Annotated in this window: 42 protein-coding genes, 1 tRNA gene and 1 other annotated feature; of the genes, 23 read left to right on the top strand and 20 right to left on the bottom strand. The window is 43.4% G+C overall.

Annotated features, from left to right (window positions below; genetic code table 11):
* Nucleotides 1–891 (top strand): hypothetical protein (locus tag GX089_17555; protein NLP04303.1); only part of this gene is annotated, 891 nt, incomplete at its 5' end.
* 129 nt (nucleotides 892–1,020) lie between these two features.
* Here GX089_17555 and GX089_17550 read toward each other — a convergent pair.
* Complete coding sequence (locus GX089_17550; GenBank protein NLP04302.1) at nucleotides 1,021–1,464, bottom strand: flavodoxin; 444 nt, start codon at nucleotides 1,462–1,464, stop codon at nucleotides 1,021–1,023.
* A gap of 305 nt (nucleotides 1,465–1,769) precedes the next feature.
* On the opposite strand from GX089_17550, the gene GX089_17545 reads away from it, so the two are divergent.
* The 5 genes from GX089_17545 (at nucleotide 1,770) to GX089_17525 (ending at nucleotide 8,554) form a co-directional block, all read left to right on the top strand.
* Complete coding sequence (locus GX089_17545) at nucleotides 1,770–2,015, top strand: hypothetical protein (GenBank protein NLP04301.1); 246 nt, start codon at nucleotides 1,770–1,772, stop codon at nucleotides 2,013–2,015.
* A 36-nt stretch (nucleotides 2,016–2,051) separates the two neighbouring features.
* Nucleotides 2,052–3,272 (top strand): CDP-glycerol--glycerophosphate glycerophosphotransferase, encoded by a 1,221-nt coding sequence (locus GX089_17540; protein ID NLP04300.1) that lies wholly within the window; start codon nucleotides 2,052–2,054, stop codon nucleotides 3,270–3,272.
* The gene (locus tag GX089_17535; GenBank protein ID NLP04299.1) at nucleotides 3,259–5,157 is read left to right on the top strand and encodes a DUF3413 domain-containing protein; all 1,899 of its coding nucleotides are present in this window, start codon (nucleotides 3,259–3,261) and stop codon (nucleotides 5,155–5,157) included. The genes GX089_17540 and GX089_17535 overlap by 14 nt, the downstream gene beginning before the upstream one ends.
* Before the next feature lie 111 nt (nucleotides 5,158–5,268).
* Entirely contained in the window at nucleotides 5,269–6,717 is a 1,449-nt protein-coding gene (gene yidC, locus GX089_17530) for a membrane protein insertase YidC (protein ID NLP04298.1), read from the top strand.
* A 19-nt stretch (nucleotides 6,718–6,736) separates the two neighbouring features.
* Complete coding sequence (locus GX089_17525) at nucleotides 6,737–8,554, top strand: aminotransferase class I/II-fold pyridoxal phosphate-dependent enzyme (protein NLP04297.1); 1,818 nt, start codon at nucleotides 6,737–6,739, stop codon at nucleotides 8,552–8,554.
* Nucleotides 8,555–8,579: 25 nt separating this feature from the next.
* On the opposite strand, the gene nudC is transcribed toward GX089_17525, so the two are convergent.
* The 13 genes from nudC to GX089_17460 form a co-directional block, all read right to left on the bottom strand.
* Nucleotides 8,580–9,413 (bottom strand): NAD(+) diphosphatase, encoded by an 834-nt coding sequence (gene nudC / locus GX089_17520; protein NLP04296.1) that lies wholly within the window; start codon nucleotides 9,411–9,413, stop codon nucleotides 8,580–8,582.
* 105 nt (nucleotides 9,414–9,518) lie between these two features.
* Nucleotides 9,519–9,689 (bottom strand): hypothetical protein, encoded by a 171-nt coding sequence (locus GX089_17515; protein ID NLP04295.1) that lies wholly within the window; start codon nucleotides 9,687–9,689, stop codon nucleotides 9,519–9,521.
* A 67-nt stretch (nucleotides 9,690–9,756) separates the two neighbouring features.
* Entirely contained in the window at nucleotides 9,757–10,128 is a 372-nt protein-coding gene (locus tag GX089_17510; protein NLP04294.1) for a hypothetical protein, read from the bottom strand.
* Nucleotides 10,129–10,632: 504 nt separating this feature from the next.
* The gene (locus GX089_17505) at nucleotides 10,633–11,001 is read right to left on the bottom strand and encodes a response regulator (protein NLP04293.1); all 369 of its coding nucleotides are present in this window, start codon (nucleotides 10,999–11,001) and stop codon (nucleotides 10,633–10,635) included.
* Nucleotides 11,002–11,041: 40 nt separating this feature from the next.
* Nucleotides 11,042–11,500, bottom strand: coding sequence for a chemotaxis protein CheX (locus GX089_17500; GenBank protein NLP04292.1), 459 nt, complete (start codon nucleotides 11,498–11,500; stop codon nucleotides 11,042–11,044).
* A 62-nt stretch (nucleotides 11,501–11,562) separates the two neighbouring features.
* Nucleotides 11,563–12,591, bottom strand: coding sequence for a chemotaxis response regulator protein-glutamate methylesterase (locus tag GX089_17495; protein NLP04291.1), 1,029 nt, complete (start codon nucleotides 12,589–12,591; stop codon nucleotides 11,563–11,565).
* Between the two features lie 58 nt (nucleotides 12,592–12,649).
* Nucleotides 12,650–13,456, bottom strand: a complete 807-nt coding sequence (locus tag GX089_17490) for a methyltransferase domain-containing protein (protein ID NLP04290.1) — start codon at nucleotides 13,454–13,456, stop codon at nucleotides 12,650–12,652.
* Nucleotides 13,457–13,516: 60 nt separating this feature from the next.
* Entirely contained in the window at nucleotides 13,517–15,499 is a 1,983-nt protein-coding gene (locus GX089_17485; protein ID NLP04289.1) for a HAMP domain-containing protein, read from the bottom strand.
* A gap of 23 nt (nucleotides 15,500–15,522) precedes the next feature.
* A complete protein-coding gene (locus GX089_17480) occupies nucleotides 15,523–16,041 on the bottom strand; it encodes a purine-binding chemotaxis protein CheW (GenBank protein ID NLP04288.1) in 519 nt (172 codons plus the stop codon).
* 405 nt (nucleotides 16,042–16,446) lie between these two features.
* On the bottom strand, nucleotides 16,447–16,968 hold the full coding sequence (locus tag GX089_17475) for a chemotaxis protein CheD (protein ID NLP04287.1): 522 nt from the start codon (nucleotides 16,966–16,968) through the stop codon (nucleotides 16,447–16,449).
* Entirely contained in the window at nucleotides 16,955–17,473 is a 519-nt protein-coding gene (locus GX089_17470; protein NLP04286.1) for a chemotaxis protein CheD, read from the bottom strand. Before GX089_17470 ends, GX089_17475 begins: the two co-directional genes overlap by 14 nt.
* Nucleotides 17,350–17,401: a sequence feature (possible 23S ribosomal RNA but 16S or 23S rRNA prediction is too short), on the top strand. It overlaps the preceding gene by 52 nt.
* Nucleotides 17,474–17,528: 55 nt before the next feature.
* Nucleotides 17,529–19,742, bottom strand: coding sequence for a chemotaxis protein CheA (locus tag GX089_17465; GenBank protein NLP04285.1), 2,214 nt, complete (start codon nucleotides 19,740–19,742; stop codon nucleotides 17,529–17,531).
* Between the two features lie 170 nt (nucleotides 19,743–19,912).
* Nucleotides 19,913–20,704, bottom strand: a complete 792-nt coding sequence (locus GX089_17460; GenBank protein ID NLP04284.1) for a hypothetical protein — start codon at nucleotides 20,702–20,704, stop codon at nucleotides 19,913–19,915.
* 391 nt (nucleotides 20,705–21,095) lie between these two features.
* Here GX089_17460 and GX089_17455 point away from each other — a divergent pair, with 391 nt between their 5' ends.
* The gene (locus tag GX089_17455) at nucleotides 21,096–21,653 is read left to right on the top strand and encodes a hypothetical protein (GenBank protein ID NLP04283.1); all 558 of its coding nucleotides are present in this window, start codon (nucleotides 21,096–21,098) and stop codon (nucleotides 21,651–21,653) included.
* An 83-nt stretch (nucleotides 21,654–21,736) separates the two neighbouring features.
* Here the strand turns inward: GX089_17455 and GX089_17450 are convergent, their stop codons facing one another.
* A complete protein-coding gene (locus tag GX089_17450) occupies nucleotides 21,737–21,853 on the bottom strand; it encodes a hypothetical protein (GenBank protein NLP04282.1) in 117 nt (38 codons plus the stop codon).
* A 216-nt stretch (nucleotides 21,854–22,069) separates the two neighbouring features.
* Between GX089_17450 and GX089_17445 the strand changes: the two genes are divergently transcribed.
* The 3 genes from GX089_17445 (at nucleotide 22,070) to GX089_17435 (ending at nucleotide 24,871) form a co-directional block, all read left to right on the top strand.
* Nucleotides 22,070–22,471, top strand: a complete 402-nt coding sequence (locus tag GX089_17445; GenBank protein NLP04281.1) for a hypothetical protein — start codon at nucleotides 22,070–22,072, stop codon at nucleotides 22,469–22,471.
* Nucleotides 22,472–22,480: 9 nt separating this feature from the next.
* Nucleotides 22,481–23,977 carry a hypothetical protein gene (locus tag GX089_17440; protein NLP04280.1) on the top strand — a complete coding sequence of 499 codons (1,497 nt, stop codon included), beginning with the start codon at nucleotides 22,481–22,483 and terminating at the stop codon, nucleotides 23,975–23,977.
* 114 nt (nucleotides 23,978–24,091) lie between these two features.
* A complete protein-coding gene (locus GX089_17435; GenBank protein ID NLP04279.1) occupies nucleotides 24,092–24,871 on the top strand; it encodes a class I SAM-dependent methyltransferase in 780 nt (259 codons plus the stop codon).
* A 34-nt stretch (nucleotides 24,872–24,905) separates the two neighbouring features.
* Here GX089_17435 and GX089_17430 read toward each other — a convergent pair whose 3' ends face one another.
* Entirely contained in the window at nucleotides 24,906–25,961 is a 1,056-nt protein-coding gene (locus GX089_17430; GenBank protein NLP04278.1) for a right-handed parallel beta-helix repeat-containing protein, read from the bottom strand.
* Between the two features lie 300 nt (nucleotides 25,962–26,261).
* On the bottom strand, nucleotides 26,262–27,023 hold the full coding sequence (gene rlmB / locus GX089_17425) for a 23S rRNA (guanosine(2251)-2'-O)-methyltransferase RlmB (GenBank protein NLP04277.1): 762 nt from the start codon (nucleotides 27,021–27,023) through the stop codon (nucleotides 26,262–26,264).
* Nucleotides 27,024–27,232: 209 nt separating this feature from the next.
* Here rlmB and tatA point away from each other — a divergent pair, with 209 nt between their 5' ends.
* The 11 genes from tatA to GX089_17370 all read left to right on the top strand — a co-directional run bounded on the left by tatA (nucleotide 27,233) and on the right by GX089_17370 (nucleotide 36,703).
* Complete coding sequence (tatA, locus tag GX089_17420) at nucleotides 27,233–27,430, top strand: twin-arginine translocase TatA/TatE family subunit (GenBank protein ID NLP04276.1); 198 nt, start codon at nucleotides 27,233–27,235, stop codon at nucleotides 27,428–27,430.
* Nucleotides 27,427–28,161 (top strand): twin-arginine translocase subunit TatC, encoded by a 735-nt coding sequence (gene tatC, locus GX089_17415; protein NLP04275.1) that lies wholly within the window; start codon nucleotides 27,427–27,429, stop codon nucleotides 28,159–28,161. Before tatA ends, tatC begins: the two co-directional genes overlap by 4 nt.
* Nucleotides 28,158–28,976, top strand: coding sequence for a 5-formyltetrahydrofolate cyclo-ligase (locus GX089_17410; GenBank protein ID NLP04274.1), 819 nt, complete (start codon nucleotides 28,158–28,160; stop codon nucleotides 28,974–28,976). The genes tatC and GX089_17410 overlap by 4 nt, the downstream gene beginning before the upstream one ends.
* Nucleotides 28,977–28,998: 22 nt before the next feature.
* Nucleotides 28,999–29,889: a DUF2953 domain-containing protein gene (locus tag GX089_17405; protein ID NLP04273.1), complete on the top strand. Its 891-nt coding sequence runs from the start codon at nucleotides 28,999–29,001 to the stop codon at nucleotides 29,887–29,889.
* Nucleotides 29,890–29,892: 3 nt separating this feature from the next.
* Nucleotides 29,893–30,675, top strand: coding sequence for an ABC transporter permease (locus tag GX089_17400; GenBank protein NLP04272.1), 783 nt, complete (start codon nucleotides 29,893–29,895; stop codon nucleotides 30,673–30,675).
* Between the two features lie 70 nt (nucleotides 30,676–30,745).
* Nucleotides 30,746–30,817: transfer RNA gene (locus GX089_17395), tRNA-Glu, on the top strand.
* 265 nt (nucleotides 30,818–31,082) lie between these two features.
* The gene (locus tag GX089_17390; GenBank protein NLP04271.1) at nucleotides 31,083–32,858 is read left to right on the top strand and encodes a carbon starvation protein A; all 1,776 of its coding nucleotides are present in this window, start codon (nucleotides 31,083–31,085) and stop codon (nucleotides 32,856–32,858) included.
* 95 nt (nucleotides 32,859–32,953) lie between these two features.
* Nucleotides 32,954–33,784, top strand: a complete 831-nt coding sequence (locus tag GX089_17385; GenBank protein ID NLP04270.1) for a hypothetical protein — start codon at nucleotides 32,954–32,956, stop codon at nucleotides 33,782–33,784.
* Nucleotides 33,785–34,106: 322 nt separating this feature from the next.
* Complete coding sequence (locus tag GX089_17380) at nucleotides 34,107–34,880, top strand: hypothetical protein (GenBank protein NLP04269.1); 774 nt, start codon at nucleotides 34,107–34,109, stop codon at nucleotides 34,878–34,880.
* Nucleotides 34,881–34,990: 110 nt separating this feature from the next.
* On the top strand, nucleotides 34,991–35,764 hold the full coding sequence (locus GX089_17375) for a hypothetical protein (GenBank protein NLP04268.1): 774 nt from the start codon (nucleotides 34,991–34,993) through the stop codon (nucleotides 35,762–35,764).
* Between the two features lie 120 nt (nucleotides 35,765–35,884).
* The gene (locus GX089_17370) at nucleotides 35,885–36,703 is read left to right on the top strand and encodes a hypothetical protein (protein NLP04267.1); all 819 of its coding nucleotides are present in this window, start codon (nucleotides 35,885–35,887) and stop codon (nucleotides 36,701–36,703) included.
* 187 nt (nucleotides 36,704–36,890) lie between these two features.
* Here the strand turns inward: GX089_17370 and GX089_17365 are convergent, their stop codons facing one another.
* Nucleotides 36,891–38,786, bottom strand: coding sequence for a 1-deoxy-D-xylulose-5-phosphate synthase (locus GX089_17365; protein NLP04266.1), 1,896 nt, complete (start codon nucleotides 38,784–38,786; stop codon nucleotides 36,891–36,893).
* 247 nt (nucleotides 38,787–39,033) lie between these two features.
* On the opposite strand from GX089_17365, the gene tgt reads away from it, so the two are divergent.
* Together tgt and GX089_17355 are read left to right on the top strand one after the other, a co-directional pair.
* Nucleotides 39,034–40,185, top strand: a complete 1,152-nt coding sequence (gene tgt / locus GX089_17360) for a tRNA guanosine(34) transglycosylase Tgt (protein NLP04265.1) — start codon at nucleotides 39,034–39,036, stop codon at nucleotides 40,183–40,185.
* Nucleotides 40,178–40,576, top strand: a complete 399-nt coding sequence (locus GX089_17355; GenBank protein ID NLP04264.1) for a Smr/MutS family protein — start codon at nucleotides 40,178–40,180, stop codon at nucleotides 40,574–40,576. The genes tgt and GX089_17355 overlap by 8 nt, the downstream gene beginning before the upstream one ends.
* 17 nt (nucleotides 40,577–40,593) lie before the next feature.
* On the opposite strand, the gene GX089_17350 is transcribed toward GX089_17355, so the two are convergent.
* Nucleotides 40,594–43,524: a hypothetical protein gene (locus tag GX089_17350; protein NLP04263.1), complete on the bottom strand. Its 2,931-nt coding sequence runs from the start codon at nucleotides 43,522–43,524 to the stop codon at nucleotides 40,594–40,596.
* Nucleotides 43,525–44,020: 496 nt separating this feature from the next.
* On the bottom strand, nucleotides 44,021–44,259 hold a 239-nt coding region (locus tag GX089_17345; protein NLP04262.1), incomplete at its 5' end, for a hypothetical protein.

Raw genomic sequence — 44,259 nt, 5'->3', positions numbered from 1 at the left:
ATTAAGGATCAGGAACCGGATCAGGAGATCTCATCAGAACCGGTTCAGCAGGAATCAGAGGAAGCGGTTGAGGTTGAAGAAAAAGCGGAAGCCCAGGATTCACCTGCTGCAGTGATTGCCCCGGAAGAGGAAGTAAAAGCGGTTGATTGGGAATTGCAATTTGAGCCTGAAGAGGAAGCTGTTGAGGAGCCTGCTAAGCAAGAGGAACCTCAAATATCTGCGGTTGAAGATGGGATCAAAGAGGAGGGGGAAGAGGAGCAGGAATTTGTTGAAATAACTCTGGGGGAAAAGTCAGAAGAGGGTGTTGATGCGGAGATCCCTGCTGAGCCGGAGATCTCTCAGGATGTTCCTGAAGAGAGTAAAATCGATGAAGTCCAGCAAGATGTGGAGGCCTCTGCAACCCCTGCTGATGAACCGATAGAGAGTGAGCAGGAATCTGAGGATGAAGAGTTCACAATGGAAACAATAATGGATCTGGATATAAGCCGGATTCCTCGTTCTCCTCAGGAGTTACCGAGCGAACTTCGCATGCCTGAAAAAAAGGCTGAACTTTCCGAGTTTGAGGATAACTTTAAAGAGATTGAAGCTTCCATTTCTGAAAAGACCGACACTGATTATGGCACCGTAACACAGGTAAAAGCCGAAGAAAAGGTAGTCGGAGGTGAACCAGAGCAGGAAATAGCCTCACTGCAGTCTCATGGGGGTGAGGTGATCGGTCCTGCTTATGAATTGCAGGAAGAAGAGTCGGGTATTGAAGTCTTTGAGATAAAAGATCAGGCGGATGAGGAAAAGAAACCTGAAGAAAAGGCGAAGAGTGAAGGGAGTGAAGATCATGATATGCTGACTGGTGATGATATCGCCAGTAAGATTGATGCTTTCTTCAAACTCTAAATCTGTCTGTTTACATTACAGCGGCCTTATCCTGCGCAAGAAGCTCCAGAATAAGACCGCTGCTTTTTTTTATGAACCGAGTGCTCTTGAAACTTCATTTCTGTCTTTACCTGCAGTAAAATTGCTACTTTATTTTTGAACAATCTCCTTAAAAAACTCTATTGCGCCCTTTATATCATTTTCATCCGGATGTCCTTTTGCGATTCCACCGATAAGTTTAAGAGGGCCAAATGTGTCAAAACCTTTGCATCCATAGGTTCCAAGCAACTGGCCGGACTTTTCTTCGATGATCCGTTTCATCTCCTTTGTGTTGCCTCTATTAGCACCATAGGTATTTATAAGAAATACTCTTTTTTTAACCGGCAGGTTGTTCCTGGCAAAATCCATAACTTCCCTGCTGAATTTACCGAAATATGTACCGGATGCAAACCCTGTCAGGTCGTAACCGGATAAATCTGCCACTTTACTTTCAACCACATTGATCAGTGTTATATCATACTTTTCCTTAATGGCATCCAGAAGTTTCTTCGTATTCCCATGATGCTGGGAGTAGTATGCAATAGCAACTTTCACAAGTATACCTCCTTTTTGTTTTCATTTTTCATTCGATACCGGACATGGTACCTGTCGTCTGATCTTGTTTTATAATTACCTGTTAAAGCAACATCTATTTTTACAGAATTAAATGGACAATCTGCCCGCTTCAGGTGTGTTATTTACATTGAATTGCCCGGGCTATTTCTTGAAAATAGTTTTTACTTCCGGTTAACAGCGTTTCCTTTTGGATGGAATGCTTCAAACCGGCCAAATGAAAAGAGGTAGTGGTAATAACAAAGAGTGTGAATTATTTTATTAGTCTTTTTTAGCCGGGAGGGATTATGGGAAAAAAGCTGGAATATCTTCGCCTGAATATCTTTAGTCTCATGCTGATAGCTACTGTTGTGGCCAGATACTTTACTCCAGAACTTCAGCAAAACCCCCAGTTCTCTTTTGCATACCTGGATCCGGGTACCGGAACAATGATAATTTCTGCTATTGTGGGGATTTTCGCAACCATAATTCTCGGAGTAAAAACCTTCTGGTTTAAAATCGCATCTTTCTTTAAATCTAAAAAGAAAAATTGATTTTTATTCTCATTCACAATAATTCGAAAGCAGATTGTGAAACAGAATCCTTTCCTTTCGCTGAGCCTGTTTTTTAAATCATTTCAGAATTACAGGGCATTCAACAAGCTTACAGATGATCAACGCAACATAGTGGTCTATTCGGAAAGCGGCCAGGACTGGCATCATTTCCGTAAGATCATTGAAGAGTTGTTATCAAATTCCAGATCCGTATGTTATATCAGTTCGGATCCTCTGGATCCGGGGCTTTCTAAAAAACATCCCTTGTTTATGCCCTTCTACATTAAACCTGGTTTTTGGCAGATCATGCTCTTTCAGTTCCTGAAAGCAGACAGCCTTTTGCTGACCATGATAGATCTGAACGTTTTTCAGCTCAAACGATCTATCAATCCTGTTCATTACATATATCTGTTCCATGCCATGGGCAGTACCCACATGGTTGATTTTGAGAACTCCTACGATCACTATGACACAATTCTTTGTGTAGGGCCACACCAGATCAGGGAGATCCGTAAACGGGAGCAGATGAAAGGGCTTGCTCCCAAGAATCTGATTCCTCATGGATATGCCAGGGTAGAGGAGCTTTATAATGAAGCTGCCAAAAGGTGTAAACCTCCGCAAAAACCTTACTCAATCCTGCTGGCTCCTACCTGGGGGGAGAATTCGATACTCAATCTTTGCGGTAAAGAAATAGTCGGTGTTTTACTCAATGCCGGATTCAGGGTTACCCTGCGTCCTCACTACCAGACTCTTAAACTCACTCCCAAAGTAGTGGAAGAGATTTTAAGGCTTTACGGACAAAACCCCTTACTCAAATATGTCAACCGCATGGGTGATACAGATTCGCTTTTTGATTCTGATCTCCTGGTGTGCGACTGGTCATCTACATCTATTGAATATGCCCTTGGCCTTGAGAAGCCGGTTTTATACATAGATGTCCCCCGTAGAGTAAGAAACCCCTCATACCAGGAACTGGGACTGGAGCCCATGGAGGTAAGTATCCGTAATGAAGTGGGATTCGTACTCAAGATGGATGAACTCGAAAAAGCGCCACTTGTAATTGAGAAACTTCTGTCTGATCCCGAGCAATTCAAGAAGAAGATTTCCAATTTACGGGAGAATATCCTTTTTAATTTCGGAAAAAGTGTTGAAACAGGGGCCAGAGAGATAATGAAAATTGCAGATATGCAGAAGCAAAAAAGACTCGATGGCACCCTTGGCTCCCAAAACACTGTAAGGAACAATGAAAACCAGTAATCTACCTGAGAGCTCGTCGCCTGAATCAGCCATTGCTGTAGGTGTAAAAAAGAAACCATCGTTATTTTTAAAGGGTTCATGGTGGCAGATGAAAGGACGTCTGGAACTTTTCAGATGGAGTGCGGGGTTCTTTTCCATTACTGCTGTTTTGACGCTTCTTATTGGTTTACTCTATATCACTACGTACAGATTCCCGGGTGATTTTCTCTCCATCGCTTATACTCTTACCGCTTTTATCAGCCATTTTGCGTCCTTTTCAATCATTGCATGGATAGCTCTTGTTTTCCCGTTGATCATTTTTCTGCCTTATCGGAAGTTCATAATTCCTGCATGTGTGGCATTGACATCCATTGTATTGTGTGTCGAACTTCTTGATGCGCAGGTGTATACTTCCAACCGGTTCCATTTTAATCTTCTTACTGTAAAGATACTGGGATGGAAGACCTGGGGTTTTGGAATCCTGTATCTGTTCATTTTTACTGTGTTCAATTCGTTTGTGGCTAAAATATGCTGGAATCGTTTTGTAATTGACCGCAAAAAGATCTGGCTTTCGGTCAGTCTGCCGGTTACTCTGGTATTTCTGCTCTTTACTCATTTTACTCACATGTGGGCTGATGCTACAGGGTATGTGGATATCACCAGATTTACCACTACACTGCCGCTTTTTTATCCGTCAACCAGTAAAAGATTCATGGTCAAACATGGACTCGTTGATATCTCAAACAGACGAGTACTTCCTAAGAAATTAACCAGCAGCGGAAGTGTGTTTGCTTATCCTCAGAAACCGCTGGAATTTGCAGTTGAAAATCCTGATAAAAACATACTATTAATCGCTGTTGATGGCATGCGATACGATATGATGAATCCTGTGAATGCACCGCGCTGTTTTGATTTCGCCAGCAGAAACGGAACCATTTTCAGGAACCATTATAGCGGTGGAAACTCCACAAAGATGGGGACGTTTTCTATTTTCTATGGAATACCTCCAACCTATCAGCAGTTTGTGGAATCCAATAAATGCTCTCCGCTTTTTATCGACAGACTTCTTCAGACAAACTATTCTATAGGGATTTTTACCAGCTATAAATTGTATGCTCCGGCAAATCTGGACATCACTGCTTTTGTAAAAATTGAGAATCTCAGGCTTGAAACTGTGATACCTGACCCTCAGGCAGCTTATCGAAATGATTCCGCTATCACTGATCAATGGAAAGAATGGCTGGACCACAGAAATACTGACCGGCCATTTTTCGGGTTCCTGTTTTATGATGCACTCTGTACTGAGAATTATCCTCCGGCATATAAAGACAAAATTCAGTATGATAAAGGAATGACAGAGGCACAAAAAAAGTTTGCCAGATACAAAGTGAGTCTTCAATATTCTGATTCACTTGTAGAATCGATTCTGGAGGATCTCACAAGACGAGGTTTACTGGAGAGCACTGTTGTAATTATTACCTCAGATCACGGGGAGGAATTTGATGATAATGGTCTGGGGTACAACGGGCATGGCAGTTCTTTCAGTGATTGGCAAATAAGGACTCCATTTGTTACAATCTGGCCTGGAAAACCGAAGGGAATTGTTGAGAGAAGGACTTCTCATTATGATATTGTTGCCACACTGATGAAAGATGTGTTCATGGTGAAAAATCCGGAATCCGATTACTGTTCAGGTAAAAATCTGTTTTCAGAAGAGTCCTGGGAGTGGATTCTTACAGGAAGCTATTTCAATTTTGCGATTGTAGAGCCAAGCCAGATCACAGTTCAATTCCCGGGAGGATATTATGAGGTCAGAGACAAACAATATCAGATCGTAAAAAAACCGCAGATCGGCCCTAATATCGTTTCCGCATTAGGTGAAGTGGGCAGGTTTTTTAAACAGTAACCATGCGAAAGTAACACGATGTTTAAAAGGTTCACCTCTTTATACCTTCTTCTGTTCATATTTTTACCTGCTGATATTTTTTCAAAAAATACAGAGTTACTTTCCGATACATTGCTCTCTTTCTATATTCAGAATCAGGTTATTCGCTTTACCGCAGATGGTGATCTTGTTGACATCGGGTTATCCTATAACTACTATGATGTTGTCAGAATAGATAAAAAACTCCAGGTTCAGAATGGCGGGGTTCCATTAATAAGAATGGAACCAGGAAAAGAGCTGTTTTCAGACAGTAATGATAAGCTGTCACCATATATCCTTCATCAATCCGAATCAGATACAACTGTTTCTTTGAGTTTCTTTTCACCACCTTTGGCATCAGGTGCCCAGGTAGTAAAAGAATACTCTTTCCATAAAAACAACTATTCTCTGGTTTTCTCGGGCAGATTTATTGGTGAGAATAAAGAGGCTGTACCGACGAAGAATCTCTCTAAATTGCAGGTTACCTTTCCCGATAGTATAAGAGACGGAGAGGATCTGGTAATCTTCGGTAAGAAAATCAGAACCCTCGGCTTGAAAAAAGCACCGGACACCGACACTTTAAAAGAAAAGCACTGGACAGGAATTCACAACAGATTCTGGGGCTGTTTTGTTCAATCTGCAGGGAAAAGTCTGTCCTTATCCCATAAAGACGGTGCATTTATTATTGAGGGGCCTTCAGATGCTTCTCAATCTTTCAGCTTGAAAGTTTATTATGGTCCGATAGTTTACAAAGAACTTAAAAAAACCGACCCGCAGCTTGGCAGACTTCTTTATCGTTTACCATCATGGATAAGATGGTTATCCTTTGGGTTTTTGCTTGTTTTTGACTTCCTGTTGAGGATACTTCACAGTGTCCCGATATCATTGATTTTATTGTCTGTTTGTGTAAAGATTGTACTGGCACCGCTTTTTAAGATTGCCGACAGATGGCAAAAGGAGGTAAACCGTCAATCCTCACTGATTCAGCCGCATCTCGATGAGATAAAAAGAAAGTATAAGGGTGAGGAGCAGACAAGAAAAACTCTGGAAGCTTATAAGGAACTAGGAATAAGCCCTCTTTATTCATTGAAGAGTCTGCTGAGTGCTGCTATTCAGATACCGGTTTTCTTCGCGGCTTACGACATGCTAAGTGAGCATATTGTTTTAAGCTGTTCCTCCTTTTTATGGATAAAAGATCTCTCTTATCCGGATCAGCTCTTTAAGTTTCCCTTCAGTATTCCTTTTTTTGGTGAGTATTTCAATATTCTCCCATTTATAATGACCTCTTTTACAATTGGTGCTTCATGGATACACGCCGATTCCTCACTTTCCAGATCTCTTCAGAAAAAGCAGAGGAAAAATCTATATTGGATGGCGGCTCTGTTTTTTCTTCTACTTTACAGATCACCGGCAGGAATGGTTATTTACTGGACGATGAACAACATACTGGCTTTTCTTTCCACTGTATTTGAGGTCACAATGCAAAAGTTTGGAAAAGGAAAAGACAAACCATCCCAACCGGTAATTTCAGCAGGTAACTGAAAGGATTTTAAGGCAGATTATGAAAGCGATAATACTGGCAGCCGGATATGGAAACAGAATGCGACCCTTGACAGATTCCTGCCATAAAACAATGCTGAAGGTTGCAGGAAAAACTATTATCTGCAGAATTATTGACGGGCTGGTTGAGAACGGTATCGTAGATATTGTGGTGGTTACCGGCTACAGAGCTGATGAATTGACGGCTTATCTGCGTGAGTGTTACCCGCAATTGTCCTTTCAATTTATACATAATTCAAAATACCGCGAAACGAACAACATTTACTCTATGGCACTTGCCTTTGAGCACATAAATATTGACAGCGATATTATACTGATCGAATCTGATCTGCTCTACCAACCTGAAGTTATCAGGAGGTTGATAAATTCACCATACAAAAATGCTGCACTGGTTGATAAATACAGAATCGGTATGGATGGGACTGTGGTTACTGTTGAGAATTCGGTGATTACAAACGTTATCCCGCCTCATCTGCAGTCAGAATCCTTCGATTTTTCTGATAAATACAAGACGCTTAATATTTACAAATTTTCCATGGAATTTTGCAATACTTCTTTCAAGAAACTGCTTATCTATTATGCCAATGTAATTGACCGTAACTGCTATTATGAACTGATCCTTGGCATTTTAATTTACATGCAAAGAGAAACGATACATGCAGAAATAGTGCAGGGGGAGAATTGGTCTGAAGTAGATGATCCAAACGATCTGCAGGTTGCCGAGTTTGACTTTAATGAAAACCGGAAAGAGATTCTTGAACACGCTTTTGGTGGATACTGGAATTACCATTTTACAGATTTCTGTTTTATCCGGAACATGCATTTCCCCAATGCTTCGATAATTTCAGAGATGAAAAACGTGCTTACAGATCTTATGCACAATTACGGGTCACGGCAGGAACTTCTTGACAGAAAAATGGCATGGTTTCTTTTGTGCGATGAAAAGAGAGTGACTGCACTCAATGGGGCATCGCAGATCTATCCGATTCTTGGATCTAAGTTCGGCAGTTCTCCTGCACTTATCCCTTATCCCAGTTTTGGTGAATACAGCAGAATATTCAACAATTTCGATACTTACAAAGATGATGGCGATTTTGATGTTGATGAAATCGAGCAGAAAGCAATAAATGCAGAGTGTATTACCTTTGTAAATCCGAACAATCCAACCGGAACCCTTCTTGATACCGAATGGATCTATTCATTTGCTGCCAGGTTTCCTCAGAAAAAGGTGCTGGTTGATGAATCGTTTATTGAATTCTCAGGAGTTCCATCTGTTGTCACATTATTGGAAAAGAAGCCTCTGCCAAACATAATGGTTATCAAAAGTTTAAGCAAATCTCTGGGTGTACCTGGGATCCGGCTGGGTTATTTTTATTGCTGTAACCAGGAAATGAATTCCTATGTAAAACAGAACATTCCAATCTGGAATATGAACTCCATCGCAGAACACTATCTGGAACTGATTTTAAAACACAGAATCGCTTTGAACAGTTCTTTTGAACAGACAATCAGTGACCGGACTGAATTTGCTGCTGCTCTCTCCTCGGTTCCATACGTGGACAAAGTGTATAGAAGTGCTGCGAATTTCCTTTTGGTGAGATTGAAAGGGGATGTCGCTTTTGCAGATAGACTGAGCAGATATTTATTGTCGGAAAAATCAATTTTTATCAAGGATGTCAGTTCAAAATTCTCTGATGGAGCAGGTTATTTTCGTTTTGCGGTACGCCTTCAGGCTGAAAACCAGGAACTGGTGAAATATCTGTTTAATGTTGAACCTGATCTTCTGGAAATATCCAGTGATGAGATGGTGTTGAACTGATTTTTATTAATTCCTTAATTCTATTTCACAATTGCATTCTATCAAACCTGTCAATCATCTCTCCAGCAATACTAATAGTGAAAGAGTGCTCCGGGAGATTTCCTCTGGTAAACCATGCCGCCTCAGAAATCTCTTCCTCATCAATTAAAACAGGTTGGGTATCATCGGCTTCAGCGATAAACCCTATCATCATTGAACCGGAAAGCGGCCATGGTTGGTTTTTGTAATAACGGATATTTTTTACATCCAGCCCTACTTCCTCTTTTACCTCGCGCGCCACTGCTTCCTCGAGCGTTTCGCCGACATCGACATATCCTGCAATAAGGGAATACCTGTTTCCAGGAGATTTTGAACCACGTGCAAGAAGAATTTTATCATTACAGATGATTGCCACGATTACTGCAGGAGAGATCCTGGGGTAAACGACTGTGCTGCATTCCGGACAGATCACGGCCCTTTCATCGGATTTCAACTGCGTTCTTGCTCCACACTTTCCGCAGAATCTGTTTTGTGAGTACCAGTTCATAAGATGGAATCCCGCCAGAGTGATCCATGCAATCTCCTGCTGCCTGGTGGTCCGGAAAAAAATTAATTCTTTGTAAATCAAAGAAGGACTGTCTGTCTGAAGGTGATCCCATACAAGAAAACACGGAATGTCATCAAATGTAAAAAGGAACACGGTTTCTGTTTTATCCGAAATCTCCGGGAAATCCTTTTTCCGTGGAAGTTCCAGGTTTTCATCGATGGATTTAAGCAAAACTGAACTTCCTTCATAGTGAAGAATAAAGTCTTCCTCTCCAATTTTTCTTCCCGGGAGATAATGGTTGTTGAATCGGTGCGGAGAAATTTCATGAATCATAGATAAGCTTTCAGAGACAGGTTTCTAAAAATGTAATCTTTCAAAATAGATATTGGATCTTCTGTGTTCTGCATTTTGCCTGTACTGTTCTCACAAAAACCTCAATCACATATTCCAGGTAAATGATACTTTTACTGTTGTTCCGCCTGAATACTCGTTTTTTGGACCCGATCCACTTTCAGAACCGGTGGGCTCAGAATCTGATTGGGAACTGGAAAGTACAATAGGAATCCGCTGAACTGCAGAAAGAACCATATCAAGCGGCCCGACAGACATGCATACACTCAGTGAAGGAGTAAAGAGCAGAAAGCGGAAATCAAATGCAGTAGTATGAAGAGGTTTGCTATAAACGGGTATCGATCATCTTCTGAAGGTCCGGATTTGCATTCAGAGACAGGACAGTTGAGACAATAAAACCGATATTAGCCTTTACATGTGATGGTTTGCTGACAATAGCAGATGCGAATCCGCGGCGGAGAGATGAAAAATCAACTTTGTAGAAATCTGAAGGGCTTTCAGTGCTTTCGAGACTTTCTACACGCGAAATCAGGACGTTAAACATTGAATCTATGCCGCCATCGGAAATATCTGCTTTGGGATCAACATCATCCGGGAGATCTGTCGGATCATCATTGTTGATCAGCTTGTCTGAAATATCAGTCGGATTTGTATCACCGTTATCCTTTTCTGTATTTGTGGGAAAGCAGCCAGTCATCGATAACAGTAAACCTGATACAAATACAAACATCAGAGCGTGTTTTTTTTAAAGACATTTCCAGGCCCCCTTTATGAAGGTAAATATTAAGGATGAGCAATTACGTTGTAAACAGTGCAGTATATTTTTTTCAGAATATTATAATTATAATTGATTTTATAAGTCAATACATCTGTATTCCAAATGTAATTATTTCCAATCCTGTTTCAGACATATCAGAACGGGAGTGTCATCTTATGATCCCGGTGCATTGTCGGAATGAGGCAATTAGTGGACAGAACAGGGTAGGGGCATGGTACCGTTGTTACAGGAAAAGAATACTCCTCGAAATAATATACCGAGATGCTTTTTGCAGGCAATTCTGAATAAAAAAGAATAATACTTGAGATCGCTGATTTGCAAAACAATATCAGGCAATAATTATACTCCCCGATCATCATTTACTTCTTGCAAAGTCAGTATCACTTGTGGAAGCACCAGGCAGATAGAGATCGAGTACCAGATTCAGATAACCTTGAGATCTTTAAGTTTCTGCTCAAGTGTCTCAGGAGAGAATGGCTTCACTATATAACTGTTTGCTCCTAGTTTGATTGTCTCGATTATTTTTGTTTTTTCTGATTCACTTGTGCACATCACAATTTTGGAACTTGCGTATTGTGCGTTGCTCCGGAGGTGTTTAAGTAGACTGATTCCATCCATATTCGGCATGTTTACATCAAGGAAAAACAAATCCGGCTTGAAGTTTTTAAGCTTTTCTATTGCGTCTTTACCGTCTGAGGCTTCGACAATTGTACATGACATGAGTTTTTCGATGATGTTCCGCTGAATACGCCTGAGTGTGGTTGAGTCATCTACGAGCATAATGTTTGTCATACAATCACATTCCTTTTAAATTGCAAATATTTATAATTGTTCAGGGTGTTTTCAAGCTTACCTCAAGGTACATTGAACCAAGTTCAGACTGAAGCGGTACCAGAATATTCTGCGCGTTTTTAGGACCTACCAGCCTGTGGTTTCTTCCGATCACCACATTGGGAAGAGATATCTGGACATTCAGTCCGCCAAGATCCTTTTTTGCGCTTCCGGCTATGATATTGGTGATCTCACCAATTGCATCCGTGACAGCATAGTCAAAAATTTTGAATTCAGCATCAAGAAATCTGGATACTGTCTTCAGTGCGACAATTCTTGGATAGCTGATGGCTATAGTACCAACAGCGTCTCCTGATATTCCGATAATACCGGAGATATCATGTGTCGGGAAAGGGTCCATTTTCAGCTGCGGTTTACCCGGAGTGACTTTGAGCTTGAGCATAATATTGAATGTCTCAATTGTTGAAAGAATGAATGGATTTACATAACGGACATCCACTATGCTGCCTCTCTTTCTTTATAAGTGGTAATTCTCAATCAGTTATCTATCATATCATACTTTCAGCATTTTGAAAGGATAGTCTGTGCTATTTTGTTGAGTGGAACAACTGTCTCCACTGCTCCTGCTTCAATCGCTTCCCTTGGCATGCCGAATACGACACAGCTCTTTTCATCCTGCGCGATTGTAGCTGCACCTGCATTTTTTAATTGCAGCAGCCCATGAGCCCCGTCTTTTCCCATACCGGTGAGTATGACTCCTATGGCATTGACCCCGGCGTACTGTGCTGCTGAGTTGAAAAGAACATCTACAGATGGACGCTGATGGTAGACAAGCGGTCCATCCTTTACTTCCACGAAATATTTGGCACCGCTTCTCTTGAGTAGTAAATGGTGATTTCCGGGAGCGATAAGGGCTTTTCCTGGAATAACACTCTCACCATCCTCAGCTTCCTTTACCTCTATTGCACACAAGCTGTTCAGACGCTGTGCGTATGAACGGGTAAAGTGCTCAGGCATGTGCTGCACAATGACAGTACCCGGCGCAGTTACCGGGAAAGCTGTAAGAACTTCCTTGATAGCTTCTGTCCCGCCGGTGGATGCTCCGATTACTACTACTTTGTTTGTCGTCCTGGTCATAGATAAACGTTTTACCGGTTCTGTTTTCAGCCGCTCACTTGCGGCAATCCTCTTACTCATGTCAACAGCGGAAGCAGCTTTGATTTTTTCTATGAGTGTTTCCGACATATCCCCTACGGTATAAGCTGAACCGGGTTTACACATGATATCAACTGCACCTGCCTCCATCGCCTCCAGAGCAAGGTCCCCGCCTGCCGGGGTCAATGATGAGACTACGATTACAGGCAGGGGGTAATACTTCATAAGTTTGCGCAAAAACGTGATCCCGTCCATCCGGGGCATCTCTATATCGAGTGTCAAAACATCGGGTTTAAGTTGAACGATTTTATCCCGTGCCACATAAGGATCAGGGGCAGTTCCGACTACTTCTATACTGCTGTCTTTTGACAGCTCCCGGGTAAAGATCTGCCTCACAATTGCCGAATCGTCAACTACAAGCACTTTTATTTTCATTTACGCCTTTTCCATAAATGCTCAGTTCAAAATATTACTCATGATGGGCCGCAGTACTCTATTTCTCCTTGATATAAACAGAAGGTTTAACACTCTTTAATTGTGTTTGAAAACCAGTCAGACTCTCTGCATGCCCCACGATCAGGAATCCTCCCGGTTTAAGAAGTCTGTGAATCTCCACAATCAGCTTTCTTCGCACTTCATTGTCAAAGTAGATCATGACATTGCGGCAGAAGATAAAGTCAAACGGGCCGTGCATGGGAAATGGCGGGGCAGAGAGATTCAGACGTGAAAAGGTTATCATATCTCTGACACTTTTCCGTACCAGGTAACCATCTGTATTATCCACTTTGGCAGGCTCGAAATATCGGTCCTTTAGAAGTGGCGGAATATCTTTGGTTTTTTCTTTGGAGTAAAAACCCCTTATGGCGGTTGTGAGCACTTTTGTAGAGATATCTGTAGCAAGTATGCGCATGTCGCCTCTGAACCCGTTGCAGTTTTCCAGGAATGTCATTGCAATGCTGTATGGCTCTTCACCGCTTGAACTTGCTGCACACCAGATTCTGATTTTGTTCTGCCCAGATGATATAAGAATTCCAAGCTGCTGTCCCAGAAAATTGAAATGCGTAGATTCCCTGAAAAAATGGGTTACATTGGTAGAAATCACATCCAGCAGTTGAATCACTTCAGATCCGGTCCGGTCATGAAGTATATAATCAAGGTATTGTCTGTGATTTTCTATTCCAAGTGCACGCATGCGCTTACCTGTTCTTGCAGCAACAAGAGCCTCCTTGCCCTCATGCAGGGTAATGCCGCTTTTCTCATAGACTACGCGCCGGAATTCATCGAATGTTTTTTTGTCCATTTACTCTAAAGAAACTTTACACTTTTTGGTATTATCTTGTCATGTGTTTCCCTGACCGGTTTAAAACTCCTTCAGTTCGTCCTCATTCAATGGAATTATCTCTTCCGGGTGAACCGCTTTACTGCTTCCCCGTGGAGTCATTCTGGGTATTACTGATTGAGCTTTGCTTTCCGGCAAAGCGGCGACATATTGCTGAGAAACAAGTCTGGTTTTTGTGTTCTGGATTCTGTTTTCCGAGTCAGATGTCTTGAACGCACCGACCATGATAGCCAGTTCCTCTGCCTGATTACTGAGCTCTTCAGCGGCACTGGCTGACTCTTCGGAATTGGATGCGTTGGCCTGTGTGACCTTATTCATCTGTGCTACAGCAGTATTGATCTGTTCAATGCCCTGAGACTGTTCGTTGCTGGCTGCTGCAATCTCGGCGATCAGATCATTTACTTTATTTGTACGATCAACTATCTGATTGAGAATCTCCGCCACATCCTCGGTTATCTTTACACCACCCTCGGCATTCTTTACTGATTCCTCTATCATATTGGCAGTATTCTTTGCTGCCTCGGCACTTCTCATAGCCAGATTTCTGACTTCCTCTGCCACAACGGCAAACCCTTTACCTGCTTCACCCGCCCGTGCAGCTTCAACGGCTGCATTGAGAGCGAGAAGGTTTGTCTGAAAAGCGATTTCGTCAATTGTCTTGATGATTTTTGCTGTGTTATCAGATGATACCTTGATCTTTTCAATGGCATTTGACATGTGCACCATTGCGTCATTGCCTTCGTTAGCAGACAGCTTTGCTTCACCTGCAAGATTTCTTGCCTGAGTGGCGTTTTCAGCATTCTGCTTTGTCATGGAGGACATTTCTTCCAGTGAAGAGGAAATCTCTTCCAGGGAGCTTGCCTGTTCGTTAGCGCCTTCTGCGAGACTCTGAGATCCGCTTGAGATCTGGCCGCTTGCTGCCGTGACCTGCTCCACTGCTTCAGAAACCTGGTTTACAGCCAGTTCGAGGTTTTCTATTACAGTGTTGATGTTGCTTTTCATCTTTTCAAAATCACCGCTGTATGTCTTATGCAGTCGTTTTGAAAGGTCTTTATTTGCTGCAGCCTGCAGCACTACACCACCGTCTTCTATGATAAGACTTCTCAGGGTCTCAACTGTCTGTTTCAATGCCGGAGAGATTTCATCCTTGTCATCTTTGGGGACTATATTGAGATTCAGGTCTCCATCGGCAATCTTTTTCATGCTGCCGATAACCGTGCTCTGAAGATCATTTGCGAATGCATCCAAAGTGTCTGCCATTATGCCTATCTCATCCCCACGATCTATCTTCAGCCTCATATCCAGGTGTCCTTTCCCCATCTCCTGGATCATTGTAACGGTGCGGGAAAGGGGGTTTGTAATGGACTTTGAAAAGGACAGGCCGATTGTAATTGCCAGGATTAGACCCAGAAGACTGATAATGAGCATGAACATTCTGGTTTTATATGCGGTACTCTGAGCCATCTCTGAATTCAAATCAACCAGTTTGCTGAGTACGTCGTATGCAGCATAGAAACCTTTACGGGACTGGAGGCTTCTAAGGTCCATTTCCTCATCGTAGAGCTCTGTAAGAGAATCATTTTTAATGTTCATTGCAGATTCTTTAGCTTTCGCAGCATTCATGAAATCTGAATGCTGTGTCTTCCACTCTTCCCATTTCTGCCTAAAATTATTCCATAATTCTGCATCTTCTCTGGTCTTTTTCATCTTATCATATTTTTTATACCAGACTTCCGCCTCTTCGAATGCTTTACTAATCCAGTCATATTGTTCCGTTCGCAAGGATTCATCCTCAAAAATCATCGATATTAAGAGTCCTCTTTCTCCGGTAATCACCCTGTTGAGGCACTCTTTAATTGTAGAGAGCGATTCGATACCGGGAAGACGAAAGTTGCCAAGATCCCTGATGGCCAGATATCCGGTAAAACCTATTATTCCTGAAAGTAAAGCCATGACCATAAAACCGGTGATTAATTTCTGCCCAATCTTCAATCTGTTCAGCATTTTAATACCCCTTGTAAATGTTTCTATTTGTTTTCATCTTCAGATAGAGTTCCGGAAACCGCTGTCAATTCACTGCGGGAAAGAACCCGCTCGATATTCAGCAGAATTTTAACAGATCCCTTCGCTTTTGCCATACCCAGGATAAAATCAGTATCCAGATTTGTTCCAAAAGACGGCGTACCCTCGATATTATCGACCTTTATATCCAGCACCTCAGATACTGAATCGACAAGAATACCTATCTGCAGGGTATCTGTGCCATGCTTTACATCAACAACAATGATACATGTTTCTTCTGTGTCAGCGATGTCTTCCATTCCGAATTTTTTACGCAGATCAATAACCGGTATGACTTTGCCGCGGAGGTTAATCACTCCCCGCACAAATTCAGGTGTACGGGGTATCCTGGTTATTGACATCATACCAATGATTTCCCTCACCTTGAGTATCTCCAGTCCGTACTCTTCATTTTGAAGTCGGAAAGTGAGATATTTACCTGCGAGCCCGCTTATGTCATTTGCTAACTGGCCAGATTCAGCCATCTTTTCTCCTCTGATGATTATTAGTAAAGGATAACAGTTTCGCAGAAATCAGATCAGAACTTTTTTTGATGGGGTTGTTTACGGGGTCTGATGATTCTTGCCGGTTTCCGGTAATTGATCCATATTTCATATCAAATAAGACAACAAACACGTAAATAATATTAAGATTATACCCCTTCACAGGTTGCAAGTCAAGATGAAATCAGGCTTTGAAAACTCCTGATGATTCATTAACTAACAGAAAAACATTCTATCGCAGAAACAAATCATTGTCAAGCAACAATTGTGTAGATGTCGGCAAATTCTATTGGTAAGGGATAAGTGTCTGAAAAAAACAAAATAGAGAAATACCTCCAGGGGTTTTGTCAGATTGGAGTCCCTCTTTGCGTTCCAGGCGCCGGCTGATCAAATCTCAACCACTATTCCGGGTGATTTGATGGTTGTTCGTCCGGTACTTATCTCAAGCTGCATTGTACGTGAAACCGAACCGCCTGTGGACTGGGAAGTAAGTTCTATGTTGTTTTTAGTGAGAAGCTTATTAAGCACGAGTTTATTCCTTTCTCCGATTCTGAAGTGACCGCTTGGATCGAGTATCTGAGCGCATCCTGCTGCCTTTACAATCATTCGTGATCTGCTCCCTCCGGCTTTGAAAAAAGCCGCAAAGAGTGCCGGTACACCTACATCCACAAACATCGTGGGTTTTTCTCTGGCTTTTGCCGGATCTAAACTTGATAACGGCAGCATACAGTGAATCATCCCGCCGATAAGAGCAACAGGATCGTATACAGTGAGCCCAAGGCAGGAGCCAAGTGAATAGGTGGTAAGTAGTGTAGAAGGATCAGTAGAAATTACCATATCGGAAATTCCTACTATCAGATTTGAGCGTTTAGTGTTCTCCGGCAATGTGAACCCCTCATCTCCCTTCATAAGGAGTTTTCATGTATTCCTCTGTATGCCAGTCTTCTTTTCTTACCTTGTGCACTTTAAGAACTGCCACATGTCCTGTAATTACATCAAAAGCTATCTTACGGCCCACACTTCCGCCTGCATCCTCGGCTATGATCGAGATTCCTTTGTTCTTGAGAATCTCACGTGCAATCTTTACATTCTGATCTCCAAGGTTCTCCCCGGTTACTCCCTCCGGATGGCCGCCGCCAAGAATATGGGCCTTCAGATCTTCACTTTTGCAGCCTTCCTCATTCATCATCTTTATTAATGTCAGAATCGCTACATTTCCAAATCGGGGAGTTGCATTTGCAGCTTCTCTGGTTACAGGATACAGGAAATGGTTCATGCCGCCGCATTTCTGGCTCTGATCCCATAAACAAACTGCTACACAACTGCCAAGAACAGTCTGTATGGTCTCCTGCTGTCTTGAAATGTAAATATATCCGGGATGCAGGTAATAAGTCTCTCTATGAACAGCTTCCATTATTGTCTTACACTCGAATGTTGGTGATTTTTCACCCTGAATTTAATTTTCCGTTTCAACCTTTTAAATATGGGTTTTTCTCCGTTCCCATTGACATACGTATTATCCCGGAGACATCCAGAATCAGGCTGATACGTCCGTCTGGCATTATGGCTGCACCTGATACACCTTTGATTTTGCCGATTCCATCACCGACTTTTTTTATGACAGTCTGCTGCTGTCCCAGAATAGAATCGACCAGAAGTCCCATGCGTTTTCCCATGTCCTTCAGTACTACAACAATCCCATTTTCTGGATTTTCTATGGCACCGTTTACATTGAAAATGGCTGCAAGATGAATCAGAGGGATCAATTCTCCATGAGTGTTGACCACTTCACCCTTGTTTACAATACAGGAAATATCCTCTTTACGCGGACGGAAACTCTCTATTACTGAAAGAGTAGGCACAATGTATCGTTCATTATTTACCCTGACAACCATGCCGTCCATAATTGCCATTGTAAGAGGAAGGTGTATTGTAAAAAGTGTTCCTTTTCCCTGTTCAGTTTTGATCTCAATATGCCCCCTCAGAGCCTCGACACTCTTTTTTACTACATCCATTCCAACACCTCTGCCGGAGATATCGGTGACAGTTTTGGCAGTGGAGAAGCCGGGCTTGAAAACCAGGTGATAGACTTCCTGCTCGGAGATGTTTTCACCTTCCTCTATTATTCCCTGTTTCAATGCCTTGTTTATAATAGCCTTTCTGTCGAGTCCTCTACCGTCATCCTCCAGTTCGATACAGATACTTCCCCCTTTCTGATAAGCACGAAGAGAAATCGTACCTGCCGCCGGTTTTCCGGCTGCCAGGCGCTCCTGCGGGGTTTCCAGTCCATGATCTGCAGCGTTTCTTACCATGTGTACAAGCGGATCACCGATTTTTTCAACTACTATTTTATCAAGCTCTGTGTCTTCTCCGGCGGTGATGAAATTAATCTCCTTTCCGGCTTTTTTAGCCAGATCCCGTGACAGTCTGGCCATTTTCTGGAATGTCGATTTCAGTGAAATCATGCGCATTGAAAGCCCGATCTCCTGAAGCTGTCTGGTTATTTTATCAAGAAGGCGTATGTTTCTTAATACTTCGGTTGAAGCATTTCTCCGGAGAGCCTCATTACCGGTTACCATCGCCTCTGTAATGACAAGTTCACCGATTGTGTTAACCAGTTTGTCAAGCTTTTCAGTATCGACTTTTATTGACTCTTTTACAAAGACTGTTTTGTGTTTCCCCTGCTGTACAGCAAGCGCTTCATTTACATCCCTGGGACGAACAGAACCCTGTTGAACAAGAATTTCCCCGATTTTCGCTTCCGGATTCTCATGTTGTATGGATAGAGCCTTCTCCAGCTCAGAATGGGTAGTTTTGCCCTCGTCTATCAGAATCTCACCTATCTTGCGGGCACCGGACTTTTCAGCAAAAGTGTCCAGTTCATTTATCAGAGATCCTACTTCGTTATTCACGATGTACCTGGAATCTGAACTCAGGGCTTTCCGAAGGGAACCGATTTCCAGCTTGAGTGCATCCGCAGCCGAGAACACCAGATCAACAAGATGCCCGCTGACCGGGCATTCGTTTTTGCGCACTTTGTCAAGAAGATTCTCTGTTGAGTGGGCCAGCTTCTGAATAGAGTACAGGGAGAGGAATCCTGCTATGCCTTTGATGGTGTGAAAAACCCTGAACAGTGCGTTAATATTCTCGATATCAGCAGTTGATTCCAGTTGCAGAAGGTAGTTATCTGCATTGTGGAGATGTTCTTCAGATTCGGAAATAAAATCACCCAGCAGAGATCCGTCAATGGTTGACAGGTCTACTTCAAGGGGGGGGGCAGGCTCTATGGCTTTTTCCTCTTCCGGTTTTTCAGTGTTATTGATTTCACTAGTTGCACCCTCTGCACCGGCTTCATCCGGATTTCCTTGAAAAATGGAAGTATCCTCAGTTGAATCTCTCCCGGGATCTGTCCGGATAAGCTGTCTCATTTCAGAAATCATATCTGAGAGGGTTTTCATTGCAACTGATGAATCAGGTGTTTCGTTCAGGATTATTTTTTCCAGAAGAGCGGCACCCTGAGAACCTCTGTCGCGGATCTTCTTATCTACATTAAAACCGGAGATATTCTCAAACCTGGTGTGCAGATCAGCCAGTGCCTGAAGATTTGTCGGATCAGTCAGGACAAAGGCTGCCGACAGCTCTTCTAAATATTCCGATGCACTTTGACAGGAATTTTCACTCATTTTAACCTCTGATCCGGTTGAATTAACATAAGAATTGTACCGAAGAAAGGGAATGATGTCAAGGTGCTATCCTGAGATCATCTTTACAAAAAAAAGATACTGTGTTTCTGGCGGGATGATTTGAGGAAATTGAATTGATATGACCTGATGCGGCCATCTGTGTGTTCAGTCTACAATTTTTCTATATCGATTAACTGAATTACTTCCTTGCTTTTTGCTCTCTTGCATATCCCTGCAATACAATTATCGTTTCTGGCACATGCAATACCGGAAATATCTTCTGTACAGGTTTCAGACAGTACTTCGACGGCTTCGACTGAGTCAACACTGATACCCATGCATTTGTCGATTAATTCCAGTACAATAATAATTTCCCGGTATGATGTATTCAATATAGAACATGTTTCTGCAAACAACTTTATCATCTCTGACAGCTCATTTTGCCTTACACTCTCTATAATGGTATACGCTCCATTGAAATCACCTTTGTCCGCCAGACCTCTGACTTTTTCTGCTATGGCGTGAATCCGCTTATGGGGTTGATCAAATTTCTTAAGGGCATGCCCAAGAGTAAGATTGTCGGTTGTAAATGTATCGTACCATTTCCCAAATGCACACTTGTGAGGGTCTGTGGCCAGCTTGAATTCCCGCTGCTGCCGCACTGATGACTCCAGTTCTTCGAGCCATTTTCTATGATCCTGTTCGCGCTGCTTCATTAAATCAACCAAATCATCGATCTCTTTTTTAAGAGGAATCATCCCCAGTCTCACCCTGAGATCCATAATTGTGGTTACATTGTCGCGAAGATCCGCAACGCCTCTGATATGAGAGGGTGTTTTTGGTACAGGCACAATCTTTGGAACTGCCAACATCTCACGTACACTGCTTACAGAAACTCCAAACAGCGATTTCTGCAATCGGAAAAGTACCCATGGAACACTGAATGATATGTTTCTTTCCATTCCTTTCATCCTGATACAGATACAATCTTATCTTTATGCCCGATTAAATTCAATGGGTAAGAGTTTTTGAAAACAGGCACGCTCCTGATGACTCTTCCAAAGTCTCCGCTGGGTTTAATTTTGGTAAATGTATCATCAGGTAAAGAATTTCTTTGAAAAACAGTGCTGGATCTCCTTAAACCGTATGCTTTTAAACAGCAAGAATCTGTCTTGGTAAAATCAATTTTGGTGTAAAGCTGAGAAAACACAATATGAACTGTTTGTATTGCGTTTGGAATACACAGTAAATTATATGACATATGTTAAGAATAAATCAACAAAGGGCAGTATTATGACATGTTAATGGTTTTAATGCCTTTTACATAATTACCCTGTAAAATGGAGGTTTCTTATGAAGTTGATTGTTGCTGTAAAAAGAATTAAGTGCAAAGATCCTCAGGACCCGAAGTATGATGAATTGTATTTTATTACTGCAGTAAACGGAAAAAGTCAAATTTCCGGGGCATTCAGAAGAATCAAGCGTGGAACGGATAAAATATACTCTTATGATGACAAAAAAACAGGAGAGATTATTTTCGAGGAGACTATTGATAAGAATTCCCCTGTGTTAATAACAGCAATGGAACAGGCTGCATTGAGGGATGGGGGAAGGCTGGCAAAGATGATGGAAGATATTGCAAAAAAAGGTGCTGATTTTTTAATGGAGAAAATTGAACAAAAATCTGAAAACTTGGCGGAAGTATTTTCCAAAATGAGAAATTTTCTTCTGGATAACCTGGTATCTGCAATAAAACAAATATTTAAAGATACTCCTGTAATGAAAATGGTCATTACTGAACCATATTCTCCTGGTGTTAACTGTCCTGTCTCTTACATAATGAAAGGTAAATCGGATAAACGGCCCACTTATGAATATGAGATTGAGTTGCTGGTGACTTGCGTTGAATAGGGATATGCCTTAGGTTGTTTTTCTGAGTTTGTAGCCGATGGGTGAAGATACATATTTGACCAGGATCGTTTTTTCCCAACCCATTAAAACAGTGTTGTCGAAAGCGCATCTGCTGTAATGGTATCACTTGCAACCACAGTTACACCGATATGCCCTGGCTCAACTGGATTTCCTCTTACCGGGTTTATATATGTTGACATTGCTTACCATTCTTGTCTAACAATATCCGATTATAATCATTAGAGCTGACAACTGTTTTTTTCGCAGGCATCAGCTGCACCCAGTAAGAAATTTTCATGACTGGGATTACTTTTACCCACACGTCAGGCGTTTCCATCTCTCTCATCTGGTACTTTTTATTATTTTACTCAAAACAGCACTATCCGAAGCAGTTTTATCCAAACACCCGGGTTGTAATGAAAAATAGAATTTCTTTGCTGATCATGCTTATCTGCACAATTACCTTTACCGGTAAAACCAGTGCTCAGACGGCATCAATTGATCAATTATCCCTTTTCAACTTTGATCTGCAAAAAATTCAGCTCTTTTCCGGTTCGAACCCAGTGATAAACATCGATGAGCAAAGTTCTCCAAAAAAAGGGGGAATTGTGGTCGGTTCCTTAATGATTACAAGTGGGACCGTACTCACTGTTGTCGGATACTATGTCGGTAAAGAATCGTATAGCCGGTATAAAAAGTCAGCATTTACTGAGAATACCGACCAACTCCGGAAAAAAGTCAATGGGTTTAATGCAATGAGGATAACTGGAGGAATTCTTGCCGGAGCAGGTTTGATTGTAATTGTAGTGTCTTTCTAAGAGGATCTGATGTTTACAACAAAAAATCCCTTACTTTTATTCTTTATCATCTTTATTTTAACTTCGTTAAGATGCAGGTGGCCTCTTGATAATCCATCAGACAGCATGGCATCAGAGTATACAGAAGAAAGTAAAGCAGAGATTACAGTTGCAAGTAAAGGACCTTTTTTTCAGTTTGACACCGTTTATTTTGACGGAGGTGTAAGTTCAAAACTGGTGGAAGATGCGGGACTGGTCCGCAGGTATTTATGGGATTTTGGAAATGACGGGCAGATAGATACAGTAATAAGGAAAAGGACTCGTCTGGGAGTACCCTTAAAAAGGCCAGGTACCTTTTCTGTCGCTCTGGAGGCGGTTGACAGGCTCGGATATAAATCCAGAGATGTAGCTTCAATAATAGTGCTGCCTTCTTTCAATCTGGAAATCCTGCTTCCGGAGATAGATCTTTCCATAGACAGCACATGTGCATTTTACACTCAGAACGAATATACCATGAGACCTGTAGTACTGATGGGCAGGTATTTTACGTACAGAAATAAAACCGAAAGCATGGAACTGGGCGATTTCGTTTTTGAACTCCTAAAGAACCTTACTGGTACACTTGATTACAATGCCCTTTCCAATCCATATCAAACATCGTTCAGCAAGGGTGTATATACACTGAGCAACGGTAGTCTCACAATGAAAGCGGCATTTCACTATGGCCAGGGTATTGACGGGCATAATGAGGATGATACAGTCAAGTACGATCTCTTCGATCCCCGCTCATATATCAAGTCGATAAATGTCCAGCTCAGTCCGCCCTACTTTTCTTATGAACCCGGACCGCTCTGGGATCTGACAAGCGGTTTCGAAGTAGATGTTTCCACCAGACTCAGTCCACGTGTATCACTGGATATTGCGATCGGCAAACTTAAATTCTCGGGATTCAGGGAAGTTGAGGGACGGTACACACTCTCGGCTTCACAGATTGACACAACAAATTTATCAGCACCGGCATTCGATGCTATTCTTTTCAATTACCACGGTCTGGCCAGCATAAAACCTCTTCCCATCGCCAATATCGTATCCATCGTTAAGAGTGATTCCCTTGAAATTGACATGTCTGGGTCCCGAATCGTTTCCGATTCTTTTCCCATGGCTTTCACCATCGAGGATGATGAAGATACAATCAAGTACAGTTACAACTTTATTCTGAATCAACTGATGCTCAAGCAGAAGGTGCGGTTCGGTAATTCAGGCGGTGATCGAAAGATTTATGGCTCTTACTCGGCTCAATCGCAGATGTCTGTAAACCGGTTCTCTCTCCTGACCAGCTATTTTTCTGGTGTTTACTCAACAACTGAAGCGGATACAGCCTGCTTTTTCTGTGATTCTGATCTGACATCAAAGTTCGGTGATCTTTATTTCGATTCTCCGCAAAGAGGATCTCTGACCTTCGTTTCCGACCGCTACTCTTATGAGTTTACTTTGCGGGACGGGGTTGTACTGCCAACAGGCCAATAAGCTTGGATTCCGTTTCGCTTTTAAGCTAATTTTATTGTTGTCCACGCAACAGCAGAAATTTGATTTTGTGATTTCTCCAGTTTCTCACATTGGCTCCTCACAAAAGGATTCTATATGGAATCAATGGAACAGAGTGTTGTAAAAGCGATGGATGGAATAGATGCGCAGATTTTCCCTTTTCTTCCCTATATTCTGCAGGATCTCTGGGAGATCGGTTCTGATCCGGAGGAAGTAATCGGACTAATAAAAAGCCACAGTGTTGATTACACCAGTATAAGGATGCTCGACCTTGGCTGCGGAAAAGGCGCTGTTTCGATTAAGGTCGCGAGTGCGTTGGGATGTCATTGTGTTGGTATTGATGGAATAGGGGAGTTCATAGAATTTGCAAAGCGAAAAGCAGAAGAATTCGGGGTCAGTTCGTTGTGTATGTTTAAAACAGATGATATCAGGTTAGCTGTTAAAAAATTAACCGGTTTTGATATCATTTTTTTAGGTTCAATCGGACCGGTTTTCGGAGACTACTACCAGACTTTAACTACTCTTTCAGATTGTCTTAAACCAAACGGGTTTTTCATTATCAGCGATGCATATATTGATGATGCCAGTAATTTTTCACATCCGCTACTTCAGAAGAGATCTTCTATTATGGAACAGATAACAGAAGCGGGGATGAAACTAATAGATGAAATTACCGGCGACCTGGATGAGATAAAAAGTATGAGTGATGATATGTTTCCCAGGATAAAAAGGCGCTGCCAGGAGTTGATCGAAAGATATCCTGAAAATAAGAAACTCTTTGAGGATTATATAAAGGAACAGGAAAAAGAAAATGAGATACTGGAAAACAAGATTATCTGTTCTACAATGGTAATAAGCAGGATGGTTAATCCTTGAAAAGTTTGGTGCAGGCAGACAACCTGATTACTTTTTAATCCATCTTTAAAGGAAAAGTTCCCAACTGCTTGCAATCATCTTTCAGTTCCACAAGGTAAATGCCCGAAGCATTTTTGTTTAATCCCGTCAGAACTATCTTTTGTGATGAAACATTTGTCCTGGATAATGTGTAAACTAATCTTCCGGTTGGTGAAAAAACATTTACAGTGAGATTTGTTACATGCCTGGATTCTGTAAAGGCAGGCAGGTTAATTGCAATACAACCGGCACCTGTTCTGGAATATGTAAATTTCTGATGGTTTTCAGTATTATACATCAATCTGTTTGTCACTGAAACCATACCGGTGTATTCCAACGCTCCGATGTCAACAATTCCCTGGTTTATCCGCTTATTGCCAGCGATATCTTTCAGTGGAAATTCCCAACCTTCCTCAACCACAAGTGTTCCGGCGTTAATACACGGTGATTTCGCAGATAAAGAATAATCTCCTTTTGACATATCGGTAAACAAAGGATCTTCAACAGAAACTGTATCAAATTTTCTGGCATATCCATTACCTTCAATTCCCCGCCTCCCATCCTCTACAACACAGAAATGAAAATCCGGACGGGAATCAGGGTCATATATCCAGACCTGTGTGCCTTTTGGAGCCTTGTTATTCCAGATAATTGTGTTAGTGAACCTGGGTTTAGCAAATTCAAAGATGTAAAAAGCACCACCACGTTCACTGGCGGTGTTATTACTGATCGTGCAGTTATAGAATCGTGTATCACTGTAGAAGTGAATATAACCAGCTCCACCAAACTCTGCTGAATTATCGGCAATGATACAATTAACAAATTGTGAATTATCATTACTCTCGATGTATACAGCACCGCCATTTCTGGTTTCGTTATTATTGCGGATCTCACAGTTTTCGACATGAACACTGCAGGCATGGTTGATACCGATCGCTCCTCCATTGAGAGCGTAATTATCCCGGAAAACACAGTTGAAAATTTCAACATCCGCTCTGTTTGCGCAGTAAAATGCCCCGCCTTTTCCAACAGCAGAATTATTGTGAAAACTGCAATTCCTGACAGATGCCATCTTACTGCGACCATTAATGTAATAATTAAAAAAGAGTGCACCACCAGAGGCATCCCAGCCTAGATTTGAAGTGGTATCTGCTTTACCATAACTGAAATCACAATAAGAAAAAGAGGATAAGTCATTGCCTGCAGGAGACCAATGGAACCGTACACCGCGCCAACCGGCAGATGTGTCCAGTGCAGTAAAATAGATCGAGTCCTTGGCAGTACCTTCTGCAATAATTGTCCCGTTAACCCAGATCGCGCAATGGGCTCCAAAGAAGCAGAGTTTGTTACAAATTGACCAATAGCACTCGGTTTATCCTTTAGTCTGTACAAACGACCACTTCCTCTGCCTGGCTATCTCATAAAGCAATACCGAGGCAGTCGCGGACACATTTAAAGACTGGGTCTTCTCTGTCATCGGAATAGAGACAAACCCTGTGCAGAGTTTATTGAGGTAGGGAGGGATTCCTCTGTGTTCGCCGCCAAGAATGAGGATCAGAGGACCGGTGGAATCTATCTCCTCAGGTTTCTTTCCTTTTTTCATCTCAGCGCCGATCACCGCGAAATTCTTTGACCTGAAATCCTGAACCAGTGCTTCGAGATTTTTTGGTCTGCCGATACAGAGATGTTCAATCATTCCGGCAGAGCTTTTGGCAACCGATGCATTGAGTGGAGCAGTGTTTTTCCTCTCTAATAGTAAAGCATCGGCTCCGAATGCCACACTTGACCGGATAATCGATCCCAGGTTCCCCGGATCTTCTACGGATGCCGGGAGGATTACAAGCGGGTTTGGCCTTGAGGAGAGTTTTTTTTGCAGTTCTTCGACAGTACAATATGGCTTAATGCTGCAGAGCGCGGCGATACCCTGATGCTTTGTTGTACCGGTTAACTGCTGCAGTTTAAGACCGGGCACCAGATTATAGGAAAGCCGCTCTTTTCTGCAAAATTTGAGCAGATTAAACAGTGCGGGATTTCGCTTGTCTTTTTCAAAATAGACATGATCAACCGACTGCAGCCTTGTGCGAAGCAGTTCTTCGACTGCATGTATTCCATATATGTAGTTTTCCTGCTGCATCGGGAATTTTCTTTGTCTTTGTTCGGTTTTTTTGAATTTAATCCGTACTCTTTCTTCTGATCAATCAAGCTTTCCTCAGGTCTCAAACGTGGAAGTGCAAGATTATCGTGAGAAGAAACCGGTTTCACCCGTTGATCACAACCGGGTCTGGTGTGACCCTAATATATTTTTCTACAGACAATGCGACAAGGATTTCAAAGGAGGCTTGAATGGGTTTTGTAGGCGGACAAGAACTATTGCTGATTCTGATCATTGTTATACTTCTCTTTGGTGCAAAGAAGATCCCGGAACTTGCCAAAGGATTGGGAATCGGTATCAAGGAGTTTAAAAAAGCATCCAAAGCGATAGAAGAAGAGACAAGCGAGAAGGCAGAAAGTACAAAGGATGGGAGTAAAGGAAATTCGTGAATTCACAGGGAGAGATGCCTTTTCTGGCTCATCTTGAAGAGCTGCGATGGAGGGTGATAAAGATTGCCCTTTCTGTACTGGTCCTCGCTATTCCAGGATGGATATACTGGGAAAAGATCTTCGAATTGGTAATGCTGTATCCGCTCCGTTTTTCTTCTCCCACACCAAAACTGATTTATACAACTCCGGCTGAAAGTGTGGTATTGAGCTTAAAGATTGCCCTGGCCACCGGTACTATTGTCGCGACACCTGTGATTTTCTTCCAGATCTGGCGATTTGTATCTCCCGCACTTTATGGAAAAGAAAAAAAGGTCGTGTTACCTGTAGTTCTGGCCTCAACAATCTTATTTATAGTGGGTATCATGTTCAGTTATCTCACTTTTCCCTATGTGATGCGGTTTCTTACAATGTATGCAGCAGAGAAGCTTGACCCGTTTTTCAAAGCCGGTGATTACTTCAGTTTCCTTCTGAAGATCAGTTTTTCATTCGGGATAATATTTGAATTGCCTGTGGTATCTTTTGTTCTGGCACGAATGGGCATTTTGAGTGCAAAGTTTCTTCTTCGTAATTTCCGCTATGCCATTGTACTCATATTTATCGTTGCCGCTGTGCTTACACCGCCTGATGTGCTTTCGCAGCTCTTTATGGCCTTACCGCTTCTGGTGTTATACCTTATCAGTGTTGCTGTGGCAGGTGTGGCAGGAAGGAGGGGCAAATCGATACAGGATTGAGTTTTTCTGAGGTACTGGTTGTTCTTACACTGGTGCTGGTTTTTTTCGGTTCCAAAGAGCTCCCTCGTTTTGTAAGGGAGATTGCAGGAATACTTGCCAAATTCAGGCGTTACAGTGAGAGGCTGAAGAGGGAACTCGATGAAGCTGCTGGAGTGAATGAGCAGTTCATTACTGATAAGAATCCGGTTCAGGAGAGTAAAAACCAGAAGAGAGAGCACTATATCAGTTTGCGTAAAGGGCTTGGTTTATCCCTGCGTGCGGAAAAATCGAGAATGATCATTGAACACCTGAAAAGCACTCCTCAATACAGGGATGCGGCCGCGGTGATGATCTATGTCAGTATCGGTAGTGAAGTGGAAACCCGTACTGCTATTTCAGATATGCTCAGTGCAGGGAAGCGGGTTGTGGTTCCTTATTGTGTCTCAGGGGCACGCAGCCTGGGTATTGCGGAGATCAAGGACCCTGAGAAAGACCTGCTGCCAGGTGAGATGAATATTCCGGAACCACGCAAGGAGCTGAGGGATAAGTTCTTCAAGAGTGATTTACAGCTTGTTATCTGTCCGGGTGTGGCTTTTGATATTTTAGGTGGGCGTCTTGGCAGAGGAAAAGCTTATTACGATGGTTTCCTGCGTGAGTTAAAGGGTAAGATACCACTTTTTGGATTGGCTTTTGACTGCCAGACAAGCCAGGAAGCTCTTCCTTTCGATTACCACGATGTACACATGGACCAGATTATCACAGAAAGCGGTTTAATTATAGATCAAGCCGAGGCGCGTTTGCCTGCTGCTGATCTTGACCGTTTGCCTGCTGGGTGAGTCGGGAGTGGTGATGTTCTGGATGATTCTGTTATACTCGGCAGCAGCCATTGCTGCACTTTTCCTGCTGCTCCTGTTTATTCTTCTTTTTTCTCCTTTTTATCTCGGTTCCAGGTTTTCCGGAAGCGGGACCAGTATCGCAGGAAGTGCGCGCTTCTGGTGGTTTCATCCAGGGGTGATCAGTGTCAATTATGATTTTACTGATAATAGTATGATGTTGAGACTGTTTTCTCGCAGTTTTGGCAAGAAAACGGAAACACCAACTGCTCCACCTTCACCTGTTGAAAAGCAGGATACAGAGATTTCCGCTTCTGAACCGTCTGGTTTTCAAACACCGGAGGAAGAGGAAAAACTTTCTCCGGAGGAAGACAAGTTTACTTCTGAAACCGCGGGAATTCCGGAAACTGACTTTGATCATAGTATTCCGGAAGAGGGGATGAGTATGCAGGGTGGACCCGAAGAAGGAGAAGAAAGTGTGGAAATATCTTCTACCCGGAGGGATAAATTATTGAACAGGTTAAAAAAGAACAGGTTTTTCTTTTTTCTGCGCAACCGTAAGTGGCGTGGGAAGATAACCAGGTGGGTACTGAGGGTGTTTTCTTCTTTTTTTTGCATTGTATCCCTGGATAAATTTCAGGTTTGGATCAAGGCCGGTCTGGAAGACCCATCGGTGACAGGGATGGTCTATGGGTTCTATCAGGCTTTACGCAACGGGTTAAGCGGCCAATTTCAAAAGGTCATGATTGAATTTGAACCTGTTTTTTCAAGAGATGAATTTCATTTTTCCGGAGAAAGCGGAATCAGAAGTTCTTTTGGCAGACTTATTTTGCCTGCCCTTGTAGCATTGTTTACTTTTCCATATCTTACTACACTGCGTTTGTGGCTGCGCTCGCGAAAGGCTGCAGGGATTTAATATATGAGAATTGTTTTTAATGATTTGGCGGATGCTTTGGGAACCGCCACAAGAGAATCTGTCGAGCAATTGGGTTCTATCGCACTCTTCTTCTGGAGAATTATTCAGGCGATTCCCTCATGTCTTAAAAGATTTCACCTGATAGTTGAACAGATGATGCTTTTAGGGGTTACATCGATTCCAATTGTGCTCCTGACCTCAGTGTTTGTAGGTGCGGTAAGCGCATGGCAGGTTCAGTATCTCTTTGCAGATGCGGTCCCGCTTACCTACTTGGGCGCTGCTGTGGGAAAAGCTGTTTTTACCGAACTGGGACCGGTACTCACAGCTCTAGTTATCACCGGAAGAGTAGGGGCGAAACTGGCTGCTGAACTGGGTACTATGAGAGTAACCGAGCAGGTAGACGCCATGACCTGCCTGTCTCTTGATCCATACTGCTATCTGCTTGCTCCCAGGATGATTGCCGGGGTTCTGATGCTCCCTGTTCTCACTATTTTCTCCGCTTTCTTTGCTATTGTCAGTGCCCAGTTGATTTCACAGTTCGCACTTGGGCTCAGCAGTGCTATTTTTTTCCAGGGTCTTAAACTCCTGTTTAAAGTTCAGGATGTGGTCGTATGCCTGGTCAAAGCAACTGTGTTCGGAGGTGTTATTGCCCTTTCAGGATGTTACTATGGTTTTCTCACCCATGGCGGAGCTGTGGGGGTAGGTAATTCCACTAAAAGAGCAGTTGTAGCTGCTATGGTGCTTATTTTAATCAGTAACATGATAGTAGTAAATATCATCCTTTAGTCCATTAAATCTGCGGAATCTATTGCCTTGCCGGAAAAGTAAATGTATATTTATGCCCGTCCATAAAACTGGTCCCTTCGTCTAGTGGTTAGGACACAGGATTTTCATTCCTGCAACAGGGGTTCAATTCCCCTAGGGACTAAAAAGGGAACTCTCACCTGAGGGTTCCCTTTTTTATTTTGTTTAAGCCATCCGGTTCGATCTTGCAGTAACTGCTGAAACATCTGGTATCTTTCGATGACAGATTTATTTTTACTTCTCATTGGCAAAGATAATATTACAAATATGCAGTTCAATTACTCCTACCCTCAGTTTGTCACTACCTGTGGACAATACGGGAATGAATGGAATGATGCCGGCAGGAGGCTGAGTATCATTACTTGTTGAGTACTTTTTCAGGAGACAGTATGAACGTACTTTGGTTGCTGTTGGGAGCGGTTTTGATCCTGATTCTGGGGTACCATTTTTATTCCGGTTTTATTTCTAAGGTACTGGGTGAAGATCCAAATCGACTGACACCAGCAGTGGAATTCAAGGATGGCAGGGATTACTGTCCCACAAAAGGCCCTGTAGTTTTCGCACACCATTTCGCATCGATTGCCGGAGCAGGTCCGATTATCGGTCCGACAATGGCCCTGCTGTACGGGGTGGTTCCGGTATGGCTGTGGGTGCTGGCAGGGGGCATTTTCATAGGTGCTGTACATGATTATGTTACATTGTTCGTATCGATTCGTGAGAGGGGCAGATCGATTGCCGAGATAGCACGTAAATCGCTGGGAGATTCCGGATTTGCATTGACCATCGCATTTACGATTATAATGATACTGCTTGTTACATCCTCTTTTCTTGTCGCCTCCGCCACTTCACTGACATCACTTGTTTCGCTTGAAATGATGAAACTCCCCTCTGATCAGACACTGCTCAAAACGGTTGTAAAGGATGGGGTCAGTATGGGAAAGATCGGCGGCATAGCATCGACATCGGTAATTTTCATTACCCTTTGTGCGCCTCTGATCGGTTTTCTCAATTACCGTAAAAATGTAAGCCTGAAGATTACTATCCCTGTTTCAATTATTATCTGTGTCCTTTCTGTGTCAGTGGGCCTTTACTGGCCAGTCAGCCTGGATGTCAAGGCCTGGATGATAATTCTGTCAATTTATACTTTACTGGCTGCCGGGGCTCCGGTCTGGCTGCTGCTCCAGCCAAGAGATTTTATAAATGTGTTTATTCTATATGGTGGAATTATTCTTTTGATAGCAGGAGCTATTGGAGCCGGGATTTCTGGAGTTACCGTGGAGGCTCCGTCATTTAATGTCACATCAGGTAATGCAAAGATGGGATTGATATGGCCTTTTCTGTTTATTACGGTTGCCTGCGGGGCCATAAGTGGTTTTCACGCGCTGGTGGCCGGTGGTACGGTGTCAAAACAGGTGACAAGCGAGAAATCGGCCAGGACAATAGGATTCGGAGGAATGCTTCTGGAGACGGTTTTGGCTGTAGGAGTGATTATAGCTCTGAGTTGTGGAATCAATTTTCAGGAGTATGCAAACATAGTTTATCCTGAAAGCGGAAAATCAAACCCGATACTTGCTTTTGCTCTGGCCATGAGCGGGCTTGTGCACAAAGGGTTGCATTTCCCTGTCGCTTTCGGCACAGTTTTCGGGATACTCATGGTGGAGGGTTTTGTCGCGACCACTCTTGATACTGCAGTAAGGATCAACCGGTATCTTTTTGAGGAGCTCTGGTCTATACTGTTTAAGAATCCTCCCGGATTTTTAAAGACTTATATTTTCAATTCGACACTTTCCGTTTCTCTGATGCTTGTTCTGGCTTTTACCAACGCATTTAATGTGATCTGGCCAGTTTTTGGCACCGCTAACCAGCTTATGGCGGCATTGACACTTATCACCCTTGCGGTATGGATGGCTGCTCACAGGAAGAAGAGTGGATTTCTGCTGGTACCGGCTTTCTTCATGATAGTAACAACACTTTTTTCCCTTGGATTGCTCTTGAAGAGGTATCTTGCCGGGCACAATTATATACTGCTTATAGCAGATATAATCATGATTGTGCTCTCATTGGGGCTCATTGTGATTGCGGTAAAATCAATAATAAACCAGTCAAGGGGCAGAAAAGGTACTCTTATGCGGGAAGAGGAGAAGAGAGTTGCCCAGCCGGTTTGAAAGGAAGCTCCTGATCCTCTAAAGTGGGACTTTAGACAGGGATGCAGTCGTACTGAAGCCTTGAATTCCGGTTTCTGAGCATGTATCATTAATCCATGGATAAATACCGTATTTGTATCATAAGCCCTCCTGGTTATAAGCATACCCATTGTTTTCTGGAACTGGCTCTCCTTCTCAAGTCATCCTTTGACTCTCTTCAAATCCCCTGTGATACATCAGTAAATGAATTATCACCGGACAGAGTGAATATCCTGCTTGGAGGTAATCTGATTCAGAATTTCCCGCCATTGAGATGCTTTCACTATATTCCATATCAACTCGAACAACTCTGCAACAACCCGAATCTCAGAGGTGAATATATTGATGAATATCTGGCAAATGCTGCAGAGGTGTGGGATTATTCTCAGGAGAACATCACTTTTCTATATAATAGAGGAATTCATTCCCGATATGTCCCTGTTGGTTACCACCAGGCACTTGAACTGATCCCCCAAAATGTAACCAAAGAATACGATGTCCTTTTCTATGGAAGTATCGGGCCACGCAGAAGTGAAATACTGAAGAAACTGGAAAAAGAGGGTGTTAAGGTTAAAACTGTTTTTGGTATCTATGGCCCTGAGAGGGATCAGATAATCGCCAGGTCAAGAATTGTACTTAATATCCATTTCTATTCCGCTAAAATTTTTGAGGCTGTCAGAGTTTCATACCTGCTTAACAACCGATGCTTTACACTATCGGAGGAATCAGCATTCAATCCCTATCCGGAAGTGGATTTATGCTTTACCCCTTATGAGAAACTGGTTGAGACTTGTCTGAAAGTTCTTGAGAATGACAGCTTATGTGAAGACAACGCCTTGCGATGTTACGAGCAGTTCAGAGACAATTATCCCATGACCGGCATACTGAAACAGCGCCTTCAACTTTAGTTTCCGGGCTGTGCAAAGCTTATCCTTTCACAAATACATTTAAGACAGGTATAGGTCTGGACATTCTTCCTGCGCAATCTTTCCGATTCCAGCTCCAATATTGAACAGTATTCTGAATCTTAAGTACTTGAATCCAATCAAATAGAGGGCTTCAGGGATGATGAAAAAAAATTAAAAAAAAGTGCTAAAGTTTTTCTAAAAACAGCCGATAAAAAAAATAGGGAATAAAGGCGCCAGAAAACCCTGTAAGTCTCCGGGCGGTAAGGGAAGCACTGCACGGAAGACACGGAAGTCAAAAAATCTAATCACAAGGGAGGGTTCCATGATAGGTGGAGTTAATTCTGCGTCCTCACAGCTGGCCCGGGCTTATAGTATCGGTACTGAGCAGCTCACTTCTACTTTGACAAAAATCGCTACCGGGAAAAAATTCCAGAATGCAGCGGAAGATCTCCTCGGGTTTGTCAAATCCGCCAATCTCAAAGTTGACATCAGCGGTTACCAGAAAGTAAAGGAAGACCTTACCGAAGCCAAGGCTTTTACTGCCGCAGCTCTTCAGGCCGGAAGCTCCATCTATGAGAAACTTACCAAGATGAAAGACCTGGCTACAAAATTCGACGCTGAAACCGACACTGATATTCAGGAAAAGTATAAGGCTGATTTTGATGCCCTTAAAGAAGAAATCAATTCAATTGTCTCTAATACCAGGGTAGATGGAACGGTTGTCACTGCCACTGCTGAGGTGGTAAAGGTGAATCTTGATCCGGATGGCACTGGGAGCCTTTCAGTGACTTTTACTTCTGTTGCTGATGCAACATCTCTGGATATAGAAGACAGTACAACGGTCGATACTGAGATTACCAATGCTTTGACATATCTTTCAGAAGCCAAGGCTTTTGACAACATTATCGGCCAGCAGATAAAGCTGACAGATACCATTATTGCCAGCAAACAGGCTGTTGAGCAACTCGTCTCAGGTATTGACGAAGCGGAAGAGATGAGTAAAGCTATCGATCAGCAGGTTCGCCAGCAGGCAGCTATCTCTATGCTGTCGCAGGCGAATCTGTCTCGCCAGGCGATCACGAGATTGTACATGTAAATTTGAGGTACTCCGGAAGGAGCGCTCCTGCTTCTTCCGGGGATACTTCTGTTGCCAGGGGAGTGGGGAAGCTCTTCAGGTAACGGTTATGCACAAAAGGGAGGTGCACAATGATTGGAGGGTCTTCATCAGTCTCTGCCAATTTAAGCTCTGTTTATGCCACAACTTCAAATGCTCTCAATGACGCACTTCTGAAGCTTGCATCCGGTAAGAAATTCCAGAATGCAGGTGAGGATCTGCTGGGGTTTGTCAGAACGACAGCTTTATCGGTAGATATAAGTGGATACCAGCAGGTCAAAGAGAATCTTACTGAAGCAAAGACTTACACTGCGGCAGCTCTTCAGGCCGGCAGTTCCATTTACGAAAAACTGACAGAGATGAAGGATTTGGCTGTTAAATACAGTTCTGAGACAGATAATGACAGGAAAGCGAATTTCAAGGCTGAATTTGATGCGCTTGTTGAAGAAGTAAAATCGATCATTTCAAATACCAGGGTAGATGGGACGGTCGTTACCGCTACGGCTGAGGTGAAAAAAGTAGATCTGGATCCGGATGGAGACGGTAGTCTATCAATAACTTTTACTGCAATTGCCGATACGGACTCGCTGGATGTAGAAGACAGCTTAACGGTTGATACTCAGTTGACCGCTGCTTTGACTTATCTTTCAGAAGCCAAAGCTTTCAATAATATCATCGATCAGCAGATAAAGTTGACTGATACTATAATTTCCAGCAAGCAGGCAGTCATGTCTCTGATATCAGATGTAGATGAAGCCGAGCAGATGAACCAGGTAATTGATCTAAGTATTCGCCAGCAGGCTACAATATCTCTTCTGGCTCAGGGTAATATGATCCAGAGCTCTCTGGCTAGACTTTACGATTAGGAGTGAACCGGAAAAAAAAGAAAAGAAATAACGGGTGACGCGCCGGTGGAAGGCTTGGGGAAGCCCTTTCAACGGTAACAGGCGTCCAGGGATGGTGGAAATACACAAGGGAGGTGTCAGATGGTGACCGGCGCATTAAGCTATGGCTATGCCAATATAGCCCTTTTCTACAGAAAAAATGACAATCTCTACGCCGATAATCTCTTACATATCGGCAGTGGTAAAAAGGTAAACAGCCCGCGGGAAAATATCCCGGATTACTTCTACGCCGGCAAGATAAACCGCGAATCGAGAGATTATACCCGAATAAGACAGGAACTAAGGGAAGCTTCATCCCTTATGGAAGTAGCCTCAAATGCAGGAGAGATAGTATTCAATTCTCTTAACCGCATGAGAACCCTGGTTGATTTGTATTATGATCCCAATGCAACTCCGGAGGAAAAAGAGGGAATGAAGGCTGAGTTTGAGTCGCTGAAATCTCAGGCCGACTTCACATTGGCTAACGCCAGGTACGATGGTGAACTGCTGATCCAGGATACAGGAAGTGGTTCATTAAGAAGCATCAGTATCGATCCATACGATATCAATGTCAAATTTGACATCTCTTTTTCATCTCATCAGGTGGCAGATGTCTCCAGTCTGGCTCTGGGTTCAGGCGATGAGGCCGGCGATGCAAAAGCTGTTCAGGATCAACTTGATAAAGCCGCATCCTATCTGGCAAAAGTAAGTGCCTATTCACAGGGGCTGCGCTCCAACATCAATATCATTACAAAAAAGATAAGTGTAAACACCATGGTTGAAGATCGCTTGACAGGCACGGACACAGGAGCGGAATTAGTCAAAGCTGTCGGAAGAGACATCAGAAGCCAGTCCTCGCTGGCTATGATGGCTCAGGCGAACGTTATGAGAGGCTCGGTGTTAAAGCTGTTTGGAATTTAAGAACCGGGTTCCTGCTTTTGCAGGAACGACGGATGGTGAAGGTGTTGCATGTAAAGGCCGATTTGTTACCCTGTGGTGTCATGCCTGTGAAAACAGGCATCCAGGAATCGTTCCACCTGGCGATTATGATCCAGTCCCTTTCGCAGAAATGACGGATAGATGAGGGTGTTAAATGTAAGGGACAGGTCTAAACCTTCTCCACCTCTTCCGTGAGAAGGCCGGTAAACTTACCTATACGATCCGCTACACTATATTTGTCAAGTCTGAGCTCTTTGTAGAGGATTTCCGTGTCTCCATGGGGAACAAAGGAGTCCGGAAGACCCAGGCAGAGAAATTTCGGCATTTTTCCCAGGTCTAGAGTGGCTGCAAGCTCCAGAAGTGAGGAACCAAAGCCGCCGGTAAGAGCATTGTTTTCCATTGTAACCACATACTTATACTCTGAAAACAGTTTCAGGTAAAATTGACTATCCAGAGGTTTGGCAAACCGTGCATCGACAAGAGCAGGAGAGAGCCCCTTTTCTTTCAGAATTTCACATGTGCCTTTTGCAGTGCTGAAAAAGTCACCTATGGAAACTATTGCTATTTCACGGCCATGTTCGATCATTTCCGGAACTGGATCTATGGTTCCAGCATCGCTTTCTATCCCTGTGCCCTCGATACCAGCTTTCGGATAACGGATAAAAACAGGTCCTTTGAGGCAGTCAACAGCAGTATACATCATTTTCCGCAGTTGATTTACATCACGCGGAGCCATTATCGTCACACCCGGAATTGACCTGAGAAAAGAGATGTCGAAGGCTCCATGGTGTGTTGGCCCATCATCACCCACCAGTCCAGCTCTGTCAATGCAGAAAATGACATGAAGATTATCGAGGGCAACATCGTGAATCACTTGATCAAAAGCTCTCTGCAGAAATGTGGAGTAGAGAGCGACCACAGGACAAAGTCCTTTGAGTGCCAGACCGGCTGCGAAGGTAACTGCATGCTGCTCCGCGATCCCCACATCAAAAAATCTCTCCGGGTAGATTTTGCTGAATTCCGCAAGCTTTGTCCCATCTCTCATTGCGGCTGTGATAGCGACCAGATCAGGTCTGCTGGATGCCATCTCTACAATGGTTTTTCCGAAGACATCACTGTAGGAGGAAACCTGCCCCGTTTTTTTTATCACATCACCTGTTAATCTGCTGAAACTGCCTATACCATGATATTTGGTGGCATCATTTTCCGCGAATCCGTAGCCTTTGCCTTTTTTGGTAATCACATGAACCAGAGTGGGGGTCGGGGAGAAATCCCTGATAGAGCGGAAGACCTCGATCATCTCGGCTATATTGTGTCCATCGATGGGCCCCAGATAGCGCAACCCCATATCCTCGAACAGTTTTCCGGGAACCAGGATATTCTTGATAGTGTAATCGAGATTGGATACAATACCCCTGATACTTTTTCCGACATTGGAACCACCCAGAAGTTCCCAGATTTCAGATTTTATTTTGTTGTATCTTTTGTCTGTGAGGACCCGTGTAAGATACCTTGACAGTGCACCCACGTTTTTACTTATTGACATTTCATTATCATTCAGCACCACTGTCATATTGGTAGCCATCGAACCCAGGTTATTGAGTCCCTCAAGGGCCAGACCGCCTCCCAGTGATCCATCGCCTATCACCGCTACCACAGAATGCTTCTGCTTCTGTACATCCCTTCCCGCGGCCATTCCCAGTGCCGCACTGATAGATGTTGAGGCATGCCCTGCAGAAAGCGCATCATACTCGCTTTCCGAGAGTCTTGGAAACCCACTGAGTCCTCCATACTGTCTTATTGTATGAAAACGATCTCTTCGCCCGGTGAGAATCTTGTGGGCATAAGCCTGATGCCCCACATCCCAGACCAGTTTATCAACCGGTGTGTCGTAGCAGTAGTGAAGAGCGATTGTCAGTTCGATAACACCGAGACTTGGGGCAAGGTGCCCGCCTGTGTGGCTGATAATATCGATCATGAATTCTCTGATCTCTTCAGCTAACTGGGGCAGTTTTTCTATCGGAAGTTTTTTCAGATCTGCGGGGGAACCAACAGTATCAAGCAGTTTTGTGGACACGCGTACCCTTTACGTTTTGCATTTGGTATATCGGCTTTGAAGATGGCACCCTGAAGTATCAGGGCGGCAAGATCGCGCGGCATTATAAAAAAATAGCAAATAGCGGCCTTCTGATCAAGATTTCAGATCAACAGATTGCAGACAAAAAATATATTCTGGTCAAAACAACACTCTTTCCGCACAGTTTAGTCTGCGGTTTTATGCTGCGCTGATACTATTTTTTTCTGTATATATGATGCCTTTTTCTTTTATTCTTCAGACTCTCGACAGCCGTTCAAAAGCCCGGGCAGGCACTTTCCAGACCCTTCATGGAGAAATAAAAACCCCGATTTTCATGCCTGTAGGCACACAGGCTACAGTCAAAGCACTTTCTCCGTCTGAACTCGAGGAGTGCGGATCCTCAATTATCCTTGCAAACACTTACCATCTTCACCTGAGGCCGGGTGATGAACTCATAGCCGCAGCAGGTGGTTTGCACAAATTTGAGCACTGGGACAGGGCAATGCTTACCGACAGCGGTGGATTCCAGGTCTTCAGCCTCAGGGATATTTCAAAAATTACTGAGAATGGGGTCACTTTTCAGTCACATATCGATGGTTCAAAGCACCACTTCTCTCCAGAAAGGGTAATGGAGATAGAGCACAATCTTGGCGCGGATATCATCATGGTCTTTGACGAGTGCCCACCCTCAGATGCTTCTCCGGAGAAAATCAGAAAAGCTGTTGAGCGTACTCTTCGATGGGCAGGAAGGTGTCTCGAGGCTCATCAGAAGATACCTTTTCATTTCGGTTATCCTCAGGCTCTGTTTGGAATAGTTCAGGGAGGCACAATAAGGGAACTTCGTGAGTACTGCGCACGTGAACTGGTAGCGATGGATTTTCCCGGATATGCACTGGGAGGACTGGCAGTAGGGGAGAGCATCGAATCAACCTATTCGGTGGTAGATTACTCATCGGATCTGCTTCCTGTCAACAAGCCCAGGTATCTTATGGGAGTAGGGACACCGGAAGATATTCTGGAGTGCATAGAACGGGGAATCGACATGTTCGATTGCGTACTCCCGACCAGAAATGCCAGGAATGGTTCAGCATTTACCTCCAGAGGCAAGGTGAATGTCAAGAATGCAAAGTATACCCGTGACTTTGAAGGACGGATCGATCCTGAATGCTCATGCTATGCATGCAGTAATTTCAGCATGGCATACATACGCCATCTTTACATGGCGGGAGAGATTCTCGCTTTGCGGCTCCTTACACTTCACAATGTACATTTCTATATGCATCTTGTCTCCTCAGCCAGAGAACATATCCTCGCAGGAGATTTTCCGGAATGGAAAAAGTCAGTTCTGGAGAAAATGAAACTGAACAGAAACGGGCAGAATGAGTAATCCGGATAAAAAAAAGAATGCCGACCAGATTCTCTCCTACCTTGACCAGCATGGAGTGGTTGATAAAGATGCATCCTCAGTTTCGAAAAAGAGAAAAAAGATCTCCATATCCAGAAAACATCCCAGGGCCATTCTTGACCTCCATGGAATGAAATCCGATGAGGCTGCTAGGAAAATCAGATCAGAATTGACCCGCTGCAGCGAAAGAGGGATAAAGGAACTTCTGATAATTCATGGGAAAGGGTACCACTCCGCCCCCCAGGAGGGACCTGTATTAAAGAATCTGGTCAGAGATATGCTCGAAAGAGAACTCGGAAGCATGATCAGGGATTTCAGAACTGCTCTGCCAAAAGATGGAGGGGAAGGGGCCACACTGGTATACCTGAGATAATCCCAGGTATTATCAAACTACCTTTTGTAAATCCAGTCATTTCCCTTGCTGTTTACGATTCTGGTATTCTCCGTTCCATCAGGATTTATCCAGTAAATCTGCTTCTCTCCTGATTCGTACTCTCGGGTATAGATGACTTTTTCGAGACCGTGAAACATACACGGCACAGGGTTAGATTCGTTGTAAGTCTTGATTGAATCTGTCAGGAAAAGTTTCCAGTAACGCTGAATGTTTATGTCAACCACATTGAGATCATAAAAGTTTATTCCTGATGAGTAAACCATGGTTCGGCAGTCTGAAAGCCAGCAGTAATCCTTAACATCTGAATTCTGGGTTATCCTGGAATGTTTTCCGTTTTCCCGGTTATACACCCATAGATCCATCCGTCCTCCGAAATTGGTCCGGTCGGAAAGGTATGCAATCTGGCTGCCATCAGGACTGAAAGATGGGCTGCGGTGCTTTGCTATTGAATCGGTGAATAATACCGGCCTCTCTCCTTCCAGATTGGTGATGTAAACCTGGAAATCACCGTTACGGTTTGAGCAGAAAAGCAAATGCTTCTTGTCGGGAGAAAAAGTGATTGAGTGCTCAGTTGAATTTTCCCATTTTATAACTGGAAGAGGGACCCCGCCACCGGCTCTGAGTTTGTAAATATCTGTTACTGTATCACCGCATGATGAGGCTGCATAATAGACCCATGCACCATCCGGAGAGAATTGAACCTCTCTGATATACGTACTGTCAAGAAGTACCCGTCTTCCTGTTCCGTTTATTCTCACTGTCTCAAGCCTGGGACATGAAAGGGAATTGTTTATGTATGCCACTTTACCTGATTTGAATGAGACCGCAGGTTTATTACAGTTGCCTGCTCCACGGGTCAGAGGAAACTCAGCATTTTTTTCTGCTATCTTCAGGAATACTCCATTTACACCATCCCTGTCGGAAACAAATGGGAACGTCCCCTCGATTGAACCTCTCTCCAGTTCCTGATCATCAATACCCATCCCTTCCAGTTCCATCCTGGCAGTGATCCGCTCCACCGCTTCCTGTACTGCCGAATCAGGCCTGACCTCTGACAAAACGGGAATAAGATGGTTCTGTGCGGAAATGAGCTTTTTATTCTCATCAAATCTAAGGACAAGATTTCCCACATATTCACCTTTTTTCCCGGCCGACAGCACCAGTTTAGATCCAATTTTGACAGGTGCAGTAAATTGCTGATCGAGATTACCGCAAATAATTATATCCGCTTTTACCAGAGGAACTCTGGCCTTTATGTTCTCCCAGGTATCATGCATTATAAGCACCTTCAGATCGTGTCCTCCAGCCCGCTCAGGAAAAAGCTCACCGGGATCGAATCTCTTAAGTGTCTTGCGGTTTTCGCTGCTGACCAGCGAATCGTTTATATACGAAGCCACATAGATATTGTAACCTCCGGATGACATCACCTGATGAGAAATCAGCGGCTCTTTTGAAGACTCGATATGGTTACTGCAGATAAGTTTTTGTTTGAATTCTGTTCCCTTCTCGATTAGTCTTTTCAAACCATAATCAATTTCTCCGCTTCCACTTGCGGCCGTGCTGAATTTTATCTGTTCATGATAGAAATCGGCCAGTTTAACTCTGAGCGGATGGGCGTTTTTACTTATGAGATTACCTGCTTCAACAGAAAAGCAGACAGGGAACTGCTGGCGAAGAGTTTTGATTGTTGTGGCATGTCTTGCCAATCCTCCAAGCATGCTGCCTGAGCTTTGCGGGAGAAACTGATCACTGATGTTGCCGGTGTAAACAAGAGAAATCTCAAGGTTTCTGCTCCTTAACATATCTGATTTTTGTCTTGAGAGAAGAGCCCAGACTTTCCAGTTATTAGGATCTATCTTAAGTGCTCTTTTGGCGTAGTACTGGCAGAGTGCGTATCTCTTTTTCAGGTAATGCTTGACTGCAGTGTTGTAGAAATCATCAGATGTTCTGGGCAGAATCTCTTCAAGCTTGATCTTTAAAGTCGCAGCCCAGACCGGACCCAGTTCCGGGGAGATATTCTTCCAGCCCGCATCAAACCCGTATTTTCCAACCTGAACTCCCGCTCCAAGACCAAGGCCCGACACTGAATGTCCTCTGCCCAGAGCATATTCGTAACCACCGCGAAGAAGGAGATGCTTTCCTATACTTACCTCACTGCTTATCCCACCGGTAAGAGGTTCATCGGCAGTCTTGATCATTCCTACCCCTATATCGAAGTCAAGAAATGACTTTAGAGGAACCGTTTCAGGCAGAGGTTTGAACAGAAATGATAAACCTGCACGCAGAGGGAGAGGTTCAGATTTATGTACATAAGTCACACCTGTACCCAGATTGGCAAAGTAGAGTCTTGATGAAAACCAGTCTAATGGTCTGTAAAGGATATCCATAGCACCCGCCAGGGCACGTCCGGCCTCATCCGCAGGATGGCTCTCTATATAAGAGAGAACAACACCTGTGTTCAGCTTCCCGTCAAAGAAGACTTTTGAGAAAGAGATACCAAAAGATGCCTCCACAAAGGAGGGATCCGAGACCTTCTCGTCGATATCACGTGCGTTCTCAAATTTCCCTGGAGTAAAGAGCTGTGAGTAGAATCCGATTGATCCGAAATCAAGTATTGGGAAATATCCACCCAGGTACTCTTTTCGCAGTCCCATAAACCATTCCAGATGAGTTGCAGCGAAGTTATTCCGGTTTGAGGCTGCCGATCCGGCGCTGAAAAGAGGCAGATCTGTGGCATCGCCTGCCCCCGGTGAGGAAGCAGGGCCTCGGGCAAGTTCTACCGCCGATACGGGCATGGTAAGGAAAGTGCAGACACTGCGTCCTGAGTTCTCTCCTCTGAGATTGGTGAACCAGTCGTATCCGGAGGAAAGACATGTTTGTACGGTTAATAGCAGTGCTGTAAATATGAGGTAGAGGCGTTTTTGCATTATCTTACTGCTGGATAGAATTGTGTTTTGTGGTTTCCTATGATCATTACATATTATATCGGTGGAGTGGGAGATAAGCATTAGAAATCTGGGGGTTGGTTCACCTCCGGGGTGAATTAGGGAATTAAGGTTTTTTTGGGGGGGCGGTTTTTTATATCTGGGGCTTTAACCTCAGAGATGAAATAGGGATTCTGGTTTGGATCTCTCTATTTCACCCTAGAGGAGAATTAGGGACTTTATCTTTGATCCTTATTTTACCCCGGAGGTGCTCTTAGGACTCTGCCTTATTTCATTGTTTCACCTCACAGGTGTATTACCAGACATCAAATCCCATTTTTTTTCTCAATTCCACAAATAATTCCCAAAATCTTCAGGCATGAACACACACAATTCCTGTTGTCGTCCAATTAGAGGTTAAAAAAGGGAGGCTTTAACAATAGTGGAGAACGGGCAATAACCAATGCCGGACTTTATGGCTGCAGCGGAAAAGCGTAGCCTACGTGCAAACCATCTCTTTTAAAAAGTCCAGTTCATTTATCCTGCTGCTCCTGGAGATCATCTTCGAAACCGCTGATCCACTTACTCCCAGATAGGTGGCCAGATTGATGCAGGAAAAACCAAAGTGGCTGACTCCAACCAGTGCAAAGATCTCTCTGGCAGTGGAGATCTCATTAATTCGGCCGCTGTGATCAATCAGTTCTTCTCTTTTCCTGTTTATGCAGGCACCAACCCTGT

Source organism: Fibrobacter sp., from assembly GCA_012523595.1.
Lineage (GTDB): Bacteria > Fibrobacterota > Chitinivibrionia > Chitinivibrionales > Chitinispirillaceae > JAAYIG01.
The sequence above is the reverse complement of the archived record's forward strand: the minus strand, read 5'-3'. Positions and strand labels throughout refer to the sequence as shown.

Bases quoted from the DNA above. Each gene is read 5' to 3' on its own strand.
- GX089_17475 (NLP04287.1), bottom strand. From the start codon at position 16,968: ATGAAGGGAGATGAGGGGTTCACATTGCCGGAGAACACTAAACGCTCA.
- GX089_17495 (NLP04291.1), bottom strand. From the start codon at position 12,591: ATGAAAATAAAAGTGCTTGTAGTTGACGATTCGGCAATTGTGAGGCAG.
- GX089_17450 (NLP04282.1), bottom strand. From the start codon at position 21,853: ATGTCAACATATATAAACCCGGTAAGAGGAAATCCAGTTGAGCCAGGG.
- GX089_17515 (NLP04295.1), bottom strand. From the start codon at position 9,689: ATGTCTGTCGGGCCGCTTGATATGGTTCTTTCTGCAGTTCAGCGGATT.
- GX089_17445 (NLP04281.1), top strand. From the start codon at position 22,070: ATGAAAAATAGAATTTCTTTGCTGATCATGCTTATCTGCACAATTACC.
- GX089_17400 (NLP04272.1), top strand. From the start codon at position 29,893: ATGAGAATTGTTTTTAATGATTTGGCGGATGCTTTGGGAACCGCCACA.
- GX089_17465 (NLP04285.1), bottom strand. From the start codon at position 19,742: ATGAGTGAAAATTCCTGTCAAAGTGCATCGGAATATTTAGAAGAGCTG.
- GX089_17370 (NLP04267.1), top strand. From the start codon at position 35,885: ATGGTGACCGGCGCATTAAGCTATGGCTATGCCAATATAGCCCTTTTC.
- GX089_17460 (NLP04284.1), bottom strand. From the start codon at position 20,704: ATGGAAAGAAACATATCATTCAGTGTTCCATGGGTACTTTTCCGATTG.
- nudC (NLP04296.1), bottom strand. From the start codon at position 9,413: ATGATTCATGAAATTTCTCCGCACCGATTCAACAACCATTATCTCCCG.
- GX089_17390 (NLP04271.1), top strand. From the start codon at position 31,083: ATGAACGTACTTTGGTTGCTGTTGGGAGCGGTTTTGATCCTGATTCTG.
- GX089_17490 (NLP04290.1), bottom strand. From the start codon at position 13,456: ATGGACAAAAAAACATTCGATGAATTCCGGCGCGTAGTCTATGAGAAA.
- GX089_17350 (NLP04263.1), bottom strand. From the start codon at position 43,524: ATGCAAAAACGCCTCTACCTCATATTTACAGCACTGCTATTAACCGTA.
- GX089_17525 (NLP04297.1), top strand. From the start codon at position 6,737: ATGAAAGCGATAATACTGGCAGCCGGATATGGAAACAGAATGCGACCC.
- GX089_17545 (NLP04301.1), top strand. From the start codon at position 1,770: ATGGGAAAAAAGCTGGAATATCTTCGCCTGAATATCTTTAGTCTCATG.
- GX089_17435 (NLP04279.1), top strand. From the start codon at position 24,092: ATGGAATCAATGGAACAGAGTGTTGTAAAAGCGATGGATGGAATAGAT.
- GX089_17430 (NLP04278.1), bottom strand. From the start codon at position 25,961: ATGGCATCTGTCAGGAATTGCAGTTTTCACAATAATTCTGCTGTTGGA.
- tgt (NLP04265.1), top strand. From the start codon at position 39,034: ATGCCTTTTTCTTTTATTCTTCAGACTCTCGACAGCCGTTCAAAAGCC.
- GX089_17510 (NLP04294.1), bottom strand. From the start codon at position 10,128: ATGACTGGCTGCTTTCCCACAAATACAGAAAAGGATAACGGTGATACA.
- GX089_17385 (NLP04270.1), top strand. From the start codon at position 32,954: ATGGATAAATACCGTATTTGTATCATAAGCCCTCCTGGTTATAAGCAT.
- GX089_17355 (NLP04264.1), top strand. From the start codon at position 40,178: ATGAGTAATCCGGATAAAAAAAAGAATGCCGACCAGATTCTCTCCTAC.
- GX089_17485 (NLP04289.1), bottom strand. From the start codon at position 15,499: ATGCTGAACAGATTGAAGATTGGGCAGAAATTAATCACCGGTTTTATG.
- GX089_17535 (NLP04299.1), top strand. From the start codon at position 3,259: ATGAAAACCAGTAATCTACCTGAGAGCTCGTCGCCTGAATCAGCCATT.
- GX089_17375 (NLP04268.1), top strand. From the start codon at position 34,991: ATGATTGGAGGGTCTTCATCAGTCTCTGCCAATTTAAGCTCTGTTTAT.
- rlmB (NLP04277.1), bottom strand. From the start codon at position 27,023: ATGCAGCAGGAAAACTACATATATGGAATACATGCAGTCGAAGAACTG.
- GX089_17455 (NLP04283.1), top strand. From the start codon at position 21,096: ATGAAGTTGATTGTTGCTGTAAAAAGAATTAAGTGCAAAGATCCTCAG.
- GX089_17480 (NLP04288.1), bottom strand. From the start codon at position 16,041: ATGGCTGAATCTGGCCAGTTAGCAAATGACATAAGCGGGCTCGCAGGT.
- GX089_17405 (NLP04273.1), top strand. From the start codon at position 28,999: ATGATTCTGTTATACTCGGCAGCAGCCATTGCTGCACTTTTCCTGCTG.
- GX089_17440 (NLP04280.1), top strand. From the start codon at position 22,481: ATGTTTACAACAAAAAATCCCTTACTTTTATTCTTTATCATCTTTATT.
- tatA (NLP04276.1), top strand. From the start codon at position 27,233: ATGGGTTTTGTAGGCGGACAAGAACTATTGCTGATTCTGATCATTGTT.
- GX089_17380 (NLP04269.1), top strand. From the start codon at position 34,107: ATGATAGGTGGAGTTAATTCTGCGTCCTCACAGCTGGCCCGGGCTTAT.
- GX089_17505 (NLP04293.1), bottom strand. From the start codon at position 11,001: ATGACAAACATTATGCTCGTAGATGACTCAACCACACTCAGGCGTATT.
- GX089_17470 (NLP04286.1), bottom strand. From the start codon at position 17,473: ATGGAAGCTGTTCATAGAGAGACTTATTACCTGCATCCCGGATATATT.